This window comes from Yaniella soli, from assembly GCF_054782375.1.
Genome location: NZ_BAAGSP010000023.1, coordinates 1 through 45,531, shown reverse-complemented (window position 1 = coordinate 45,531; position 45,531 = coordinate 1). Strand labels below are relative to the sequence as shown.

The window sequence follows — 45,531 nt, the reverse complement described above, 5'->3', positions numbered from 1 at the left end:
CAATATTCTCACTCATACGACAGAATTAACACGACATTTCAGCACTGTCCGATTAAACCGCCGACACCACCAAAAATAAAAGCGACTGTAGTACTAGACACGCCACGGGGCCGAACCACTACTTGCTCATATTCAGTTAATCCGCTGACTCTCCAACGTGGGTGGGGACCGACCAGCTTGAATTGGGATCGAAGCAGTGCAGCCTTACAAGGGCCAGAACTATTTATCTAGCGGAACCGATGACCATACGCATGGCTTATAACATCCGTCTTGGCGGTGGGTTTTCCTAACGACGCCCGATATCGCGACCTAGGCGATATCCAAAGATCATTGCTGGTCCAATATGTGACCCGTATCCGGGATAGCCACCACCAAAAACCGAGACAGCCGAAGCGCCAACTGCATGCAATCCTGGTATTTGTTGGCTTTCAGCGTTGAGTACTGCGGCATTATTATCAACGTCCAACCCAGCAAACGAGCCCAGATCCCCCATACGAATGCACGCCGCGTAATAAGGCGCCTTTTTCAGTTCTGCCAAGTTCGGGTTCGGCTTGTGTGCCATATCGCCCCGGAAGTGGTTATACGCCGTAGATCCACGCCCAAAGTCTTCGTCCTCACCACTGCGAGCGAAACCGTTGAACCGTTCGACTGTCGTCTCCAACGTGTCAGGATCCGCACCAATCACTGCTGCGAGTTCAGAAAGTGTGTCGGCTTTCACCAGAAAACCAGTGTCACGAAAGTATTTGCGCGGAATGGGCCACGGCTTAGCATACCCAATTCCGTAAGTGTCCATACATTTTTCATCAGCGATAATCCACGCGTAGGTATCGTCTTCGTCTTTATCATGAGCCAGCAATTGACGACCGAAATCATGATAACTCAACGCCTCGTTGCCGAAACGGCGGCCTTTTCGGTCCACAGTAATCATCCCCGGCAAACCGATTTGGCGCAGGTGCGGGAATAGCCGCTGACGGCCATCACGCAATTGCTTGAACTCCGTCACCGGCGCCCACGAACCAGGCGTGAACACATCATTACTAATGCGTCCGCCAACAGTCATCGCCATCACCGCACTACCACCATTATGCCCAACCGTGGGAGTCACATGGTTGGTACCATCAGGATCATGCGGGAAGTATTTGCGACGCAAAGTGGTATTCCCAGTAAACCCACCCCCGGCAAGGACCACACCTTCAAGTGCGTTGACGACTCCACTGTGGCGGCCCCCGCCCAAGATCGCACCCGTGACAGTACCATCTGAATCTTGCACCAACGACTCGACTGGTGTCGACGTCCATATTTGAACACCAGCGTCCAATGCAGATTTCACCATTCGAGTGATCATCGCTGAACCGTTGGTTCGTTTCATGGGCTGACCCTTCACTAGTTGGTCAAGCCACGTTCGTGCCAGCTTCGTTCCAGCATAAGCAAAAGATTTGATCGAACGATTTGCATACAAAAACTGTGTTAAATCTGCCCCTACTTGCGGCATGTATCCGAATACAGTGTAAGAACTGAGATACGGCTGCAGTTCCCTGCGGCGCTTGCCCAGCATGCGAACATCAGCGTCTCCCGGCAAGATAGCCCTCCCACCAATTCGCGAGCCTGGTAGGTCCATTTGATAGTCTGGAGCCTTTTCCGGGTACACAAAATTTACTTCAGTGTTCTTCTCAAAAAACTCAATCGCTTCAGGAACAGTATCCAAAAACGTATTGAGACGCTCCTCATTGAAATTTTCTGGCGCAAGCGCCTTCAAATACGTCTTAACTTCCGCAGTGCTATCGTCGCTTTGGTGACCCGGATTACCCGGCACCCACGCCCAACCTGCAGATATCGCTGTAGTACCACCAAAATACGGGTTCTGCTCAGCAACAACCACCCGCAAACCACGATGCGCTGCAACTATCGCAGTCGACAACCCTGCAACACCGGAACCTACGACCAACACATCACATTCACGTTCTTCCGGACGTGGTTCAACCATAAAAATTACTCCTACTTTGGATGCTTAAATTAACAATGACGACACCCGTTTTCACGAAGTCCTCTTTTCCGGAATTTCAAAATCGACATACGCAAGATCTTCGACGTTGGGTAGCGAATACGGTTTGATCGCCTCGTGAAGCGGATGCGTATTGTAAATTTCCAATGCCCTCGCTGATTCAAAATCCGCGATGATCACATGATCCCACGACCTCTCGGTTTTCAGAATGTCAGCACCATGTACCAGCTGGATCATCCCAGGTATATTGCCGATCATCCCCTCAAGACCCCTAACCCACTGTTGGCGAATGTCGTCAGTAAACGAGGCCTTCCAACGAAACATCACAATATGACGAATCATCAAACATCAACCCCTTGCCCCGCAGAGTGAGTCCCCGAGCCGGTAGCCTGCAGAGCATTTCGTGCTGCAATGTCTTTCCCCGCAAGATAAGCCATGGTCATCAGCGGCCCCAGCGTCGCACCGGCACCCGGATAGCCAGCCGCATACGGAGAATCTGCAACATTGCCTGCCGCATAGAGCCCTTCGATTCGCTGCCCGTCAACATCAACAACACCGCCAGTACCGTCCGTGCCCACACCGCCGCTGGTACCAAACGCCCCATTGACCACTTCAAGCGCATAATACGGCCCATACTGCAACGGACCCAAGGAGGGATTTGGCCACGAAGAATTCGCATCCCCCCAATAACGGTCATACTCACTGTTACCGCGCCCGAAATCTCCATCCACCCCGATAAGCGCCAGGGCATTGAATCGCTCAACAGTAGTAACCAAAGCATCCGCGGGCACACATAACTTGTCTGCCAACTCAGTTAGCGTTGCAGCCTCGTATAAATAATCAGGCGTGGCCTGACCCGCGCGATGATCCAAAATGCCATAACGCTCCAAATACGACTGATCAAACACAACATGAACCGGCGTGTTCAACGTTTGATTATTCGCGGAATCCCAAGACTGTAAAGACCGTGCGAGATCATTATAATTCTGCGCTTCATTAGCGAACCTCTTACCATGTCGATTGACCATAATAGAGCCCGGTCCCTGACGCTCAAAACGCAGTAACGAACCAATCGCAGCACCATCACGAGTCCCCCCAGTAAACGACATCGGCGCCCACCAAGCCTCACGCGTACCTCGCATCGCCGCACCAATCCGCTGGGCCATTTTCAATCCATCACCAGTATTAGACGGCGGTGAACACACGGCATACAAACGCGAAGCAAGCATCGAATCAGCCAATTCACGATCCCACTCAAAACCCCCAGACGCTAACATCACAGCATCAGCAGTAATCTCCTGACGATCGGCTGTGACCACGCCTGAAACCTTACCGTCCTCAGTCCGAAGACGTTCCGCTGCTGCATTCACAGCGAAAGTCACTCCAAAACGACGACACGCTGCCACCAGCATCGACACTAAGGCGTGACCTTTCGCCGCCACCCCATCTTCCATGCGCTCCTGCAATTCATCCCAGGGAAAACGGGTGAAAGCACCCCATGCTTCATACTCTTCCATGGTGAATGGGTAGCGTCCATCAGTACGTATAAGGTCTGCAAATCCACCAAGTTCTGCGTGGTAGTTGAACAGTTGAGGCTCAACGGTTCGTCCTCCTGTTGCCGCACCCGGCAAGTCTTGGCGGTAATCTGGAAAATTGTCCAGAAAGATAAAATCAACGCCCAGCTTTGCCTCTAAGAAAACCAGCATGTCGTCGCCTTGGTCTACCGCTGAATCTAATAGTTCCGTGCGGCCTCTTCCACGAGAGGCCGCCTCAACGTATGCACGTCCTGCTGCCTTCGAGTCTTCAATACCGTATTCCTTCGCGTGATGATTAGCCACGATCCAGAGCATGCCACCAGATACCGCCGAAGTGCCACCCAATAGAGGAGATTTCTCCAAAACCAATACATCAAGCCCTGCTTGAGCCGCCGTTGCAGCAGCAGTTAGCCCAGCGGCGCCCGATCCAACAACCACCATGTCATATTTTGTCGAGAGTTCCCGATTATCCAAAAGTTTCAATATTAACAACCTTTCGTATACGCATGATTTACATCATGCAACATAGACAAGACGCACGCGGGAGGTGTTCCGTTGAATAATACAATCGCTGTCGTAGAGCGCAGTATACTCAGGGGTAAGCTGGAGCAGAGGTTGTTCTACGAGCAAATTCAACCCCGCGGTTGGGTTCAATCCCGAGGTGACGTTGAATGGCCTTAGAAGCAAACTTTAGGTGCGGGACATACCTTTCAACATTTTCTTCCTCGATTGGAACGATAACGCTTAGGGCAGCAATCGCGTTCCCTGCTCCGCCAAAAATTGGCACGGATATGCCAGTTGATTCCTGAATAACTGTCCCAGCTGACACACAAAAACCATCGCGTCTAATTTGCGCCAAATGACGGCGCAATTCATTGGGGTTGGTGGACGTAGAAGCGGTGAACTTCTCCAGGTTTCTACTCAGCAAGAGAGCTTGTTCTGAAACTGATGCACTTGCCATCAGAGCCAGTCCAGCCGATGTGGCATGAACAGCCAACCGCCCTGCGACAGCAGAAATATTCTTAGTAAGTTCGTGTGGTGCGAATCGTTCAATATATAGCACCTCGTTACGATCTAGAACGCCTAACGATACGTGAACTTCGAAACTCGCAACCAGGTCTTCCATGGCTGGTACCGATGCTTCACGGAGCCCTTCAAGCGGTGCACCTTTTCGCACCATTTCCCACAACCGGGTGCCATGCCGCCACCCGCCCCCCGCAGGATCTCGGGAAACCAACCCTTCTACCTCTAATTCAGATAAAATACGGTGAGTGGTAGATACAGGCAGGCCTGCAAGACGAGCAGTCTCGCGAACGTTTTTACCTTTCGTCTTTTGGTCAGATAGTGCGCCAAGCACACGGACGGCTCGACTGATCAGCGACTCCCCAGAAGAAGAGTTTGCCATATGTTTTCCTGCATCCTTATCTACTCGATGACTAAGAATTTCACAGCGAGTTTTTGACTTCTTCCGCAAAATGCGATCGAAAACCTATTGATCGTCTCGCAAGTTATTGCCCGCCGTTTCACCGCCATCAATCACAAAAGAAGCACCCGTCGTGAAGGTGGATTCGTCTGATGCCAGATATACAACCAAGTGGGAAACCTCCTCAACCTGCGCTGCTCTCCCCAGTGGAACCTGGCCAAGGCCTCTGTCAAGGTCCGCGGTCAACGGCGTTTCCACGCTGCCGGGGTGAATTGAGTTGACTCGGATTTTCTCAAAACCAAAATCCAGCGCCGAAGTCTTCGTAAGCCCTTGAATGCCCCACTTCGCTGCAGAATAGACTGCGCGATTCTTGAAACCCGTAACCCCAGCAATCGACGAGATATTGATAATTGATGATGTGGGATTCTTTCTAAGCTCCGGGATCGCAGCTTTCATGCCATAAAACGTTCCAGTTAAATCAATTGCGAGGGTCTTATCCCAGTCAGCTAGAGAAGCCGTTTCCACGGAGCCTGACGAAAAAATTCCTGCGTTATTTATCAATACATCAAGTTTCCCAAATCGTCTGACCGTAGCATCAATAGCCGCTTCCCAACCTTTATAGTCGGTGACATCCAGCGCGACGAACAGAGACCGGTCTTCACCAACTTCTTCACAAAGCGCCTTACCAGCACGCTCGTCAATATCCGCCACCACAACCATGGCACCCTGCGAAGTCAAAATACGCACGTGAGAAGCCCCCATCCCGGAGGCTGCGCCGGTGATCAAAATTACCTTATCTAAAACTCTTTGTGATCCAAATAACATGACCTTAACCTACTTGCTACAGGGCCCCAGAAGAACCAAAAGTCATTGAATGGAACATTTTCCTTCGGCAGTGCATAAATAACTGATCCGAAATGCGTCCAAGTCCGGCGACACATGCTAACAAGTATACCAAGCACCATTGATGTCAATACTTGCCCCGTTGATGTACGTGGACTTTTCACTGAGCAGGAACTCGATAGCGTCAACGACTTCCTTTGTCGTACCAAATCGGCCCATAGGGATCTGCGATGAAACCTCAGATTCAACCAGTGTTTCCTCAGTCATTTCTGTCCAAATCAGACCAGGCGCCACTCCATTGACCCGGATACTGAAAGATGAAAGCTCCCGAGACAGTGTTGCAGTCATATTTTGCAAAGCCGCCTTCGACGCTGCATAAGCCGCTGTTGAGGGAAGCTGGGGTTGAAATGTATCAGTCGACAGGCCGCCGGATCCGAGCTTGGACGTAATCGAAAGCAAATTCACAATCGAAGCAGACCCATCCGTTGGCATGTATGCATGCGCCTGTTGAATCAGCATGAATGGCGCTTTTACATTGACGGCCATGACTTGATCCCAGAGATCAGGTGAAATGTCGAAAAAGTTAATCTTCTCACCGGATCGCTTAGGTGATATCCCTACAGCATTGACGAGTGCAGTGACCGTGCCGCATGCTGCAGCAACCTCAGCCGCCCGTTGATTGGTTTCCAATTGCGTGAGGTCGCCGATCACGACCCGATGCTCTTGGCCTTTCATCGAAGTGAGTGATTCGACGACCTGTTGAGCCTCTTTTGCCGATGTATCGGCAACAATAACAGTATAACCGAGCAACGCCAAGCGGCTACTCACAGCACTCCCGATACCACCGGCACCGCCGGAGACGATTGCGACCTGTTTTTCAATCATTCTAAACCTACCTACAAAGTATTTAGAGTTATTCCTGGGGATGGATCTGAGAACGATCTTCCAGCCCGCCGAATACGAAATCGTTTGTGTACAGCTTCGACAATGGGGATAATGATACCGACAGTAACCGCAGAGAATACGGTCCCCTCACGCACTCCTGCTAATTCACCCATAAGAAGCAGCGAAGCGGCAACCGAAATTATCAAGAGGACCACGTCCAGTATAATTTTATTCGAGCCGAAAGAGATCCGGTTTTGCACAACCGTAAGAGCCACTACGACCCCGTTGCCCGGCAGATAAGAGAGACGCGGTAACGTCTCAATGTAAACACCGATAGCGACAAGGACGACACTAACGAGAACCCAAATCCATTGTGTTAGGTAGGACGTGGGTTCTATCCACCGGGTGAAGTACATACTGAGATCGACAAAAGAACCGAAAACGAACGTAATCGGAATTTGCATCAACTGCACTCTAGTGAACCTTCGTCGCAAGATGAGAACTTGCAATAAAAAGAAAATCATGTTGAGAATGACGATGTACCAGCCCACACTCAACGGTGTCGCGAAAGATAACACCGTGGGCAGAGACGCTAGCGGGGTGGTTCCGAGGTCAGCTCGAATCCCCACTGCAATTCCGAACGACATGATAAAAACGCCGGATACAAAAATGATAGTTCTTTGGACGTGTTGAAACACCATTGGCTGCTCATTCCTTCAGTATTTAGTTTCCTTAGAAGGTTCCCCGACTGCGACGAAGGGGAGTGCTACTGACCGTGCGAAAGGCCTCCACCTCTCTATCTCTCTATTTTCAGCCGCCCTGTCTAGGGAACATAGCGGACCTGTCAACGGTTGCAAAAATCAAACCCGTCATCAGAACCATCTCCCATAAACCTTCGCCCATCAGAATGGGCGCACGTAGGCTTATGGGAGATGTCTCTTTATTATGATCTACCCCGGGGAAGAATTTGTGCCATGTTCAGTGTTTTGCTGAGCTGTCGCCTCAGTTGAAACTTCGTCTTCAGGATTTGCCGGATTATGACTCTGAGGAGCGACCTTTGGCTCAACACTCTTCGCTACATCGCGTTTGGCTTGCCAAACCGAGTAAACCACTGACAGTACGGCCAAAATAAGAAGAACCAAAGGAATCGGTTCTAATGCCCACTCGAGGCTCCCCCCAGATTGGATCATGGCTCGGCGATAGCTTTGCTCTGCCAAAGGCCCAACGATAACACCAATCAACAAAGGTGCAACCGGCCAACCGGTCTTCATCATGAGATAGCCAATGACGCCTGCAATAAGCATTACGAGCACGTCGAAGGGGTTTGTGCGAACGGCGTACGCACCAATGACAGTCAGCACTAGTACCATCGGCCATAACAAGGCTGGCGGGATACGAATGACTTGAGCCCATAACCGAATACTGAACATACCGATGACTAGCAGGAAGATAAAGCCCGCCACAAGCGCAATAAACGTTCCATACACAAGGTCAGGACTTCCGGTAAACAGTTGCGGCCCGGGCTGGAGCCCCTGGATCAGCAAAGCCCCCATCAACACGGCCGCCGCTGCGTTCCCGGGAATCCCTAACGTCAACGTTGGAATGAGACCACCGACCTGAGCCGAGTTATTAGCTGACTCCGCAGCCGCGACTCCACGAGGGTCACCCTTACCGAACCGGGACCGGTGTGTGCGAGCGAATCGTCGTGATTCGTTGTATGCCATGTAACCGCCAATATCGCCGCCGACCCCCGGGAGGATGCCAATTATGAACCCGATCAACCCCCCGCTTGCCATATGCGGCGACAGAGAACGCCAACGCGCCCGCCCCACCTTGAAGGTACCGAGCTTGGCAACTCTATTGGTACCGGTAAGTCTTGCTTCAATCTGACGGATGGCTTCGGCAGCACCAAAAAGCCCTACCAGAAGAGGGACGAGTTCAATCCCGGCAGACAAGTCGCCTACACCAAAAGTAAAACGGTTGAATCCCGAAATTCCATCCAAACCGACCATGGCGATCATAATCCCGATCGCACCGCTGATGATCCCTTTGGCTATTGAACCTTCACCCAGGGACGCGATGATTGCCAACGCTAGGACGGCAAGCGCAAAGTACTCAGCCGGTCCGAACCCTAACGCAAAGTCTGCAACGACCGGTGCGAGAAAAATCATCAGCAGCGTGCTGATCAACCCACCAATAACCGAAGCAACCAACGAAATACTCAGCGCACGGCCGGCCTGTCCTTTCTTAGTCATCGAGTAACCATCGATCACCGTAGCTGCCGAAGCCGGCGTCCCAGGAGTTCGCAGCAAAATCGCTGGAATAGAGCCAGCGTAACAAGCCCCATTATAAATACCGAGCAGAAGCACAAGACCCGCTAATGGGTCCAGTGCAAAAGTAAACGGCAAGAAAATTGCAATACCAACGGTGGCAGACAGGCCAGGTACCGCCCCGATCAATGCACCTAGCAATACCCCGATAGGGGTAAGAATTAATATGGTGGGGTCCAAAAATGATTCAAGACCCGTCATCCAATTGCTCAAAACGGCAACCCTCCGATCCCACTCAAAGGCAAAGGTACGTCAAGGACGCTCCGGAAGAGGTAGAAAATTCCGAAGCCGCCCACGGCGGTTATAACGATGATCGACAGGGGCTTCCGCACGCCAATCAACAATAAGTGACCGACCAAAAAGAACGAAGTCGTAACAACGAACCCCAGTGGCTGGAGCGCAAGATAATAGAAGTAGACGAGTACAACTGTACCGAGCACCCTAACCACACCGGACCCTCTTGGGAATTTTTCCCATTCGCGTGGTTTGGCCAGCAGAACGAGAGCTAATACACCAATAAGACCAGCTGTAATCCGGGGAAATGCTTCAATGCCTGGATCCAAAGGCTGCGCTGCTTCGGGAAAATCCGCTGTGTAGATAAAAACGAACACAGCGAACCCGATCAAGAAAACCGCAACTAAACGATCCCCCAGCGTATCGAGTACTGCAGTTTTCATTCCGAGATCTCTGCCTCTTCAATGATTGCGCCGAATTGTTCTTCAAGGTCTTGCAAATATTGCTCAAACTCTGCCGGCGGCAAATGGTCAATGGCGAGGTTCTGATCTGCCATACCTTCTACATAGCGGTCATCTTGGATTGCTTCATGCAAGCACTCATGCAGTACATCAACGGTTTCGTCAGGAGTTTCTGGTGGCACAGCAAGACCCAGGTGCGCCCCTGTTTCCCAGTCAACACCTGATTCTATGAGGGTCGGAGTGTCTGGCAGTTCGTCGAATCGCTCCTCTCCTGCGACAGCGATTGCTTTGATAGCTCCGGCTTCAACCTGGGGCAATGCCGTACCCATCGTCATCATGATCAAATCGGCGTTGCCGCCCATCACAGCCTGCAGAGCAGTGGCATCGCCGTCAAATGGCACGTTAGTGAAAGCACCTGGAATGTCAGCTTCGAGTGCCAGGCCCTCGAGCGAGAGGTGTGCAGCCGAACCGGTCCCCGGAGTAGCAGCATTAATCGTTTCTCCATTCTCAGCTGCGTCTATGACGTCATCAATGGAGTCATACGGAGAATCAGCCGGAACAAACATCACGTGTGGGTTGAGCGCGTAGCGCATAACCCCCTTGAGATCTTCCGGCGCAATATCAGCAACGCCCATCTGATGCAAAATACTCAGCTCGGTAGCAGTTGCGCCAACCGTGTAGCCATCAGGTTCAGCATTGGAGGTTGCCGAAAATCCTACAGCACCTGCACTACCAGTTTGGTTACTGGCAATGAAAGTGGTTCCACAGGTTTCCTCGGCGATATCCGCCATCAAGCGCAAGCTGACGTCGGTGCTCCCACCAGCTGCATATGGGATAATGAGCTCTACTGTGTCCGATGGAAATTCATCAGCATTGCCATTGTCGCCACATGCGGTGAGAGCCGCTAACGCAAAGATTGCAGAACCGGCAAGTCCCAGCCGACCTACTTTACGACGATGGGCGGCTTTCACCGGATTGGTCACATTCCAAGTAGACGATTTCAAGATTTTCATATGTCCTTCTTTTTACAAGGGTGAATAAAATTTCAGCTATAAACAACAATGAGTTTTTAAATCGCGCAAGAAATATCAGCTCGGGTTGCGGTGAATTCGTACCTCTTAAGGTGTTTACGCTGGGTTGCATCCTATCCAGGATGGTGACCTACGTCATAGACGTGTCCCGTTGAATGAAAACGTTTTCGTCAAATGTCCATATCCACCACATATGGAGTCGAATATTCGCATGGCATTTGGATAGACGCACACCAATCAAACCCAGTGGTTAGTTCTGCCCTAATGCGGTTGCGTTGCCTTCACTCAGGAGCTTCCAGGAATTGTCGACACAATTTGCTAAGTGCGCGTCGAGCCCATGAGCCCTAACAGCCCTCACATCCGGAACTTCTATGCTGACAGGCACTTGGGGGAATAGCTCCAGAATCTTCTGTAGTGGGAACTCACCCTTGCCAGGCAGCATTCGCTGGGCTCGTGATTCAAATTCGCGCGGTGAACCGCCCACAGATTGACCTATTGGCATCGATACGGATACCTCGACTTCTGAAGGTTCCGCCCACATCCCGTCACACAATTGAACAACTGTAACCATGTCAGTTGGGATTTGTTCAATCTCCGAGAGTGACGCTCCTCCCCGAAAAGCATGCAAAGTATCCACCATAATGCCGGCGCCAGTCTCCTCTGCAATAGTTCGAGCAGTCGAAAATGATGATAAGGGTTGATATGAGATCGGCTCCATAGAAGGACGGATACCATAGCCGTGCGCATCGTCGACCAGCATTCCGAGCTTATCTCGAAAGCGACCTAGGTCCGCGTCGACCCCGACGACATTTAAAACGGTGGCCTGTAGCTCTGCACCGGCCTCAAGGACCGGCATCCACGTTTCGCGATCAATGTGCTTGCCTAATCCAAACACTTCTACATCAAGAACACGAACGCCGGTCTCCCGGCAAGCATCTCTCGTCTCCTTGAGCATTCGGGACCCAGGCAGCATGGGATACTGCTTTTCGGTGGCCGTAGCGGGATGTATACGCGCCCCGACCGCACCTATCCCGTGATGCGCTGCAGCTCGCACCAACTCGGGTGGAGATAGCTCAATAGCGGTCAGATGAGCGATACTTAGTAGTCGAGGCACGACTGCCCTCCTAGTTTGTTATTTAGCCTGAACAAGCATCCATCGCTGAAGACCCCGGTGGAAGCAGTTCTATCGGCGGCCTCGCACCCACAGAGTCTCTGAATGCACCACAATCGATTATTACGTGGCCCTGTACACCGACAAATAACGAACGACATGCTTCCGGCTATAGACGGACATTCGGCGTCGTCAGCGATCTAATCGTATCGTGACCACTATCACCGGCTACCTCATTTCCATTGAATGAGTGGACAAGCGAATGAAATTAGACGTGCAGGTCAATTGAACACGGGCCTGTCGGCACGCATAGTTCATTGGCTAATACTAATCCCCTGCGATTGTGATGCTGCCCGACACGAGCAGTCACTGTCTTTCGATGAACGATGACACCGGTGTTGTCAGAAAGGTGAAGGGGTTGCGGCCTCTTCAGGTTCGGCCCAACAATGTATTAGGGGTATCATGTTTCATACTCCCTGTCGGCGCAAGTGTCCTGTCAGCAATAGTCTTTTCGTTCAACGGCGTATAGCCGACGCTATCGCACTGATACGAATCTGCGTGCCGCCCCAGTCTGCTACATGATACCTAGTCAACGACAGAATGCTTGGGGGATCCCCGTAGTTAACTCTCCTCGACAACGCGTGACTGTCGCCCATCGGAGATACGACGACGAGTGTTACGTTCCTTCAATCAATAATGCGCATGGCCTTAGAAAAAGGAACCTCAGTGACAAGGCATACCTCTTTATCCCGGATGTCATGCCGGTGGCCAACGGCGAGCGCAATGTGGAAAAACTCAACGCCGCGCACACCCTTGGACTGGCCCAGGCGAGGCGAGAACTCCCGGCGATCAAAGAATTCTTGGGGCTGGCCTAGCCCTGCTTGGAGGTGTCGCGGGCCTCCTGGGCTGAGGCGACGTCATCGACGATGATCACGATGTGTCGCAGGCTGTGGATGAGCGAACCGTAGACAGGCCATTCGATATTCGGCAGGCTTTCGGCGTCTGACATCTCGGTCGAAAGTTTCGTGAGTCGTTCCAGCTCCTCTGCCACCGAACCTTCTGGATCAGCGATAGCCACACCGACGTCGCGGGCGATCTCGACCCAACCCTCACGGAACCGTTCGTCCCAGTCACCAGAAGCATAGGACGCCTCGCGCAGGGTGCGGGTGAGATTGCGTAGGTGCGAAATGCCTTCGTCGACCCGGTGCAGGATCTCCTCGTAGCTCACCTCGTCGTAATTACGCCGGTTCTGCGAGTGAAGCATCCTTGGGTTGCTGCGCTCTGACTCGCGCGCCAGCCGCACCGTTTGCCACGCCGAGTTCAATTCTTCGCTCATGGAATCAGTTTGTTTCAACCATGCTTCGGCACTGTCGGTTTCAACGGCTACTGCGTGCTGGCGTCATCTACTTGGATTTTGGGTTCATGCTCGGCCAGTCGACTGTATGTGGGGCGTGCCAAGGACGCCGCTTCAACGACGACGTACTCGGCTACGAGTTGGGTGGCAAGCACATCGCCGATGTGCTCGAGCTGCCCGCCGAAAACGCTTTGGACTATCTGCAGGGTCCCGACGTGAAGATCACGGCCGCGGCAAAGATCGCGCAGCGATTCATCGACGTCGGACTCGGCTATGTGCGCCTGGGTTAGCCGTTAACCACCCTGTCGGGTGGGGAACGTCAACGTCTGAAACTCGTCACCAGCCTGGGCAAGCCGGCTGACATCTATGTGATGAATGAGCCAACGACCGGTTTGCATATCGCTAACGTGGCCCGACTCGTCAACCTGCTCAACGACATGGTCGACGACGGGACCTCAGTGATTGTCATCGAGCATGATCTCGATATTGCGGCCTCAGATTGGGTGATTGATATTGGGCCGGGGGCTGGCTCGGCCGGTGGCACTGTGGTCTTCGAGGGCACACCGGCCGAACTCGTCGAGGCTGAAACCCCAACCGGTCAGCATCTGGCGCGGGCTGTGCAGTATTAGCCTGCTGGCGTGAAGTCGGTGCTCCGGATGAATTCTGGTCGAGGCTTCGGCGGGCCAAATGGTTCTTCGACCGCGTTGTCTACCGAGTTATAGACCAGAAAAATGTTGGACCGTGCGTACGGCGTGACGTTGCCGTTTGAGGCGTGCATGCAGTTGGAATCGAAAATCACGGCGCCACCTGCGGGTCCTTCGAGTACGTCAATCCCGTGTCTATCTGCGAAGTCCGTCAGAGTATCTTTATCTGGTACTCCTGCGCCTTGCATTACCAATGATTGCTTGTAATTTTCTTCCGGGGTGCCACCGGCGCAACTTATATACTCTTTGTGCGATCCGGGCATAATCATGAGCGGCCCATTGAAAGAGTAATTATCGGTCAGCGAGATCGAGACGCTTGCGGCGCGTGGCGCTGGCATGCCGTCTTCAGCGTGCCATGATTCAAAGTCCGAGTGCCACCAGAAGTCTTTTCCGACGAACCCGGGCTTGTAGTTGATGCGGCTCTGATGAATATAGACTTCGGAGCCCAGTATCTGCTCCAGGCGTCGAACGATGCGAGGGTCATTTGCAATCTTCTTGAAGACCTCGTTTGTGCGGTGCACGTTGAAAACCGAGCGCACTTCATTGGATTCTGCTTCGGTGATGGTAGCTTCGTCGTTTTTCGAAGCAGGGTCCTGGGCTAGCCGTTCGAGTTCCTCACGGCACTCTTGCAATTCTTCGGGACTCAAGAGCTGTTCGATCGACAGATACCCGGTGTCGTCGAATGTTTGGAGGTCGCTATTCGAGAGCGGACCTTCCGAATCCCAGCCATAGACGACTGGATCGCGACGTTTGGTGACCGTCGTATGGTCATTGTTCCGAGTTGGATAGTGATCTTTGGTCTCGGTATGTATTGCGGTATTCATGACACTCCTTCTTCTATCGGTCCGAGATTTTTTCGGATCGGCTTTAGTGGTGTGACACTACTGACGACGTCCATCCTAGAAAAGGAGATGTGGAGTCTGCAACGATACATCTTCGCGGTTTATCTCACGAAGGCTCCTACAACAGTTCCATGATGCCGGTAATGACCGACAAGACCGCGCCGACCATGGCCAGTACGACGACAATGCCGAACACGACACGATCGTTCACTTTGCCAAGGGCGCGTTGTCCAACCCACATTCCGGCTGCGATACCGAGTGCAGCGAGCATCCATGCCCACCATTCCAATTCCGGAAGCGTAGAGTCCATCAACGTAAATCGGCTGACCAACACTGCCGAGCAAGCCATGATCCACATCGGCTGCAAACTGGCAGCAAAAGATGCGACTGGCCAGCGGGACAATACGCCAAAGATGGTCATGGCCGGTCCACCAATACCGGCGAGTACGCTACCGGCGCCGGCTCCAATGCCGGTCAGGATCTGCGCGCCACGGCTGGTGACAGGCTGAGTGGTCCCGCGCATTAGTAATGCTGCCCCGAGCCCGACGATCACCAGGGCACCGACCAGCAGATAAATAATCGAGCCATCAATCATCGTGCCCACCCAAGCGGCCGGTGGGATTGAGAGCATCGTGGGGATACCGATCCACCACACGCGGCTCCAATCGATATCACGCCACATACTCGGCAGCATCAATAACGAAGCGATGATCGCCAAGGCTGTGATGAGCATGATGCCCTGGTGAGTCCCCAGCACTACTACAGCAAATGGTGCCGAGAGCATGGCAAAACCCAACCCAGTGATGCGCTGCAGCGCGGTGGCGATGAACGTCAGCAGCAGGATGCCTACGATGAGCACGACGACAAGCTTTCTCCTTCAACGATGTTGCTTCGACCACCCTAGGCTACATCTGTTGACGAAGACCGTAACGCGCTTTCGTTTGACGTCTCGATTTTTGGGGTCGAGTCGTTAGGCGGCGATGCGCATGGTGATTTCGGTGTGGTGGTGCCGGTAGTTGTTGGTGTCGAATCGTGGGTTGGGGTCGATATCTGGCGGCCCGTCGTCGGGGTCATCGGGTGGCCCGGTATCATCTGGCCCGTGTTCTTCGGGTGGGTCACCGGTGTCGGGTGGCTCGGCTGTACTGACTGGTGGGGTGGTCGTGGTGTATTGGTGACCGGTCGGGGTGATCACGGTCAAATGGTCGGGGTTGCCGTCGTGGCGCCATCCGGTGGCTTCTTTGGTCTGGTTACAGGCCGCGCAGAGCCCGCTGGCATTATCCCAACTGGTGGGCCCACCGTTGTTGACGGGGGTGATGTGGTCAATCTGCTGAATCGGCGCATCACAATAGGGTGTGCGACACACACCGTCTCGCAGGGTGACCATACGCTTCAGGCCGTCGGGAAACGCGCGGCGACGAGACTCCATGCCCACCAGTTGGTGGTTTTCGGGTCTGGTGAATACCCTGCGCAGAAAGACCTCTGCATTCGGGTCAGCAACCCAACCCCTTGCGGTTTCCGCTGGAATCGGGCCGTGGCCGGTCAACCATGCCGGGGCCTGCCCGTCACCAAACAACGCCGCATCAGTCATCACCAGCTGCACTTCAGCGGCCACCGCAGGTGCCGTGGTCTGGCCGGTAGCACGTTCAATGAGCAGGTCGGCCATGAGCTGATCACGAGTCCGACGTGGCCCTGAGGGGTTGGCAGGATCCACAGTGTCACCATCAGCAACCCGACTAGTCGCTGCTTTATGTAGGCAGGCCAGCACGCCGACGGCTTGGGGCATCGGCACCAACGCCGAAATATAAGCCATCCCACCGGGGGCGGGACGTACTGATACCCGGCGCTGCGACCGAGACCGCTCCTGTCGATCCCGGGCGGTGACCTGGTCCAGCTTCTGGGCCTCACCACGCACCATGTTGCCTAAGGTTCGGGGCCCCACCCCGTCTAGCCGGTGGGCTAACCGCTCATCAACCATCCGCCGATGCTCGACAGATAACCAACTGGTTTCTGTGGCGACCACCTGGGCGTGCTCCTCATGGATCACCCCGGCCTCTAAAGCGTGCAGGGTGTGGGGTAAACACCCGACCAATGCGTGGGCGGTGTCCAGGTGGCGTTTGCCACGGGCCGGGGAATCACCCCGGGCCAACCCAACCTCCGAGGCCAGACCTGTACCCCACCGATCTTTCGGCACACCTGCGGCGGCTTGTTTATTCAACCGGTATTGCTCCAACACCGCAGTATGTTTGGCCTGAACTGCCGACAGCGCCGATTTGCTGCGTTCTAGCACAGCCAACAACTCAATCGCCTCAGCCTCAGAACCGGCAGGATCCATCTCGACAAGATCCTGACACAAGCCTTCCAAGTCTGCTACCAGCGCTGAGGAACGCTGCATAGTCTGCTCAAGACTCACGAGACACCATTCCTTTCAACACAGGAGACACAGACCAAAGGCTTTCCAAAAACCGGGAAGGACTGGTCGGGATATTGCCCCTATTCTATCGTGAATTGAGGCACATGACAATAGTTATACATATCTTTTTCCTTGCTGTAATGGATTTGGTGTCGGTATATATCACATACAATCGATGCGTGTATGGTGTGTCGTCAGTTTTGTGGATAACTCACCAAAACACTCAACCACTATCCACAAGCCACCTACATCTAGATATTTCGATGATTTTCCGCCGATCCACAAGGCTCATAGAATGGCCTGGTGCCAAACACAGACCTAAACCCAAGCGTTGTCGTGCCGGCAGAGCAATGGCAGCAACTAGCCCAGAGCCACGAAAATCGGGTGGGCGCCTACACGGATCCACTAGTCCAGCTGCACAAACGAGGCGTGAAGCACCCCGTCTACGACTTCCTGTTCTCGTATTACTACCTCTCAGCCGGCGCGCTCAAACGATGGAATCCGGGAGCGGGTATCGTCGTCGCCAACCCAGATAAAAACGCTGCAGCTCCACATGCTGACTGGAAGTTCTACCGCGAAGTCAGCCCGGATACCGCCGCCGACTTACCGCACGGCGGATGGACCGTTGATCTCGAAAAGTTCGGTGCACAGCGAGCCAGAGTGTTGGAATTCGCGTCCCGTTTATTGTCCGCGACGGCAGCTCGTCCAGCGAAACTCAGCTGTTTCGGTCTGCACGAGTGGGCGATGGCATATAAGGCCGAGGACCACGGCATTCGGCATTCCACGGTGCCGCTCAGACTCGGCGCCGAAGGCACAAACGAGGTAGTGGAAACACATAAAATCTCGTGTTCACATTTCGACGCGTTCCGGTTTTATGCACCCGAAGCCCGTGGCATGAATCAACTGCAGCCAACACGCGACACCATGATTGAGATGGAACAGCCCGGCTGCCTCCATGCCAACATGGACCTGTATAAATGGGCAACGAAGCTCATCCCGGCGGTGAGTTCTGATCTCGTCACCGATTGCTTCGAGCTGGCGTGGGATATTCGGGTGATGGATATGCAAGCCTCTCCGTACGACCTTGCCGACTGGGGCTTCGACCCCATTGCCATAGAAACAGCCGAAGGCAAGGCCGAGTATGTACGCGCTCAGAGGGACTTTTCTGAACGGTCACAGGTGTTACGGAGACGCCTACTCGACAGCATTGAGCGTATCAGCTCTTGCCTGCAAACTTCATGAGCCGTTTATTGACGAACTCTTCCATGCCGTAGCGGCCAAGTTCACGACCAACGCCCGAGCTTTTCACGCCGCCGAACGGCAGCTCGGCTGAGGTCTTGGAAGGCTCATTGATATAGACCATGCCGGTTTCGATGCGTTCGCCGACGCTGCGTGCATGATCTTCGTCCGAGGCCATCACCGCAGCAGACAGTCCATATGGCGTGTCGTTGGCCAGCTTGATAGCCTCGTCTTCGTCCTTGACCTTGTACACCATGGCTACCGGTCCGAAGAGCTCTTCGGAGTAGGCGCGCATATCCTCGGTGATGCCGGTCAACATGGTTGGCTGATACCAAGCCCCTCCGCGGGTATCGAAGTCACCGCCGGCGTGAACGGTGGCGCCCTGCGAGATCGCATCTTGGACCTGCTCGTGGAGCCCGTCAGCAGCTGACGCCGAGGACATCGGCCCGATAAATGTGTCTTCTTCGGCCGGGTCGGCTAGTTCGAGATTATTGACGGCCTCACTGAGCTGCTCCACGAATTCGTCGTAGACATCCTCGAGCACAATGATGCGCTTGGCCGCGTTGCAGGCCTGGCCGGCATTTGCCATGCGTCCGGTCAGTGCACCCTTGACCGCTTTGGGCAGGATGTCGCGATCCAGCACCAAGAACGGATCGTTGCCACCGAGTTCCAGCACAACCTTCTTGACGTATTCGCCGGCCGTTGCTGCAACTGCTGCACCGGCACCATCGGAACCGGTCAGGGAAACACCCTGGACGCGTGGGTCGGCGATGATGATATCGGAGACCTGGTCAGTGGAAGCGTACAGTTTGGTGAAAGCACCTTCAGGGAAGCCTGCCTCACGGAAAATGTCTTCCATGGCCGCGACCGACTCGGGGCAAATCCCAGCGTGCTTGAGCAATACGGTATTGCCGATCATCAGGTTCGGGGCAGCAAACCGGGCAACCTGGTAGTACGGGAAGTTCCACGGCATAATGCCCAGCAGAACACCGTATGGTTCATTTTGAATATAGGCCCAGCCGCTCTGCACATCCTCAATGGGCTCGTTTTCCAGATACGTCGGACCGTTCTTCGCGTAATAGCGGTAAATATCGATGACGATGCCGAGTTCACCGCGGGCTTGCTTGATCGGTTTGCCCATTTCGCGGGTGATGATCATGGCCAGCTCATCTTTGCGCTGTTCATAGATGTCGGCAACCTTATTCAGCAGGGTTGCGCGCTCTTGCGGATCGGTTTTGGACCAGGTGCTGAACGTGTCAGCTGCTGTCCCGATGGCTTGTTGAATCTCAGTATCGGTGGCCTCAGGGAATTCTTTTTCGACCTGGCCGGTCGCTGGGTTTGTCACCTTGTAGTTCGTCATGAGCACTTCCTTTCTCGGGTGGTGCCGACGGCGACTCGAATCGCGGTCAGCACGTTGAAGTTCAGGCTCACCGGCCAGTCTTCTAGATTTTCACCGTGACGACAACAGCCTGTGATCACGCACTCGTCAACGAACTCAGCCAGTACAGACTCACTCGGACGTGGGGAGGCCCGTGGCCGACAGTGCGGCAAAAAACTTGCTAACCGTCTCACGTTCGGCCGGGGTCATCTCCGCGACCACGTGAAATCGTTGCGCGTGGCTCTCACCGACCGACTGGCGTGCGATGACCTGCGTCTCCTCGGTGACCTCAATGGCCGTACTGCGCCGATCCTCCGGGTGTGGCAGGCGTCGAATGTAGTCGCTGGCAGCAAGCCGATCAAGCATTTTCGTGACCGATGCGGTGGTGATCTGCAAATGTTTTGCCACATCGCTTGGCGTGGCGAGCACCCCGTGACGCTGGGAGGCGATCATGAACCGCAGCGCCCGCATATCGTTCTCGCCAAGTTTCATGTACTTCCGCGATGCATCGTTCAGGCGCCGTTCGACGGTCCTCCAGTGACGCATTGCCTCCAGCACGTCAACGATCTGGTCAAGCTCGGCACCTTCGAACGCGTCGTATTGAATGAGCTCTTGGTCAGGATCCATAACCCGCGGATCCAGCATGGAGAATTTTTGCGCTCCCTCAGAGTTAGGTACCCGAGGCGTTTTCGGGTTATTATTAGCCAAGGTTACTACTAGCCTTCCTAACTACATTGTGGTGTTGCAAAGTATTGGCAAAGCATCGCTTGCTGTGATCAATAGTACAACGCTGCGTGGAACGGGTGAGGCCGGTTCATGCTGTCTTCAGCGCGAAAGGAAATGAGATGTCTAAGACTCACGTACCGCATGCCACCGAGGCCTCCCGATCAGGAGAGCCCTGGGTCAGCCAGGAACAACCCTACGACGCGATTCTGTTGACCGGGTTTGGCGGTCCGGAGGGCCAAGACGATGTCATCCCGTTTTTACGCAACGTCACCGCTGGCCGCGGCATTCCCGACGAACGCCTGGAAGAAGTTGCTACCCACTACCGACATTTCGGTGGCATCAGCCCGATCAACGAACACAATGCCCAGCTGCGTGCAGCCATCGATACAGAACTCCAACAGCGCGGCATGAACCTGCCCGTGTACTGGGGCAATCGCAACTGGGCACCATATCTGGAGAACGCCGTGACCGAGGCGGCCCAGGCCGGACATGTTCGTCTGCTGGCAATCGCCACCAGCGCCTACAGTTCCTATTCCAGCTGTCGCCAGTACCGCGAGGATTTCGCACGTGCCATCGTGGACACCGGGCTCAGTGGTGTCGTCACGATCGACAAGGTGCGTCAGTTTTTCGATCACCCGGGTTTTGTCCGACCTTTTATTGAAGGGGTCGGTGACGCGCTGAAGGGCTTTGAGTCTGCAGGGATGGCGCCCCAGGACATTCGGATACTGTTTGCTACCCACTCGATTCCGATGGCCGACGCGGCTCGATCCGGCCCCAAAGAACTCGAGTTAGGGGCGGGCGGCGCGTATGCTGCCCAACATGTGGCGGTCGGTGAATACATTATGGACCAGCTTCGGGCCGAGCTACCCGCGCGCAACACAACGGACTGGGAACTGGTGTATCAGTCGCGTTCAGGACCGCCGTCACAGCCCTGGTTGGAACCCGATGTTTGTGACCGCATCAGTGAGCTGCCGGCCGAAGGGGTCGAGGCCGTGATCATTGTTCCGCTGGGCTTTCTCAGCGATCACATGGAAGTGCTCTGGGATTTGGATGAAGAGGCCATGGAGGCAGCACACCAAGTTGGACTCCAAGCCGTGCGGACGCCGACTCCGGGCGTGCACCACGATTTCGTGACCGGGCTGGTCGATCTCATTGCAGAACGGATGCAGGCTATCCCACCGCAGCAGCGGGCACATGTCACTAAGCTCGGTCCCTGGTATGACGTGTGCCGACCAGAATGCTGCGAAAATGTGCGACGCGGGTTTCGCCCCGCAGCCGCGGGCATGGCACCCTAAGCATGCGACTGTGGTCGTTACACCCGTCAACGCTGGATCGGCAGGGCCTGGTTGCCTGTTGGCGCGAGGCCCTGCTGGCTCAGGCTGTGCTGTTGGGGCGTACGCGCGGCTATACGAATCATCCACAGCTCCAGCGCTTCCGTGACCATCCCCAACCGGCCGCCGCCATCGGGGCATACCTGGCCGGTGTGCATGATGAATCGCTGGTGCGCGGTTACAGGTTCGATGCCGGACGGATCGTGCATGCTCCCGATGCAACCGCCACCCCAACCGCACAGGATCGGGTGACGCCCATCGAGGTGACCTTTGGGCAGCTGGGGTTCGAATGGTCCCACTTGCGGGCCAAACTGTTTCAGCGGTCCCCCGAGTTCTTGGAGACGCAAACGACTATCCACGACGCGAATGGTCAGCTGTTACCCGTCCACCCCTTATTCACCGCCGTTGCCGGGACGATCGCCTCCTGGGAGCGGGTCTGACGTCTCCTCGAATCGTAGTTTCAGACCGCGTACCTTATACCCTTCGATGAGGTCGTCCCAACTGATGCTGGGTTGACTCACGATGCTGACCGGTTTGGCCAACAGGCTGGACAGCAAGGCGTCGGTTTCTCGCAGGGCCAGCGGTTGCCCCGGGCAGCCGTGCGCACCAGAGCCGAAACTCAGGCCCACGTCGTGGACTCCGCGGCTGCGATCGCGGCCCGGACACAACCGCTGAGGTTCGTCGGCAAAGGCATCTTCATCGGTATTGGTCGCGCGAATGTCTAGGTCAACGAGGTCTCCGGCGTGCAGCTGATGCACGGTATCGCGATCGGTGACCGTGATGTCTTCGGTCACCCGCCGATACAGGTGGCCCACGGGCGGTTCCAGCCGAATGATTTCTGCCAGTATGGCCAGGCGTTCCGTCTCGCCTGCCACGAGGTAGCGTTGCCGCAGCGCATCGTTGTGCAGCAGGTGCCAGCAGGCCATGGTGATGAATTCGCGGGTCGTCACCATCCCGGCGGTCCCGTAGGTCACGCATTCGACCAGGATGTCTGCCCGGTTATAGCCCTGCTCAATCAGATGGCTGATCACGTCACGGCGCGGATTGCGTCGGCGAGAACGCACCGCAGGCAGCACATCGCGAAGATACAGTCCAACGACCGGACCGAGCCCCTTATAGGCAGCCATCATCCACTGCCGGTTCGTGCGGCCCAGCCTGGGTTTGGTGCGATCCAACGGTGGTTGTCGAAAGAACTTTTCTAACCGTCGCGACAGCGCCGCCACCGGTGAATGCGTCAGTCCCACGATGGAGGCGGTCACTTCGACCGTGTAGTGCAACGCGACCTGGTCGACCGTGAACTCCCCGGCCTCCTCGGCTTCTCCCACGAGGCGATCGACCACCGAGTGCATCAGTTCGCCATAGCGCGACGAGACCACATTGGGCGCAAAGAATCTGGCGACCTTGCGCCGCTGCTCATCGTGCTGGGGGCCATCCGAAATCAGGATCGGGTGATGGTGGAATACGTCGCGGGGAATGTACTCGGCGGTAAAACCAGCCTGCTTGGTGGACCGCCGAGCCAGCAGCACCTGTTTGGCGGCGGCCAGGGAACCAATGCGCCACATCGGCCCCTGCTTGGTGATCCGCTGGTCGCTGGTGTCGCCGGGTTTGATGGCTTTCCGGTCGGACATCGGGCTACTGACTCCTGACGGTCGAGGACGGGTTGGATTCGGCAGGCACTGCTGTCGCGTGGCCGAGAAATGCCTTACGGAGCATCCGACCGGCTGCTGAACGGCGCAGCAGCCCGAGCCGGGGTGGCGATTCTAGGTCATGGCCGGTGACATGCCATCCGGCCAGTAACTCATTGGCTGCCAAAAACCCGGTGGTGGCGGCCCGTTCCATCAGGGCCACGGGGACATCACAGCGCAGCCAGTCCCCTGCCAACACCAAGTTTGGCAACCCCGTGGTCACGGTCGGTTGCTCGTGCAGGGGGGCCATATCGGCCAGGCCGCAATCGTCCTGAAGCAAGTATTCTTCAGCCACGATGTCCAGGTCGCGGGTTTCGGGATAGACCTCATACATATCAGCTAACAATTGGGCCCGGATTTGCTGGCCGTCGTCCGAGGTCGGATCAGCCGGTGCCTCCACCGCATAGGCGTGCAGCTCGACCACGGAACCGCCATGCTGCTGGCTCCAGGTATGGGCGCTAGCTTCGAAACGTTCCAGCACCGAAATGTTGTCGAGCAGCTGGTAGCCGCTGGTGCCAAGAAACGGCGCCCGATCAGACCGAACCAGGTCGTCCAACCACAGGCGCAGAATGGCAAACGGGGGCGCATTGCGACGCCGTTGTACCCGATCCTGCAGCTCGGTCAGCGCGGCACCGTGCCCGTCGAGGTCGGCAATGAGGTTGCGAGACGTTCGCGGATCAGCGGCCAGCACGACCGCATCGAACGCCGAGGTGCTCTCCGCAGTTGTCACCTGCCAACAACCGTCCTCGTGGTTGATGCGTTGTACCGGCTGCGAGCGCCGGATGTCCACCCCGAGAGTGTGCAAGTATTCTGCCAGCGGATCCCACAGGCTGGTGTTGAAATCATCCTCGGGCACATCAAACAGCAGTCCTTCGGCCGAGCCAGTGAAGTAGGTGTGGAACATCGTGACCAGCTCGCGGGCCGCAAAATCTTTGGGGTGCGCGAAAAATGACCGCGCAAAGACTTCTAGGGCCAGATGCCGTGCACCGTCTGGAAACCGCAGTCGGTTCAAAAAGTCCGCTGCCGACTCGCCATCGTAACGAGACAGACTCGTGGGAAATTCCAGATCAATGAGTTCAAAGGCACTAGCCAGGTCCACCTTGGCTAGCCCGGTCAGGGGAAACGTTGGGCTTTGCAGGACAAATGCGGCCAGGTTCAACGGTGGGGTGCGTGGAATCGAGGCGAAGGAGTCGGTGAGTCCGGCTGCGGTGCGTAGCGGATAGTCAGCGACCGGGACCAACCGGTGCAGTTGTGGATCGGTGCGGCGCAGGAGTGCTCGCAGGTTATAGTACTGCCGGAAAAATGCGTGGAATCCGCGGCTCATATTCCGATCGGGTTCGACCGGCCAGGAGCTAACCCGGCCGCCCAGTTGGGGTGTTGCTTCGAACAGGGTGACATCCACCGAGCGTTCGGCCAGTGCGGTAGCGGCAGCGATGCCGGCGATCCCCCCGCCGATGACCGCAACGTGTTGTGGTGTCTGCACGGTGTCGTGTCCGCGGTGGGCCAGGACGCGTTCGGCATGCGGGTCCCGTGGACTATTGGGAACGGTGTGCGTATTGGGTCGTGACATCATGGTCGGATTCCTGCCTTGATGGCTGTGTACGTGTGTAAGATGCGACGGTGCCAGCCGCGGGCCGTTGACGATTTCACATTGTGCAATCCGGCTTGTTGGAGGCGGGCCAGCACCGTTTGGGTTGAGTCATTGTCCATGACCGAGCGCCACAGGTAGGTGAACAGCCCGGTCTTGGCGCCGACCAGGGCGCTGAGCGGAATAACGATCGCAAAGCAGACGGTCGTCCACTTGACTTGTGCCAGGCGTGACTCAGAGATCGAATAGTCGTGCAGGACGAGTGGTGCGTCCGGTTTTAACTGTCGCTGCAGGCTGGCCAAGACTTCGGTGCGGTGTTGGCTCGGGACATTGCGCAAGAGATAGGCCGCAAATATGCCGTCCGGGGCCTCAGCAAGTTCCGGTGCTGGATTGTCTTCGAGTTGTTCGACCCGCTCCTGTAGAAACTGGGTGCCTTCGGGCCAGGTTTTCGCCCGGGCATGGTCCAGCATCCCCGCGGAAGCATCGACCCCAACCACTCGTGCCTGTGGCATGGTCTTGAGCAGTGCGCGGGTGCTCAGCCCGGTGCCGCATCCCAGATCCCAGATCAGCGGGCGCTCGGGTGGTTGTTCATCCAGCGCTTCGGCAAGCTGGCGTGCAGCCGCGCGCAACTCTCGTCGATACCCGGGATTGAGCCGAGTTAGGAAGTCATAGCGACGCGCAGAAAAGGAAAACGAATCACTCAGCGACATGTTCTTGCGGCTCCCGTCGTTGTGTTCGACGATTCTTTAGTGCCTGCCACACCATAATCACGGTGGTGAGCATCGCAAAGCCGAACCCGAAATCTTCGATGGGGATGTCCCAGGGGAATCTGATCCCTAGCATCTCGTCTGGGTTATAGAGCACGATCGGGTCGGACAGTTTGGTCAGCCACCCATCGACCAGGATTTGGAAGCTCAGACAGATCGCCATGGCTAGCCAGTAGGCAAGTTTGCGGAAGATCCCGCTGCGGACCACAAACAGTTCGATGGCGATGACTGCCACGATACCCACGACGGTGAGCACGGTATATTCAGGCCACATCGGAAGACCCTCCTTCACGGCGCTTGCGCTTGGAGAAATAGTTCAACACGGTACTGACACCTTCATAGCTCAGCAGTGCACACAAGGAGATAACGACGAAAAACACCAGCTCTTCTAATGGCATGATGCCCAAGTGGATGCCGGTGATGAATTCCGGGTTGTACGTCCAGTGGTCCCGGGCGATGCCGACCAGATCCCAGAGACCAAAGACGAGCACGACCACCAGGACTGAGGGCAGCATCAACGGCAGCCGCCGATACACGCGTGCCCGGAGCAAAAATTCCAATGGCAGGGTGATCAGTACGCAGGCGACCATGAGCAGAAGGTACTCGTATTGGGCCAAAACATTCCTTTCCTAGCGGTTGTGAGTGTCGGGTGTGGCGATCGGGTCCAGTGGGGTCTGCACTGGTCCGGTCGTGGTGTCGTCGCGTAATCGTTTGACGACGTTTTCGGCCGAGATCAGACACATCGGCAGTCCCACGCCTGGGGCCGTGGTCGACCCGGCAAAATAGAGCCCGTCGAGATATTTTGAAACGTTCGAGCCACGGAAAAATGCTGACTGGGACAGAGTATGAGCCAAACCCAACGCATTGCCCTGCCAGGCGTTGAAACGATCCTGGAAATCTCCGGGGCCGACCGTATGTCGTTTCACGATGCGCTGTGCGAGATCGGCAATGCCGGTGCGTTCAGCGACGAGGTCGATGGCCGCATCAACGATGACCGTGGTTTCAGGATCTTCGGAGTGATTGAGGTTCCCGACGATGCCGTCGTCCATGGCTGGTACGGGGATCAATACGAACAGATTTTCATAACCGGCCGGTGCCACCGTCGGATCGGTTGCCGATGGGCGGCACAGATACAGCGACTCAGAAAACTGCGACCGGTTGCTCGAAGCGCTGGTGCGGTGCTGACTGAACACGGCGGCAAAATCCGCGTCCCAATCGCGACTGAAGATCAGCGAGTGATGGGCAAGCTCAGGCAGGTCACCGGCAACACCCAAGTACGCCAGCACGCAGCTCATCCCCGGGTTGCGACGCTTCCAATACCTCGGGCGTGACGCACGCGCACCGGCAACCAACTGGGATTCGGTGTGCTGCCGATCGGCGCACGAGACCACCACGTCAGCTTCGATTCGATGCTGACCAGACTCGTTACGGTACAGCACGCCAGCAACCCGGCCGCGCTTCCCCTTGGATGCGTCATCCTGTTCAATATGCAGGACTTCGGCCCCGGTCAAAATGGTCGCGCCGGCTTGTGTTGCCAGCCGGTGCAGGGAGTCAACGAAGGTACTGAAACCGCCCATCGGGTAGGCGACGCCTTCCACGAGTGTTGTGTAGTTCAAGATCCCGTAGAGCGCCGGGGTGGATTTTGGCGCGGACGACAAGAACACGGCGGCATAACTGAGCAGTTGGCGCAGCCGGGTATCGCGGAAACGCTTGGTCACATCCGCATCAAGAGACCGGGTCAGGCTGCGGAGTAATCGTCCGAGTTTGCCCAAAATATCCGGGGTGGCCAGACCGCGAAGTTGAGTGAAGTTCGTGTAGAGAAAGCGTTCTATGGCCATGCGGTAGTCGGTTTCCATACCGCGTAAGTAGCGTTCGATAACAGGACCGGATCCCGGTTCGAGCTGCTCGAAGAGTTCGTAGACATTCTGGTGACCGGTTGAAATCTCCAGCGCTGGATACCCTTGAGTGAAGATCCGGAAGGCAGGATCGTTGAGGTAGACGAGATCTAGCTCTTCTTCCACGGAGGTGTCGAACAGTTGATAGAAATGCTCGAATGCTTCGGGCATCAACCACCACGATGGGCCCATATCCCAACGAAAGTCTTCATCCACCAGAACACCGGCTCGACCCCCGACTTGGTGCTCTTTTTCTAACACGACGACGTCGTAGCCGTCGCGGCTCAGTAAACCAGCGGTTGCCAGGCCCGCGACTCCGGCGCCAATGACCACCGCACGCTGAGGCCGTGCTGAAGATTCGTGTTGTGTCATGCGCGGGATTTCTTCAGCAGATTGGTGGAAACGGTTTGGGCTGCGATGGCCACCTTGCGGGCGTTGTTTACTCTGACGCGGCGTGAAATCAGCTCATTGGCTGGTCGTTGGTCCAGCGCGTCGGTGAGTTCGCTAAACAGGCGGTAGGCGATATCGACGGCAATCCGCGCTTTCGGATCTAGCATCCGCAACCCGGGTTCAGCTGCTCTCAAATCGGCCCGGATGTCATCGACCAGCAACTGTTTTTCGGCTTCGCTCAGTGCGGCCGGATCGATACCCGGAAAATAGCTGCGTCCTAATTCCGCGTAGTCGGTGGCCAGATCTCTGAGGAAATTCACCTTCTGAAAGGCTGCCCCGAGGCGTCGCGCTGAAGTCACCAGCGTGTCATCGTCGCTGGTATCGGTACCCGGCATATCGCGGAACACCGCCAAACACATCAGTCCCACAACCTCAGCCGAACCATAGATATAGTCTTGCAGAGTCTCGGCAGTGTGCTGTTGGCGGCACAGATCAGCTCGCATAGACCGAAAGAATGGTCGGGTGAGCTCGCTGGTAATTCCGTGGATGTTAGCCGTGGTCGCAAAGGCATGGACAATGAGGTTCGTGCTGTACCCAGTCTCTAGCGCTGCTTCCGTCTGTGCCTCGAGTTCGTCCAGGGCCTCCAGTGTCGCTTGTGGTGCCAAGCCGGCTTCCTGTGCGACCCCGTCGACGATTTCGTCTGCCAGTCGAACCATCGCGTAGACGCTACCGATATCATATCGAGCTTGCTTTCCCAAAAAACGACAGGCCAGCCCGAACGATGTTGAGTACTCCTGGATCACTTTGCCTGAACTGACGACGGCTGCAGAAGTGTAGCGATGCAATGGAGATTCCTGGGTCATCAGTGCTTCCTCTCCAGCAAATCGTCCATCAGCTCAAGAAACGCCTGACGAACCTCCTGACCAATGGACAGCTCTGTCAACGTGTCACGCGCGGTCACGCAGCACTGTTCAGCCAGTTCGCGAGCCTGCGATTCGACACCCTGGGCCACGAGCACACCCCGCAGCGCTGCATCACTCAGCCTCCCGGCTCGCCAAGCTTTGACCGCTGAAGCAGTCTGCGAATTCCGCTCGGCCAGGGCAATAAGTACCGTAATTTTGCCCTCCCGGATGTCAGAATCATTCGGTTTCCCAGTCACAGCACAATCACCGAAGGTCCCCAGCACGTCATCGATGATCTGGTAGCAACTACCCAGCAGAGTACCGATCTGCCCTAAGCGGGTCACTGTTTGGCAATCGGCACCGCCAAGGAGAGCTCCTACTCGCAACGGTGCATCGAAGGAGTACGCTGCTGTTTTCAGCCGATGCATACCCAATACGTCGTTGAGTTTGGGGCTTACAAGGTGAGCTGAGTACAGCACATCGTCGAGTTCACCCGCTGCAGACTGCAAGATCGCATCGTGGAACACGTCGATCACCTGGGTGCCATTCGGATGATCTCCGCAAGCTCGGGTCAACAGCCCAACAGCTTGCGAGATCAACACGTCGCCGGCCAAAATTGCAGCCGAATGACCAACATGTTCCGCCTGAGACGCTGACTGGCCCTGTGTCGTTGCAGCATCTCGATAATGCGCGGACAAGGTTGGTTGACCGCGTCGGACAAAATCCTGGTCAATGATGTCGTCGTGCATCACCAATGCGGTGTGCAACAGTTCGAACGCACAAGCCGTGTCGAGGAGTCGAGGCTCAGGAACGTCACCGGCTACCTGGTAGCCCAGGTTCACGAGCATGGGCCTGGCACGTTTTCCGCCGTGTGTGGCGTTAGCTATGTGCTGCCATAGATCGCGCATGGCCGGGGTGTGCGCCCCGCGCGTTTTTTCTTCCACAAAGTCCCGCAGTCGCTGATCAACGTCGGCTTGAAATAGTTTGCCCGGTGAGGTCTGAGGTATGAGACTGACTTGGCTGCTCATGCATCCTCCTGTATGGATCGTAAGTGCCGGCAGCAGATGAGATACTCCGAAGTTCGAACCCGTCGAGCCCGTGACTTAAGTTACTAGCCAGTCTAGCTATATTAGTCTTGAGGTAAAGCACGCATCATCGAAGAGGAAGAAATTCGCAATGCAACACCGAAGAAATTCCTGGTTCATGCCAATTGTCACGGTCGTAGCGGTGGCCGTTGCGATCGTTCTATCGTTCATCGGAAGCGGCGCCCTGGGCGGCACACCGATCAGCGAAGCCGCCGGTGGGGCCCTGTCTGCTGATGCCACGCCGTTCGCGCCGGCCGGTCCAGCCTTCAGTATCTGGAGCATCGTATATCTCGGGCTCATTGTCTATGCCGTGTATCAGGTGCTGCCTCGTCAGCGCGGTTCCGCGCGTCAGGCAGCTCTGCGGCCATGGGCGGCAGCCTCAGCACTACTCAACGCGGGGTGGATTTTGACAGTCCAGGCCGGCAGTGTCCTGGCTAGTGTGGCGGTCATTGTGGTCTTACTTGTCGTACTGCTACGGATACTGATAATCCTGAAGACCACGCGCCCAACGAGTTGGGTCGACACGCTGGTGGTAGACGGGACATTCGGGTTATATCTGGGCTGGGTTTGTGTTGCCACCACCGCCAATATTGCTGCCTGGGTCGCAACAACCGGGCTCGATACATTTCCGGGGTGGCAGTGGGCCGCCGTCGGCATCCTTGTGGTGGTCTTGTTCATCGGCTCCGCCCTGGCACTGCACTCCGAGGGACGTATTGCCCCGGCATTAGCCATCGCCTGGGGACTGTCATGGATCGCCGTGGCACGGACCAGTGGGGAATTTGCATCACCGATGGTGGTCTGGAGTGCGGCAATCGCTGCGGCTCTGGTGCTGGTCGGTACCGTATTGGTCCGTCTCCTGAACGGTCAATCACAGAATTCGTCAGACCGCTGACTCAGTCGTCTTGCCACGCCCCGAGCCTCTGGGGTTGACTGGTTGCAGAACCTCTTCAAGAATCACAAGGACTGATCATGAGCGTAGAAATTACCGACCACATGGCCAAAGTACTGGACGAGCAGTTAGCGTTCATCGCAACCTCCAGCTCCGATGGTGCGCCAAACATTGGACCCAAGGGGTCGATTGGTGTCCTGGACGATACGGCGCTAATTTATGATGAAACCACCGGCGGCCAAACACTGCAGAACATCCAGGATGGCTCGCCGGTGACGATCGCGGTCGTCGATCGGGCCTGGAAGAACGGCTACCGGTTCACCGGTCGTGCAGAACTGTTGGATGCCGGCGATATTTTCACCACCCGGGTTGCCGCGCGCAACGACCGCGGCAAGGCACCTCAGATCTGTTCGGTCCTGGTGCATGTCGACACCGTGTCAACATTCCGACCGGTCTAGGGACCATTCCTCTCACCACAGGTCCCCGGCATACGGCCGCGACCACAACACCAGGGTGACGGTCACTGCTTTGAACCATGCTTGGTGCATTGCTTCAACATCATCGTCGGCTTCGGCGCCCTCTTCGAGAAATGATCTGATCGTTAACGTCACCGGCACGATCAACGCGAACATGTCTTTCATCGGCACGTGGCCGGATGGCGAATCAACACCGTCCGTCGTATTCTTCTTCGTCGTGTGGTGCCGTAACGCGATTTCTTCTTGATACGCCAACCATTGGCTATCAAATTCGCGGGTACAAACATCAATGACCCATTGTTCAAATCGGCCACGAACCCGGTCCAAATACTCTGCATCGGGTTCACCATCTGCGCCACGAAAGACCGAAACAAGGTGTGGCGTTGAGCCGATGAAGTCGTACCAGACATCGAGGATGTCAGAAACTCGAGGGCTCAAAATCTCGCCAGCTCTGCGCAATGCCGGTGCGTCAGCGTCTGACCACATCACATTGGTGAGCAGTTCACTCAGGCGGTCTTCATCGACTGGTGAGGGCGGGAGTTGTTCGTCGTAGGAATAGCCTGCGGGAATGTTCTCGGCTGTCATGTTTACCTCCAGGTCAACATTTGCGGTGCGTTCCTGTGGGTTGCCCCCACGCCACCAAAGAGCTGTCTGAACAAACAGCAGCACGATCCGGCAGCAGAACCCGCCATCGCCATCGGGTCGGTGACCAAGCGTTTCGGCGTGGTGATCGCCGTCGAAAATGTCAACCTAACAATCCATTCGGGCGAAGTGCTCGGTCTGGGTCGAGGAGCTTGCAGCGGGTCTACAGCACAGGCAGCTATGGCAACCTCGTAGACCTCTCGGCGTCCATGATATAGATCATCTTGTCCTCTCTAGCGAGCTGTTAGGGTAACTGTGCGTACCGCCGGTTTCGCTTACATTCCGGCCCGCGGCTGCTGAACATTTGGAGCTTTTCATGGCGCTTGTACCCGACAACACACTGATTACTGACACTCCCGAGCAGGGTCGCGAACTAGCTATCATGCTCGCACGGAAGACCATCGCAGCCATCCAGACCGATGGCGAAGTTCGACAGATGCTGCGGCCGGGCTACGCCACGAACGCCGATTCACTCACCATGGCTGGTCATGTCGTCGCCGTTGAGTTCAGCACGGTCGCCGCCGCCAATAATTACTGGCGTACCTGAGACAACGAGGCCCAGCCAACAGCTAATATGCAGCACCGCCCCCAGGTGTTAGCAAAAAGAGAAGAGCCGATATGACCTATGTTATTGGTGAACCTTGTATTGACGTGCTTGACCGCGGGTGCGTCGATGAATGCCCCGTTGACTGCATCTACGAGGGCAGTCGTGCCCTCTACATTAACCCTGACGAATGCATCGACTGCGGCGCGTGCGAACCAGTATGCCCCGTCACAGCGATTTACTACGAAGATGACCTTCCCGGAGAGCTTGAACCCTACTTGGAGGACAACGCGCGATTCTTCGACGAACCGCTCCTCGGATATGACGAACCCCTGGGCTCTCCCGGCGGAGCAGCGCAGCTGAGCCCGCTTGGCCTTGATACCGAGCTTGTCGCATCCCACCCCGGCCGCGAGACAACTTGACTCAGACCCACCCCATCATCGTAGGCACCACGGATGAAATCCAGGAGGGTGAGGCCTTATACGTTTCCAGCGCCATAACCGGCACCGCGCCCATCGCAGTCTTCCACACGGAGACCGGTGAGTTCTATGCACTCGATGACCGCTGTACCCACGGGCAAGCGTCCCTAGCCGAAGGCTTCATCAAGGATGAGCTCGTCGAGTGCCCACGGCATGCAGCGACCTTCTGTTTGCGCAATGGAAAGGTGCTGTCCCTGCCCGCCACCGTAGATACCAACACACACCAGATAGAGATCGTCGGCCAGAACATTCTTCTCTATCCAGGCGTCCCAGCAACCGACGCGGCGGTTAACGAGCCCGAGATCAAATGACCAGGAGCATTGGGCCACGAAAGGCTCGAACCGGCGACAGTCCTCGCTCAAGTCAGGCCCAGTGTTGCATGCAACGATGGCATCCTCGGGGCTGGTCATGATTCTCTATCGGATCGCCCACGCCTATGGAAATTTCAAACTATTCTCCGGGCAGGAGACATCCGACGACTATTCTGCGTTCCTGCGAGTCATGGCTGAGCCGCTTCTGCCGCCCAACGGAGCCTTGTGCATTATCCGTGTGGTGCTGCTGGTCAGCGTGCTCGCTCATATCTGGGCCGCCTGTACTTGCCCACTCCATCGCGCCGACGGTGGCGGCCTTGGACCAGATTGCCAATCAGTTAGCCAGCCGTAAGTGCAGCCTCAGCGGACGCAGGCTCCCCATCGCCCCGCGCTGAGATTCGATGTGGATCACCTCGCGCCTATCTGCGATCGGGTAAGGTCAAAAGTATGCGTACCTTGCCATTGCGGACGATTCACCGAGACGATGTCAATTGTGTACGGCAGGTTCCGCTCTTCTCTGGACTGACGCCAGAACAGCAGGACCTGATAAGAACGCTGGCACGTCCCCAAATACTCTCGCGCGGCGAGCGGGTGCATGGCGCTGGGGAACGCTCGGGACAACTGTCCGTGGTACACAGCGGACAGATCAGAGTGAGCCGCACCATGCCCAGTGGTCGCCAACGGCTGTTGAGGGTCGCCGAGCCTGGCGAGACGTTGGGTGAACACAACTTCTTCACAGGAGGCAGGACGCTCGATGATGCAGAAGCGATAACCGATGCGCGACTTTGTGTCTTCTCACACGAAGACTTCGCCGGGCTCGTAGAAGACTACCCCCGCATTGCCGTACAGATGTTACACAGCCTGGGAGAACGGCTCGATGAGGCGGAACGGAGCCTCGCACTGAGCACGGTCGATGTGGAGGCTCGGTTGGCCGACTATTTGTTCCAGCGACCGCTACTGCGAGATGGCTCGGGCTCTCCTGCCGGGATCCCGCAGGTGCGGTTGCCGCTCAGCAAAAAAGACATCGCCTCGATGCTCGGTACCACCCCCGAGTCCCTCAGCCGGGCTCTGACACGCCTGACCTCCGAGGCTCTGATCACCGTGCAAACCGACGTGGTCACACTTGTTGACCCGGAGGGCTTAGAAGACCTGGTATTGCGCGCCTGACCGGGTAGCGGAGCTTGATCTACATCAAGGAATATAACAAACGCGACCGGTTGAATGGGGGCATCAGCGATATCCAGTACGGCAGGTGAGCAGAGCTATGACGCACCGAACCAACGAATGCAGCAACCACCCGTCTCATCTTGAGTTGGGTGAGGTGCCGATCGGGCTGCTTCGGCATCTGCCGCTACTCGACCGGATCGCGTTGGCTGACCCAGCACTCCTCAACATGGAGGTGGCGGTCCGTCGGCTGCAAGCGGGCGAGACAGTGTATCAAGAAGGCCAGGACGCTCAGCATCTGTTTCTCGTGGTCACCGGTAGCTTCAAACTCGTCCGTGTATCTGCGAATGGTCAGGCGATAGCAGTCACTCTGGCGATGCGGGGCGGAGGTTTTGGGGGCCTTGACCTCGCGGCTGCGGTGTATCCAGAGTCGGCGGTGGCACTGACGACCTCTCAGGTGCTGGCCTTTCCGCGGGCCGAGCTGAGTGCTCTGTATACTCGTCATCCGATGATTGCGCAATTCCTCATCGAGCTGCTGGCCGCTCGGCTTGAATACGCGGAAGCGAAGATATTCCGCCTATCGGGCGCACCGGTGCGTTCTCGGGTCGCCGCCACCCTGCTGCTGATCTTCGACAACGGTGGCGGCCAGGCCGAGGAGATCACGTTGTCGCGACATGACCTGGCCTCCTTGACCGGTATGGCGCCTGAAACAGCCAGCCGGGTCGTTAGCACTTTGCAGTGCGAGGGAGTCATCACATCTCGCCGGGAGAACATCACGATCGTGGACAGACACCGACTGGCCCACGCTGCGGATTTTTGACGTCATCAGTGCGCTGGCCCGTCATGAAGGCAGCATCCCCGACGATGACATCTGTCATGGTCAACAAATGATCTCTGGCAGTATCGCAATCCTGCTGGTTGCGGAACACTAGAGGTATGACTACTTCAGCTTCTGTACCAGCCATCGCCATCGAGTCGGTGACCAAGCGTTTCGGCTCGGTGACCGCCGTTGAAAATGTCAGCCTAGAAATCCACCCGGGAGAAGTCCTCGCCCTGCTAGGACCAAATGGTGCCGGCAAAACCACCCTGCTCGACATGGTGCTTGGGTTTGCCGAACCCAATAGCGGCAGTATCCGAACCTCTGGGGATCTACCGAAGCGGGCGGCGAGTAACGGTCATGTCGGGGCAGTGCTCCAAGACGGCGGCCTGCTTGAGGATCTGTCCGTTGCCGAAACCGTCAAAATGGTGGCCGCCTGCCATTACTGGAACGCGCCGGTCAGCGACGTGATGCAGCGGGCTGGCGTCGCCGATTTTGCCACACGCAAGGTCAAAAAGTGTTCGGGCGGACAGAAACAACGCCTGCGCTTCGCCCTGGCACTGCTGACCGATCCACAGCTGCTGATTCTAGATGAGCCCACCGCCGGGTTAGATGCCAGCGCTCGCCGCGAATTCTGGGACACCATGCACGCGGAAGCCGCCCGCGGTCGCACGATCGTTTTTGCCACCCACTACCTGCGTGAAGCAGACGATTATGCCGACCGGGTCGTGTTGATGTCCCAGGGACACGTGATTGCCGATGGCAGTGTTGATGACATGACCGCCGGGCTGCAACGCAAGCTGTCGGCACAGTGGATCTCGGATAGTGACCCACACCGGTGGGCAACCGCCGCAGGACTCAGTCCAGAGCAGTTCGAATACGATGCCAAACTCCAGCGCATTCGCATTACTGCTGCCGACACCGATCGCATTGCTGAACAACTCTTGGCCGCGAACTTGATCCGGCATCTCAACATTGTCCAGCCCGGCATCGAAGAAGCGTTCTTTTATCTCACCGAAGAGCCCACCTCACAGGAGGTCGTATCATGACGACCACAACACCACGCACCCAACAAACCGTGCCCAAGAAATCCCAGGCCGAGATTCTGTTCCGCTTTGTGGGATGGGAATTCTGGCGCAACTTCCGCATGCTCGACGCCACGTTTTTCGTGGTCATCCTGCCCGCCGCCATGTACCTCATGTTTGGTGTGGGCATGGACCAGGGCGAGATGCCTGCGGGATACGGCAACGTCTCCGCATACGTCATGACCTCGATGGCCGTCTATGGTGCGGTCATCGCGACCACCGCCATGGCCGGCTCAGCCGCGGTGGAACGCAACATGGGCTGGGGCCGCCAGCTCAATCTCACCGGACTGACCGAAGCCAACTATGTGCTGGGCAAAATGCTTATGGCCTTGCTGATGGCCGTGAGCCCCATCCTCATTGTGTACGTGGTCGGTGCCTTTACCGGCGCCGAATTCGATTCGCTAGGCCACTGGTTCAGCTCAGCGGCCCTCTGCTTGGTCGTGGCGATTCCGTTCTCCCTCTACGGCCTCGCCTTTGCCCTGCTGTTCCGTTCCGAAACCGCTGTCAGTGCGGCCTCAGGCTTTCTAGTGATCTTTGGTTTCTTCGGGAATCTGTTCATCCCGCTGGGCGGAGTGCTGCTTGATATCGCGCGGTTTACGCCGCTTTACGGGCCCGCCATGCTCGCACGCTGGCCCCAGTCCGAAGGTATGCTCATTCCCATGGAAGCCGGTACAGAAATCGCCTTTGAATCCATGTGGGTGCTGTTTGCCAATGTTGGTGCATGGACCGCGATCTTTGGCATCATCTGCCTTATGGCTACCCGCCGTCGAACCTCCCGTTAGGCACCATGACCATCGCATCAGAGATCACCGCCCCGCCGAAGCCACAGTTACCGCAGCCCCCGGCCACCCAGCAGGAGCGACGGACCGTGTTTTTCACCGCCGGCGTGTGGCTGATTTTCCTGATCTGGACGATCGTCGGACTCGTTGAGTCCACCGCACCGGCGCCCGTTCAGATCGCAAGCTGGGCGGCTCTGATTGTCTTCCCAGTCGTCTATTTGCGGGGCTTCTTCTTCCCGGAACCCTTCCCACAGGTCAACCGCCATCTCAACACCCTGGCCTATAGCGTCGCACTGTTTGGACTGGGTGGCATCATGAGCCTCTCGTCCTCCACGGCCGTGCTGAACGTGGTCCCCTATGTCATGGCGCAGTGGATTTTTAACCACCGATTATTGACCGGTGTGCTCGCCGTCGCAGTCTTATTTGGTGGGGCCGCCGGGTTGGTGACCGTCATGGGCTTCTCCGCCTACGCCGGCTGGTTCCTCGGGTCGGTCGGTTCCCCGGCGATCATTATGATCTTTATCCGGATCAGTATCGAGATGGGTGATGCCCAATTGCACCGCTCCGAACAACTCGCGTTAGCAAAACAGCGCGAGGAACTGGCCTCCACGGTGCACGATGTCCTGGGGCATTCCTTGACCACGATTACCGTCAAAGTCCAGCTCGCCCAGCGGCTACTCGACACCGATATGAACGCAGCCAAAACCGAGCTGGCAGACATTGAAAACCTGGCACGGCGATCGCTGTCCGAAGTTCGGGCTACGGTTACCGAACTGCAGCATCCCGATCTCGCGGAGCAGCTGAACCAGGCGAAAACTGCGCTGAGCGCCGCAGGAGTCAGCTTTGACCGGCCCGAACAACTCCCCCGCCTGACGCTGGTCCAGCAGCAAGTGTTTGCCTGGGTGGTGCGCGAGGCGGTCACCAATATTATTCGCCATGCGCACGCCACCGCGGCGACCATCACGATCACCCAAGAAGAAGCCACCATGATTTTACGCATTGATGACAACGGCATCGGCCTGTCCGAGACCACATTCGATAAGCACCACGGGCTCGCCGGACTACGACGCCGAGCAGCTTCTGCCGGCGGACGGCTGGACGTGCACCGGCTCGACCCCGGTACTCGCGTTGAGGTGACGCTATGACAATTCGACTGTTGTTAGCCGATGATCAGCACCTGGTCCGCGCCGGCCTGGCCGCCTTATTGAACCTCGAAGACGATCTTGAGGTGGTCCACCAGCTCCCCGATGGCACCGGCGTGGTCGATGCAATCAGGGAACACAACGTCGGGGTGGCGGTATTAGATATCGAAATGCCCGAGGTTGATGGGATTACTGCAACACAGCATATTACCGATGCTTTCGGACACCAGGTGGCGGTCCTGATTCTGACCACCTTTGGCCGGGCCGGATATTTGCAGCGCGCCATGGCCGCCGGTGCTTGCGGGTTTATGGTCAAAGATGCCCCGGCCGACCAGCTGGCAGAGGCCATTCGCACGGTACATGAGGGTGGTAAGGCCGTGGACCCGACACTGGCCGCAGAAGCTTTGAGCACCGGGGCGAATCCGCTCACCGACCGCGAGCGCGATGTGCTGCGAGCAGCCTTATCGGGGGCTTCGGTCAAAGATATGGCCGCCCAGGTGCATCTGAGTGCCGGGACGGTACGAAATCATCTGTCGGCGGCGATCGGCAAAACGCGGACCGCAAACCGCAGCGAGGCGGCGCGGACTGCACAGCTCAACGGGTGGCTTTAGAGGAGTCGAAACTTGCCTGCCTTGGCGATGGCGGTCTCGAGTTCTGTACGGTCAATTGGTTCATCTTCTTTGTGTTTGATGATCATTCGCGTATCTTGGCCGGTTTGAACTTCAAAAGCTATCCCACCGACTCGGGGCACTTGGTAGACCTTGCCTTTGACTGTTCGGGTCTCTGCATTGGACAGCTCGCCAGCTAACAGATAGATAGTACTGGTAATCAATGGTTCTCCCCGGTTAGATACGCCCGTTGAATGCTTGCATCGCAGAGTCTTCTCGGGTTCCGCCTCGGCCGTCACCGATATTTTCGTAGTGTTCGACCCATTCGATTTTCCGCACCCATTTGACCATCTTATAGCCGTGGTTGGATTCCACTCGCAGGCGCAGGGGTGCTCCGAGGTGGTTGTCGAGTGGTTTATCGTTGCGTTCATAGGCCAGGATCGTGTCGTCTTCGTATGCATCGCGCAGCGGGATGACCGAGTAAAACGGCTCCCGCGGCTTGTTATCGTACATGACCTGGGCTAACCCGTGGGATTCGATCATCACGTAGTTGGCGTTTTGTGGGCGCGGTCCGAGGAGCTCTAAAACATCGCGGAGCTTGACCCCAGCCCATTTAGAGGTGGCTGACCAGCCCTGCATGCACGAGTGCACACCGATGTATTTGTGTTTTGGCATTGCCTTCAGGTCGTCAAGGCTCAATTCTATGGTCTTGCCATTGAGTTCCCCACCGAGCTCAAGACGCCAGTCCGCCCAATCAGTGTCACGGTGGTGCAGCCACTCTGGTGACTCGTCTTTAGTAGGTGGCAGCCCGTTGGTCCAGTGGTATTCAGAGATATCTTTTTCCGTAAACACTTTCTGTTTCGACATGCGCGGACGCATCCAGTTGAGAAAGAGTTGACGGCCCGGTTCGGTCACCGCCACCAAGAATCGTTGCGCCCGTGGTCGGTTGGCCAGACTCCAGTAGCTCAAGCCAATCAGCAATGCGATGACAACGCCGATGGTGATCAGTGCGATCGTAAATGCCTGAGCATAGTATTCGGGCTCATTGGCCTCGATGCCTAAGATCATGTGCGGCAGGTTGTATTCGGGGTGAACTATGAAGACCAGGCCCACGTGGCCGATAATAAAGAGGATAAGTGCTGCGTGCAAAATGAAGTGTAGCGAGCGGGCGACTTGAACACCACCGAACATCTTCACAAACCAGGGGAACCGGGAGCGAATGGCTGGTGACATGGCTAAACCGGTAAGAATCAGGAGCGGGGCAAGGATGAAGACTACCCCGGTATAGGTGAGCATTTGTAAGGCATCATAGGGCTGGAAGTGTTCGAGTGAGGGCACACCGAAGCCCGCATAAATTTTGAACGATTCCCAAGCTCGCGGGAACACATCCCACGAGGTTGGGATGATGCGTGTCCACAGTCCGGTGGCAAACAGCATGATCACGTAGATCAGGCCGTTCAGCACCCATAGCATGACCCCGATGCCATGCCAGTGTCGGCCGAGCCCGATGTTCTCGCGACCGGGTAACACTAGCAACGGCGACACGGATCGCTCGTCCATTAACGAGGTGTGCACGCCCTCTTCCGTGGGTAACTTGCGCCGCGTAAATTTCAACCATTCCGTTCCGGGCTTGGAATCGTTACGCCACCACAGTCGAGGTAGCGAGGCAAGGATCTCCCATCCGCTGCGGATGAGGATGCCAAGTAAAACGAAATTGAATAGGTGTGTGGCACGTAGCCAAAATGGAAAATCTGCTTCCACGATGAGCTCCTCCCGGACTCATGTGACGTTTCCCGGAAGAGCCCTAAAGTCAGCGTATCAACGGCCTCGTAGAGCCTCAAGAGACCACTGAACGTTAAATTTTGGCTGTGATGTAAGCGTGTGGAGCACTGGGATCCCATTGCTGCGCGATGATTTCAAACCCTGCATCGTTGAGTACACGACACATATCAGCCATCGGCCACCGGTAGGCAGTAGCAACCGGGTGATTGAACGGCACCAGATCTGACCCTGAGAAGAAGGACATCAACAACGTGCCATGATTTTCGAGCACGTGTCGCAAGATAGCCAATGCCTCGGGCAACTCGTCTGGACCCATGTGAATCAATGAATACCAGGCCAGGATTCCTGCCCACCGGTCTTTCGATCCGGCAAGATCATGGATCGACCCATGATGAAAAGTCACTGAAGGGTATGATCGGCGCGAGGAGTTGACGAATCTTTCGACTGGCTCTAAACCCGAAACTTCGTAGCCCAGCTTCGCGAGGTGTCCTGTCCACCGCCCGATACCAGAACCCACATCAAGAATCGGGCCGGTGACCGTTTGTGCCCACGGCTCGATCACGGCCCGGTCTGGATCAGAGGCCATAACCGTTGCACCCAACATATGTTCTACATCCACCGCTGCTGACCCATAGGCCTGTTTAACCTCGTCCACCATGGTGGACCAGTCTAGCCAGTTTACGCAGCCTTGCGGAAGTGGAAGATCCCCCAGCTCAGCAGGCCACGGTTGCCGGCATCGACCCAGTGCTGTAGTCCCTTCATCATGCCGTCGAGATACTGTTGGCTTGCGGTTTGCAGTAACTGGTCGGCATTGGCCTGGGTTTCTTCAAGCACACGGCCGTAGTGCTGCGGCAGGAAGTGCGTGAGGTCTTCGAATTCCACGAATTCCAACCCGACTGCTGCAGCCAATTCTTTGTATTCACTTGGCGAGGCCAGCGAACTGAGGTTCAGCCGCTCCAATACACCCGAAAGCTCGGTAGCCGTAACGCCATCTGCGGCCATGGGGTCGGTGAACAAAAATTCTCCACCGGTTCTCAAGACACGGGCGACCTCGGCGATCGGCTGATCGCGGCGTTCAGCGTGCAGAAATGCGTCCTGCGACCACACCAAATCGGCAGCGCGATCGGGTGCCGGAACATCGTTATAGCTGGCGTCCACAACGGTAATCCGGTCGTCAGCACCGGCGGCTACGTTCAACGCTTCGGCACGACGGTTCTGTTCGCCACTGAGATTCACTGCCAAAACCTGACTGTCCAGGGCTGTCGTAAGGAAACGGGCTGCACCGCAGTATCCGGAGCCCAGGTCAACAATGTAGTTGATTGAGTCCTGCTGGATCTTATCGACCATGTGCTGCATGGTGCGGTGGCTGGCATCGGCGATGGGCTCATCTGACGACGCGTACATGCCCAGATGGATGTCGTCTCCACCCCAGATCTGCGAGTAGAACGCGTCTGCGTCGTCACTGTCGTAGGCGGCCCGGGCAACACGTTCGGATTCGTTGTACGGCAAGAAGTCTCCTTCGTCATAGGCGGTTGATACCAACTCTAAAGACTTCGTGGCCGACCCCTCATGTTGCGGGCCATAAAACGTTACATGCCAATATTTGCAGCGTCAGCCCAGGTGAAGGCGGTCGGCCAATCCGGCGGATTCGAAGACTGCGACAAGCTCTTTGCGGTCTTCAGTGAAGTGGCCCCAACTATCAACATGAGCGGGTACTACCCGCCGGGCGTCCAGGATGGTAGCTGCCTCGGCCGCGCGAGTAGCATCGAGTGTGAGCAATTCGTCGTCAAAGATCTCGGACATCCGGACTGCGCCGGCGAACAACACGGCCGTATCAATGTCGGGGAACCGCCGAGCAACCTCGCGAACGACCTCCAGTGAAGCGTTGTCTCCGCTGATGTAGACGGTGGGCAAACCCTCGGCGGTCAGGACAAATCCGATGACTTCTCCGGTGACGGTCTCAACGTCCTGGCCATCCGGGCCGTGCAGCGCCGGTGTGGCGGTCACGGTCGCTACGTCACCGTTTGGGCGCGGGAGCTCGACAGACTCCCAGGGCGCTAACCCTCGCGTGTTCTGTCCGAGTCGCTGGGCGCCTGATGTGGTGGTGAGTACCTGCGGAACCTGGGGCAGGAACGCTCGCCCAGCGTTGTCAAGGTTGTCGGGGTGCTCGTCATGGGAGAGCAACACCGCGTCGATCTGCCCAAGTTCAGAAGGAGCAACCGGGGCGTCGGCAGTTTTGGTCAGCGTCAATGGACCCATGGGGTACTCACCGGCGGGGCTGAAGGTCGGGTCGGTGAGCAACCTTAACCCGCCGTACTCGATGAGCACCGTAGGACCGCCCAGTAGGCGGATGGAGGCTGGATCGCTGGTCGTTTCGGCAGTAGACATCTGAGCACCTCGCGGGTAGCAGACAACGGTGGTGAGACCTGACACTAGACCGGTCCGGCGGAGTGAGTCAACGGTCTCATGAACCGCACCGATACTGAGCTGTTGTCATCACGGCTGGGACCTCCTAGCTTGGAAAACACATCGCAATTAGATCGATGTGTCCCTAGAACATTGGGAGTGAGTACCATGACCGAACCAAGTAGCCCCGTCAAAGATAAGAACTACAATCTCATCTGGGCTCTAGAATCGTCACTGCACAACGTGTTCAAATTAGAGACCTACATCAAGGATGCCGAGGATCAAGGCGATACCGAACTTGCCGAATGGTTCCGCCGGATCCAGGAAAATAACCGCAAGGCCGGAGACCAGGGCAAGAAGATGTTGGCCGAGCGGCTGAAACAGTCCGAATAGTCCTGGACGACAATTTCACGAAGTAACCACAGGCTTCAGGCACCGTAAAGGGCCTGGAGCCTGTGCTGTGTCAGTAGTCAGTTTCCATCACAGCAGGAGGATTCAATATGACCGATGCATCGCTTAAAGCTGTGATTCTGGTGTGCACATTGTCGCCGTCTCCGACCTCTTCCAGCGCGGATCTCTTAGGCCGTCAAATTGGCGACGAATTCAGCACCCACAATGTACATACCGAAACCGTGCGCATTGTCGACCATAACGTCAAGCCCGGGATAGGGATCGATATGGGCGATGGAGATGCCTGGCCAGCCATCCGTGAGAAGGTATTGGCGGCCGATATCTTAGTGCTCGCCACCCCTATCTGGTTGGGGCACCCTTCCAGCGTGACTCAACGCGTATTGGAGCGGCTCAATGCTGAGTCCGGCCAGACCGACGACACGAACCGACCGGTCCTGTTCGATAAAGCTGCAATGATCGCCGTGGTGGGCAACGAAGATGGGGCACACCACGTCATCGCCGAAGTGGCTCAGGGACTCAGCGACGTCGGCTACACGATCCCAGCACAAGGCTCGACCTACTGGGTCGGGGAAGCCATGCACGGCACCGATTATCAGGACCTGACTGAGACACCCAAAGCGACCGCCGGGACGACCCAGGTCGCTGTTCGCAATACAGCGCACCTGGCCACCTTACTCAAACAACGCCCCTACCCAGCTGGCTAACGCGACACTCATGATGCGCGCAAACCGCTGCGGACAAGGCCCTCGGGCCTCACTCGCAGCGGTTTCTTACTCATCCTCAGCTCGGGCTCGGTTGACTGCCAGCTTTATGCTAAGCAACTTTTCGAGTCTTATGGCTCGATGATTACCTTGCCGGCAGTATGCCCCTCTTCCACGGCAGCCACCGCCTGCTGCGCATCATCCAATGTGAATCGTTGCGAAACGTGTGGATCGACTAACCCATATTTTGCAACTTCGGTAATCTTTTCCAGGCCTTCGCTGGTGCGTTGCACACCGCTGCCACCGAGTTCTTCTGCTGTAGTTGGATCGGCGCTGGAGATGATGTTCTTCGCATCCTTGACAACCGAAGCGATGTCACGCAATGGTTGGCCGCCAACCAGATCAATTATCAGGTCGGCTCCATGGGGTGCCACCGAGCGAATTCGGTCGGTGGCACCGTCGCCGGACTCAACAAAGGTGGCTCCGGTGGATTCCACGAGTTCCTGCTTCGAAGCACTTGCGATCCCAATGACATTGAACTGGTGTACGTTGCCGATTTGAGCAGCCATCACTCCCACTCCGCCTCCGGCACCCAGAATCACCATCGTTTGGCCTGGTTCCAGTTCGATCTGGTGCGTGAGGTCATAGGCGGTAGCTCCGGCCACGGGAAGTGTTGCTGCATCAGCAAACGAGAGCTCCTCGGGTTTCGCCACGGTCTGATGGGCGTCCAGCACGGTGTGCTGCGCAAACGTGCCGTGGCCTTTACCTGCCGTTCCAAGGACCTCGTCGCCGACCGAAAACTGTTCGACGTCCGCTCCGACCGCGGTGACAATACCTGCGGCTTCACGACCCATCGGTGCTGGCAACTTCCAGTGATCACCCATGTCCCCGGCGCGAATCTTCCAGTCAGCAGGATTCACTCCGGCGGCTTTGACTTCGATTGCCACTTGAGAAGGTCTTGGAGACGATACTTCCTGATGTACGGTTGTCTGCTTTTCAGGTCCACCAAATTCGGTGAAGACCAGCATCTTAGACATCTGTGTTTTCCTCCTAGTACTACAGTCGTGTTTGTAAAGTGTGGCCGCGTGCTGTGTAGTGATATTGCTGGGCCCGGTATTGGTGTTGACGTCGCCATAATGAGGCT

52 protein-coding genes are annotated in these 45,531 nt (G+C 56.4%); 19 read left to right on the top strand and 33 right to left on the bottom strand.

The features are described 5' to 3' along the window. Positions 1-286: 286 nt before the first annotated feature. The 11 genes from chcC2 to ACYVJT_RS11735 form a co-directional block, all read right to left on the bottom strand. Positions 287-1,984 (bottom strand): 4-oxocyclohex-2-ene-1-carboxylate 5-dehydrogenase, encoded by a 1,698-nt coding sequence (gene chcC2, locus ACYVJT_RS11785; RefSeq protein WP_343956787.1) that lies wholly within the window; start codon positions 1,982-1,984, stop codon positions 287-289. Positions 1,985-2,035: 51 nt separating this feature from the next. Then, positions 2,036-2,344: a Dabb family protein gene (locus ACYVJT_RS11780; RefSeq protein WP_343956785.1), complete on the bottom strand. Its 309-nt coding sequence runs from the start codon at positions 2,342-2,344 to the stop codon at positions 2,036-2,038. Further along, positions 2,344-4,020 carry a 4-oxocyclohexanecarboxylate 2-dehydrogenase gene (gene chcC1 / locus ACYVJT_RS11775; protein ID WP_343956784.1) on the bottom strand — a complete coding sequence of 559 codons (1,677 nt, stop codon included), beginning with the start codon at positions 4,018-4,020 and terminating at the stop codon, positions 2,344-2,346. Before chcC1 ends, ACYVJT_RS11780 begins: the two co-directional genes overlap by 1 nt. 109 nt (positions 4,021-4,129) lie before the next feature. Next, complete coding sequence (locus ACYVJT_RS11770; RefSeq protein ID WP_343956783.1) at positions 4,130-4,942, bottom strand: IclR family transcriptional regulator; 813 nt, start codon at positions 4,940-4,942, stop codon at positions 4,130-4,132. 84 nt (positions 4,943-5,026) lie between these two features. Further along, positions 5,027-5,785 (bottom strand): trans-4-hydroxycyclohexanecarboxylate dehydrogenase, encoded by a 759-nt coding sequence (gene chcB1, locus ACYVJT_RS11765; RefSeq protein WP_343956782.1) that lies wholly within the window; start codon positions 5,783-5,785, stop codon positions 5,027-5,029. A 117-nt stretch (positions 5,786-5,902) separates the two neighbouring features. Then, positions 5,903-6,688 carry an SDR family NAD(P)-dependent oxidoreductase gene (locus ACYVJT_RS11760; RefSeq protein WP_343956781.1) on the bottom strand — a complete coding sequence of 262 codons (786 nt, stop codon included), beginning with the start codon at positions 6,686-6,688 and terminating at the stop codon, positions 5,903-5,905. 11 nt (positions 6,689-6,699) lie between these two features. Next, the gene (locus ACYVJT_RS11755) at positions 6,700-7,389 is read right to left on the bottom strand and encodes a YczE/YyaS/YitT family protein (RefSeq protein WP_425579862.1); all 690 of its coding nucleotides are present in this window, start codon (positions 7,387-7,389) and stop codon (positions 6,700-6,702) included. Between the two features lie 249 nt (positions 7,390-7,638). Further along, positions 7,639-9,231, bottom strand: coding sequence for a tripartite tricarboxylate transporter permease (locus ACYVJT_RS11750; protein ID WP_343956780.1), 1,593 nt, complete (start codon positions 9,229-9,231; stop codon positions 7,639-7,641). After that, the gene (locus tag ACYVJT_RS11745) at positions 9,228-9,695 is read right to left on the bottom strand and encodes a tripartite tricarboxylate transporter TctB family protein (protein ID WP_343956778.1); all 468 of its coding nucleotides are present in this window, start codon (positions 9,693-9,695) and stop codon (positions 9,228-9,230) included. Before ACYVJT_RS11745 ends, ACYVJT_RS11750 begins: the two co-directional genes overlap by 4 nt. After that, on the bottom strand, positions 9,692-10,726 hold the full coding sequence (locus ACYVJT_RS11740; RefSeq protein ID WP_343956777.1) for a tripartite tricarboxylate transporter substrate binding protein: 1,035 nt from the start codon (positions 10,724-10,726) through the stop codon (positions 9,692-9,694). Before ACYVJT_RS11740 ends, ACYVJT_RS11745 begins: the two co-directional genes overlap by 4 nt. A 268-nt stretch (positions 10,727-10,994) precedes the next feature. After that, entirely contained in the window at positions 10,995-11,858 is an 864-nt protein-coding gene (locus ACYVJT_RS11735; protein WP_499418416.1) for a sugar phosphate isomerase/epimerase family protein, read from the bottom strand. Positions 11,859-12,496: 638 nt separating this feature from the next. On the opposite strand from ACYVJT_RS11735, the gene ACYVJT_RS11730 reads away from it, so the two are divergent. Then, positions 12,497-12,730 carry a DUF6363 domain-containing protein gene (locus ACYVJT_RS11730; RefSeq protein ID WP_343956776.1) on the top strand — a complete coding sequence of 78 codons (234 nt, stop codon included), beginning with the start codon at positions 12,497-12,499 and terminating at the stop codon, positions 12,728-12,730. Here the strand turns inward: ACYVJT_RS11730 and ACYVJT_RS11725 are convergent. Next, on the bottom strand, positions 12,727-13,191 hold the full coding sequence (locus ACYVJT_RS11725) for a hypothetical protein (RefSeq protein WP_343956775.1): 465 nt from the start codon (positions 13,189-13,191) through the stop codon (positions 12,727-12,729). The two genes, ACYVJT_RS11730 and ACYVJT_RS11725, sit on opposite strands and share 4 nt — an antisense overlap. Before the next feature lie 20 nt (positions 13,192-13,211). Here ACYVJT_RS11725 and ACYVJT_RS11720 point away from each other — a divergent pair, with 20 nt between their 5' ends. Both ACYVJT_RS11720 and ACYVJT_RS11715 read left to right on the top strand, forming a co-directional pair. After that, a complete protein-coding gene (locus tag ACYVJT_RS11720) occupies positions 13,212-13,499 on the top strand; it encodes a hypothetical protein (RefSeq protein WP_343956774.1) in 288 nt (95 codons plus the stop codon). Between the two features lie 81 nt (positions 13,500-13,580). Next, the gene (locus ACYVJT_RS11715; RefSeq protein WP_343956773.1) at positions 13,581-13,838 is read left to right on the top strand and encodes a hypothetical protein; all 258 of its coding nucleotides are present in this window, start codon (positions 13,581-13,583) and stop codon (positions 13,836-13,838) included. Here ACYVJT_RS11715 and thpD read toward each other — a convergent pair. From thpD to ACYVJT_RS11700, 3 genes are all read right to left on the bottom strand, one after another. Beyond that, positions 13,835-14,737, bottom strand: a complete 903-nt coding sequence (thpD, locus tag ACYVJT_RS11710; RefSeq protein ID WP_343956771.1) for an ectoine hydroxylase — start codon at positions 14,735-14,737, stop codon at positions 13,835-13,837. The genes ACYVJT_RS11715 and thpD overlap by 4 nt on opposite strands. 136 nt (positions 14,738-14,873) lie before the next feature. Then, positions 14,874-15,614, bottom strand: a complete 741-nt coding sequence (locus tag ACYVJT_RS11705) for a sulfite exporter TauE/SafE family protein (protein ID WP_343956770.1) — start codon at positions 15,612-15,614, stop codon at positions 14,874-14,876. 111 nt (positions 15,615-15,725) lie between these two features. Further along, positions 15,726-17,165, bottom strand: a complete 1,440-nt coding sequence (locus ACYVJT_RS11700) for an HNH endonuclease (protein ID WP_499418414.1) — start codon at positions 17,163-17,165, stop codon at positions 15,726-15,728. Between the two features lie 303 nt (positions 17,166-17,468). Here ACYVJT_RS11700 and ACYVJT_RS11695 point away from each other — a divergent pair, with 303 nt between their 5' ends. Then, positions 17,469-18,407 (top strand): 3-methyladenine DNA glycosylase, encoded by a 939-nt coding sequence (locus ACYVJT_RS11695; RefSeq protein ID WP_343959846.1) that lies wholly within the window; start codon positions 17,469-17,471, stop codon positions 18,405-18,407. Here the strand turns inward: ACYVJT_RS11695 and ACYVJT_RS11690 are convergent. Continuing rightward, positions 18,382-19,764 (bottom strand): NAD-dependent succinate-semialdehyde dehydrogenase, encoded by a 1,383-nt coding sequence (locus ACYVJT_RS11690; protein ID WP_343959844.1) that lies wholly within the window; start codon positions 19,762-19,764, stop codon positions 18,382-18,384. The genes ACYVJT_RS11695 and ACYVJT_RS11690 overlap by 26 nt on opposite strands. 150 nt (positions 19,765-19,914) lie before the next feature. Next, positions 19,915-20,490 carry a MarR family winged helix-turn-helix transcriptional regulator gene (locus ACYVJT_RS11685; RefSeq protein WP_343959842.1) on the bottom strand — a complete coding sequence of 192 codons (576 nt, stop codon included), beginning with the start codon at positions 20,488-20,490 and terminating at the stop codon, positions 19,915-19,917. 137 nt (positions 20,491-20,627) lie between these two features. Between ACYVJT_RS11685 and ACYVJT_RS11680 the strand changes: the two genes are divergently transcribed. Both ACYVJT_RS11680 and ACYVJT_RS11675 read left to right on the top strand, forming a co-directional pair. Continuing rightward, positions 20,628-21,803, top strand: a complete 1,176-nt coding sequence (locus tag ACYVJT_RS11680) for a ferrochelatase (RefSeq protein ID WP_343959840.1) — start codon at positions 20,628-20,630, stop codon at positions 21,801-21,803. Between the two features lie 2 nt (positions 21,804-21,805). Next, complete coding sequence (locus ACYVJT_RS11675; RefSeq protein WP_343959837.1) at positions 21,806-22,279, top strand: pyrimidine dimer DNA glycosylase/endonuclease V; 474 nt, start codon at positions 21,806-21,808, stop codon at positions 22,277-22,279. Here ACYVJT_RS11675 and ACYVJT_RS11670 read toward each other — a convergent pair. From ACYVJT_RS11670 to ACYVJT_RS11635, 8 genes are read right to left on the bottom strand one after another with little or no spacing between them, the layout of a single operon-like run. Next, a complete protein-coding gene (locus ACYVJT_RS11670) occupies positions 22,232-23,467 on the bottom strand; it encodes a cytochrome P450 (protein ID WP_343959835.1) in 1,236 nt (411 codons plus the stop codon). The two genes, ACYVJT_RS11675 and ACYVJT_RS11670, sit on opposite strands and share 48 nt — an antisense overlap. A gap of 4 nt (positions 23,468-23,471) precedes the next feature. Further along, positions 23,472-25,097 (bottom strand): FAD-dependent oxidoreductase, encoded by a 1,626-nt coding sequence (locus ACYVJT_RS11665; protein ID WP_343959833.1) that lies wholly within the window; start codon positions 25,095-25,097, stop codon positions 23,472-23,474. Further along, the gene (locus ACYVJT_RS11660; protein WP_343959831.1) at positions 25,094-25,822 is read right to left on the bottom strand and encodes a class I SAM-dependent methyltransferase; all 729 of its coding nucleotides are present in this window, start codon (positions 25,820-25,822) and stop codon (positions 25,094-25,096) included. Before ACYVJT_RS11660 ends, ACYVJT_RS11665 begins: the two co-directional genes overlap by 4 nt. Then, positions 25,809-26,153: a lycopene cyclase domain-containing protein gene (locus ACYVJT_RS11655; RefSeq protein WP_343959829.1), complete on the bottom strand. Its 345-nt coding sequence runs from the start codon at positions 26,151-26,153 to the stop codon at positions 25,809-25,811. Before ACYVJT_RS11655 ends, ACYVJT_RS11660 begins: the two co-directional genes overlap by 14 nt. After that, positions 26,143-26,496, bottom strand: a complete 354-nt coding sequence (locus tag ACYVJT_RS11650; protein WP_343959827.1) for a lycopene cyclase domain-containing protein — start codon at positions 26,494-26,496, stop codon at positions 26,143-26,145. Before ACYVJT_RS11650 ends, ACYVJT_RS11655 begins: the two co-directional genes overlap by 11 nt. 12 nt (positions 26,497-26,508) lie before the next feature. Next, complete coding sequence (crtI, locus tag ACYVJT_RS11645; RefSeq protein ID WP_343959825.1) at positions 26,509-28,146, bottom strand: phytoene desaturase family protein; 1,638 nt, start codon at positions 28,144-28,146, stop codon at positions 26,509-26,511. Then, positions 28,143-29,027 carry a phytoene/squalene synthase family protein gene (locus tag ACYVJT_RS11640; RefSeq protein WP_343959823.1) on the bottom strand — a complete coding sequence of 295 codons (885 nt, stop codon included), beginning with the start codon at positions 29,025-29,027 and terminating at the stop codon, positions 28,143-28,145. The genes crtI and ACYVJT_RS11640 overlap by 4 nt, the downstream gene beginning before the upstream one ends. Then, positions 29,027-30,094 (bottom strand): polyprenyl synthetase family protein, encoded by a 1,068-nt coding sequence (locus ACYVJT_RS11635; protein WP_343959820.1) that lies wholly within the window; start codon positions 30,092-30,094, stop codon positions 29,027-29,029. The genes ACYVJT_RS11640 and ACYVJT_RS11635 overlap by 1 nt, the downstream gene beginning before the upstream one ends. Before the next feature lie 175 nt (positions 30,095-30,269). On the opposite strand from ACYVJT_RS11635, the gene ACYVJT_RS11630 reads away from it, so the two are divergent. Beyond that, positions 30,270-31,043 carry a TspO-related membrane protein gene (locus tag ACYVJT_RS11630; RefSeq protein ID WP_343959817.1) on the top strand — a complete coding sequence of 258 codons (774 nt, stop codon included), beginning with the start codon at positions 30,270-30,272 and terminating at the stop codon, positions 31,041-31,043. A gap of 77 nt (positions 31,044-31,120) precedes the next feature. Beyond that, a complete protein-coding gene (locus tag ACYVJT_RS11625; protein WP_343959815.1) occupies positions 31,121-31,498 on the top strand; it encodes a pyridoxamine 5'-phosphate oxidase family protein in 378 nt (125 codons plus the stop codon). Positions 31,499-31,510: 12 nt separating this feature from the next. Here the strand turns inward: ACYVJT_RS11625 and ACYVJT_RS11620 are convergent, their stop codons facing one another. Then, positions 31,511-32,101 carry a protoglobin domain-containing protein gene (locus tag ACYVJT_RS11620; RefSeq protein ID WP_343959813.1) on the bottom strand — a complete coding sequence of 197 codons (591 nt, stop codon included), beginning with the start codon at positions 32,099-32,101 and terminating at the stop codon, positions 31,511-31,513. Positions 32,102-32,474: 373 nt separating this feature from the next. On the opposite strand from ACYVJT_RS11620, the gene ACYVJT_RS11615 reads away from it, so the two are divergent. The 3 genes from ACYVJT_RS11615 (at position 32,475) to ACYVJT_RS11605 (ending at position 33,492) form a co-directional block, all read left to right on the top strand. Continuing rightward, complete coding sequence (locus ACYVJT_RS11615) at positions 32,475-32,705, top strand: hexameric tyrosine-coordinated heme protein (protein ID WP_343959811.1); 231 nt, start codon at positions 32,475-32,477, stop codon at positions 32,703-32,705. Between the two features lie 71 nt (positions 32,706-32,776). Beyond that, complete coding sequence (gene fdxA / locus ACYVJT_RS11610; RefSeq protein ID WP_343959809.1) at positions 32,777-33,124, top strand: ferredoxin; 348 nt, start codon at positions 32,777-32,779, stop codon at positions 33,122-33,124. Continuing rightward, on the top strand, positions 33,121-33,492 hold the full coding sequence (locus tag ACYVJT_RS11605; protein WP_343959807.1) for a non-heme iron oxygenase ferredoxin subunit: 372 nt from the start codon (positions 33,121-33,123) through the stop codon (positions 33,490-33,492). The genes fdxA and ACYVJT_RS11605 overlap by 4 nt, the downstream gene beginning before the upstream one ends. A gap of 139 nt (positions 33,493-33,631) precedes the next feature. On the opposite strand, the gene ACYVJT_RS11600 is transcribed toward ACYVJT_RS11605, so the two are convergent. Next, positions 33,632-33,826, bottom strand: coding sequence for a hypothetical protein (locus ACYVJT_RS11600; RefSeq protein WP_343959805.1), 195 nt, complete (start codon positions 33,824-33,826; stop codon positions 33,632-33,634). Positions 33,827-33,939: 113 nt separating this feature from the next. On the opposite strand from ACYVJT_RS11600, the gene ACYVJT_RS11595 reads away from it, so the two are divergent. The 6 genes from ACYVJT_RS11595 (at position 33,940) to ACYVJT_RS11570 (ending at position 39,090) form a co-directional block, all read left to right on the top strand. Continuing rightward, positions 33,940-34,659, top strand: coding sequence for a Crp/Fnr family transcriptional regulator (locus ACYVJT_RS11595; RefSeq protein WP_343959803.1), 720 nt, complete (start codon positions 33,940-33,942; stop codon positions 34,657-34,659). A 97-nt stretch (positions 34,660-34,756) separates the two neighbouring features. Further along, positions 34,757-35,476 (top strand): Crp/Fnr family transcriptional regulator, encoded by a 720-nt coding sequence (locus tag ACYVJT_RS11590; RefSeq protein WP_343959801.1) that lies wholly within the window; start codon positions 34,757-34,759, stop codon positions 35,474-35,476. A 116-nt stretch (positions 35,477-35,592) separates the two neighbouring features. Further along, positions 35,593-36,522 carry an ABC transporter ATP-binding protein gene (locus ACYVJT_RS11585; RefSeq protein ID WP_343959799.1) on the top strand — a complete coding sequence of 310 codons (930 nt, stop codon included), beginning with the start codon at positions 35,593-35,595 and terminating at the stop codon, positions 36,520-36,522. After that, positions 36,519-37,340 (top strand): ABC transporter permease, encoded by an 822-nt coding sequence (locus tag ACYVJT_RS11580; RefSeq protein WP_343959797.1) that lies wholly within the window; start codon positions 36,519-36,521, stop codon positions 37,338-37,340. The genes ACYVJT_RS11585 and ACYVJT_RS11580 overlap by 4 nt, the downstream gene beginning before the upstream one ends. Further along, positions 37,280-38,482 carry a sensor histidine kinase gene (locus ACYVJT_RS11575; RefSeq protein ID WP_343959795.1) on the top strand — a complete coding sequence of 401 codons (1,203 nt, stop codon included), beginning with the start codon at positions 37,280-37,282 and terminating at the stop codon, positions 38,480-38,482. Before ACYVJT_RS11580 ends, ACYVJT_RS11575 begins: the two co-directional genes overlap by 61 nt. After that, positions 38,479-39,090 (top strand): response regulator, encoded by a 612-nt coding sequence (locus ACYVJT_RS11570; protein WP_343959793.1) that lies wholly within the window; start codon positions 38,479-38,481, stop codon positions 39,088-39,090. Before ACYVJT_RS11575 ends, ACYVJT_RS11570 begins: the two co-directional genes overlap by 4 nt. On the opposite strand, the gene ACYVJT_RS11565 is transcribed toward ACYVJT_RS11570, so the two are convergent. From ACYVJT_RS11565 to ACYVJT_RS11545, 5 genes are all read right to left on the bottom strand, one after another. After that, a complete protein-coding gene (locus tag ACYVJT_RS11565) occupies positions 39,087-39,311 on the bottom strand; it encodes a hypothetical protein (RefSeq protein WP_343959791.1) in 225 nt (74 codons plus the stop codon). The two genes, ACYVJT_RS11570 and ACYVJT_RS11565, sit on opposite strands and share 4 nt — an antisense overlap. A 13-nt stretch (positions 39,312-39,324) precedes the next feature. Then, complete coding sequence (locus tag ACYVJT_RS11560; protein WP_343959789.1) at positions 39,325-40,848, bottom strand: molybdopterin-dependent oxidoreductase; 1,524 nt, start codon at positions 40,846-40,848, stop codon at positions 39,325-39,327. Between the two features lie 94 nt (positions 40,849-40,942). Next, entirely contained in the window at positions 40,943-41,527 is a 585-nt protein-coding gene (locus tag ACYVJT_RS11555; RefSeq protein ID WP_343959787.1) for a class I SAM-dependent methyltransferase, read from the bottom strand. Positions 41,528-41,547: 20 nt separating this feature from the next. Continuing rightward, a complete protein-coding gene (locus tag ACYVJT_RS11550) occupies positions 41,548-42,378 on the bottom strand; it encodes a class I SAM-dependent methyltransferase (protein ID WP_343959785.1) in 831 nt (276 codons plus the stop codon). Positions 42,379-42,480: 102 nt separating this feature from the next. Then, entirely contained in the window at positions 42,481-43,257 is a 777-nt protein-coding gene (locus ACYVJT_RS11545; protein ID WP_343959783.1) for an MBL fold metallo-hydrolase, read from the bottom strand. A 186-nt stretch (positions 43,258-43,443) separates the two neighbouring features. Between ACYVJT_RS11545 and ACYVJT_RS11540 the strand changes: the two genes are divergently transcribed. Further along, positions 43,444-43,668, top strand: a complete 225-nt coding sequence (locus tag ACYVJT_RS11540; RefSeq protein ID WP_343959781.1) for a hypothetical protein — start codon at positions 43,444-43,446, stop codon at positions 43,666-43,668. A 107-nt stretch (positions 43,669-43,775) separates the two neighbouring features. Continuing rightward, a complete protein-coding gene (locus tag ACYVJT_RS11535; protein ID WP_343959779.1) occupies positions 43,776-44,390 on the top strand; it encodes a flavodoxin family protein in 615 nt (204 codons plus the stop codon). A gap of 128 nt (positions 44,391-44,518) precedes the next feature. Here ACYVJT_RS11535 and ACYVJT_RS11530 read toward each other — a convergent pair whose 3' ends face one another. Next, a complete protein-coding gene (locus tag ACYVJT_RS11530) occupies positions 44,519-45,424 on the bottom strand; it encodes an NADP-dependent oxidoreductase (protein WP_343959777.1) in 906 nt (301 codons plus the stop codon). Positions 45,425-45,531: the final 107 nt, after the last annotated feature.

Bases quoted from the DNA above. Each gene is read 5' to 3' on its own strand.
- chcC2 (WP_343956787.1), bottom strand. From the start codon at position 1,984: ATGGTTGAACCACGTCCGGAAGAACGTGAATGTGATGTGTTGGTCGTA.
- ACYVJT_RS11780 (WP_343956785.1), bottom strand. From the start codon at position 2,344: ATGATTCGTCATATTGTGATGTTTCGTTGGAAGGCCTCGTTTACTGAC.
- ACYVJT_RS11770 (WP_343956783.1), bottom strand. From the start codon at position 4,942: ATGGCAAACTCTTCTTCTGGGGAGTCGCTGATCAGTCGAGCCGTCCGT.
- chcB1 (WP_343956782.1), bottom strand. From the start codon at position 5,785: ATGTTATTTGGATCACAAAGAGTTTTAGATAAGGTAATTTTGATCACC.
- ACYVJT_RS11760 (WP_343956781.1), bottom strand. From the start codon at position 6,688: ATGATTGAAAAACAGGTCGCAATCGTCTCCGGCGGTGCCGGTGGTATC.
- ACYVJT_RS11755 (WP_425579862.1), bottom strand. From the start codon at position 7,389: ATGGTGTTTCAACACGTCCAAAGAACTATCATTTTTGTATCCGGCGTT.
- ACYVJT_RS11745 (WP_343956778.1), bottom strand. From the start codon at position 9,695: ATGAAAACTGCAGTACTCGATACGCTGGGGGATCGTTTAGTTGCGGTT.
- ACYVJT_RS11740 (WP_343956777.1), bottom strand. From the start codon at position 10,726: ATGAAAATCTTGAAATCGTCTACTTGGAATGTGACCAATCCGGTGAAA.
- ACYVJT_RS11725 (WP_343956775.1), bottom strand. From the start codon at position 13,191: ATGAGCGAAGAATTGAACTCGGCGTGGCAAACGGTGCGGCTGGCGCGC.
- ACYVJT_RS11720 (WP_343956774.1), top strand. From the start codon at position 13,212: ATGCTTCGGCACTGTCGGTTTCAACGGCTACTGCGTGCTGGCGTCATC.
- ACYVJT_RS11715 (WP_343956773.1), top strand. From the start codon at position 13,581: ATGAATGAGCCAACGACCGGTTTGCATATCGCTAACGTGGCCCGACTC.
- thpD (WP_343956771.1), bottom strand. From the start codon at position 14,737: ATGAATACCGCAATACATACCGAGACCAAAGATCACTATCCAACTCGG.
- ACYVJT_RS11690 (WP_343959844.1), bottom strand. From the start codon at position 19,764: ATGACGAACTACAAGGTGACAAACCCAGCGACCGGCCAGGTCGAAAAA.
- ACYVJT_RS11680 (WP_343959840.1), top strand. From the start codon at position 20,628: ATGTCTAAGACTCACGTACCGCATGCCACCGAGGCCTCCCGATCAGGA.
- ACYVJT_RS11675 (WP_343959837.1), top strand. From the start codon at position 21,806: ATGCGACTGTGGTCGTTACACCCGTCAACGCTGGATCGGCAGGGCCTG.
- ACYVJT_RS11670 (WP_343959835.1), bottom strand. From the start codon at position 23,467: ATGTCCGACCGGAAAGCCATCAAACCCGGCGACACCAGCGACCAGCGG.
- ACYVJT_RS11665 (WP_343959833.1), bottom strand. From the start codon at position 25,097: ATGATGTCACGACCCAATACGCACACCGTTCCCAATAGTCCACGGGAC.
- ACYVJT_RS11660 (WP_343959831.1), bottom strand. From the start codon at position 25,822: ATGTCGCTGAGTGATTCGTTTTCCTTTTCTGCGCGTCGCTATGACTTC.
- ACYVJT_RS11655 (WP_343959829.1), bottom strand. From the start codon at position 26,153: ATGTGGCCTGAATATACCGTGCTCACCGTCGTGGGTATCGTGGCAGTC.
- crtI (WP_343959825.1), bottom strand. From the start codon at position 28,146: ATGACACAACACGAATCTTCAGCACGGCCTCAGCGTGCGGTGGTCATT.
- ACYVJT_RS11640 (WP_343959823.1), bottom strand. From the start codon at position 29,027: ATGACCCAGGAATCTCCATTGCATCGCTACACTTCTGCAGCCGTCGTC.
- ACYVJT_RS11635 (WP_343959820.1), bottom strand. From the start codon at position 30,094: ATGAGCAGCCAAGTCAGTCTCATACCTCAGACCTCACCGGGCAAACTA.
- ACYVJT_RS11630 (WP_343959817.1), top strand. From the start codon at position 30,270: ATGCCAATTGTCACGGTCGTAGCGGTGGCCGTTGCGATCGTTCTATCG.
- ACYVJT_RS11625 (WP_343959815.1), top strand. From the start codon at position 31,121: ATGAGCGTAGAAATTACCGACCACATGGCCAAAGTACTGGACGAGCAG.
- ACYVJT_RS11620 (WP_343959813.1), bottom strand. From the start codon at position 32,101: ATGACAGCCGAGAACATTCCCGCAGGCTATTCCTACGACGAACAACTC.
- ACYVJT_RS11615 (WP_343959811.1), top strand. From the start codon at position 32,475: ATGGCGCTTGTACCCGACAACACACTGATTACTGACACTCCCGAGCAG.
- fdxA (WP_343959809.1), top strand. From the start codon at position 32,777: ATGACCTATGTTATTGGTGAACCTTGTATTGACGTGCTTGACCGCGGG.
- ACYVJT_RS11595 (WP_343959803.1), top strand. From the start codon at position 33,940: ATGCGTACCTTGCCATTGCGGACGATTCACCGAGACGATGTCAATTGT.
- ACYVJT_RS11590 (WP_343959801.1), top strand. From the start codon at position 34,757: ATGACGCACCGAACCAACGAATGCAGCAACCACCCGTCTCATCTTGAG.
- ACYVJT_RS11585 (WP_343959799.1), top strand. From the start codon at position 35,593: ATGACTACTTCAGCTTCTGTACCAGCCATCGCCATCGAGTCGGTGACC.
- ACYVJT_RS11580 (WP_343959797.1), top strand. From the start codon at position 36,519: ATGACGACCACAACACCACGCACCCAACAAACCGTGCCCAAGAAATCC.
- ACYVJT_RS11575 (WP_343959795.1), top strand. From the start codon at position 37,280: ATGGACCGCGATCTTTGGCATCATCTGCCTTATGGCTACCCGCCGTCG.
- ACYVJT_RS11570 (WP_343959793.1), top strand. From the start codon at position 38,479: ATGACAATTCGACTGTTGTTAGCCGATGATCAGCACCTGGTCCGCGCC.
- ACYVJT_RS11555 (WP_343959787.1), bottom strand. From the start codon at position 41,527: ATGGTGGACGAGGTTAAACAGGCCTATGGGTCAGCAGCGGTGGATGTA.
- ACYVJT_RS11545 (WP_343959783.1), bottom strand. From the start codon at position 43,257: ATGTCTACTGCCGAAACGACCAGCGATCCAGCCTCCATCCGCCTACTG.
- ACYVJT_RS11540 (WP_343959781.1), top strand. From the start codon at position 43,444: ATGACCGAACCAAGTAGCCCCGTCAAAGATAAGAACTACAATCTCATC.
- ACYVJT_RS11535 (WP_343959779.1), top strand. From the start codon at position 43,776: ATGACCGATGCATCGCTTAAAGCTGTGATTCTGGTGTGCACATTGTCG.
- ACYVJT_RS11530 (WP_343959777.1), bottom strand. From the start codon at position 45,424: ATGTCTAAGATGCTGGTCTTCACCGAATTTGGTGGACCTGAAAAGCAG.